This is a genomic window from Streptacidiphilus sp. MAP12-33 (genome assembly GCF_041261265.1).
Lineage (GTDB): Bacteria > Actinomycetota > Actinomycetes > Streptomycetales > Streptomycetaceae > Streptacidiphilus.
In genome coordinates, this window is the sequence record NZ_JBGCCA010000015.1 from 1 (window position 1) to 55,927 (window position 55,927).

At 72.7% G+C, this 55,927-nt stretch carries 53 protein-coding genes (1 of these 53 cut by a window edge); 16 read left to right on the top strand and 37 right to left on the bottom strand.

From position 1 onward, the window contains the following. From ABH931_RS16525 to ABH931_RS16565, 9 genes are all read right to left on the bottom strand, one after another. On the bottom strand, positions 1-560 hold a 560-nt coding region (locus ABH931_RS16525; protein ID WP_370113836.1), incomplete at its 3' end, for a flavodoxin-dependent (E)-4-hydroxy-3-methylbut-2-enyl-diphosphate synthase. 14 nt (positions 561-574) lie between these two features. After that, complete coding sequence (locus ABH931_RS16530; protein ID WP_370113837.1) at positions 575-1,195, bottom strand: 1-hydroxy-2-methyl-2-butenyl 4-diphosphate reductase; 621 nt, start codon at positions 1,193-1,195, stop codon at positions 575-577. 90 nt (positions 1,196-1,285) lie between these two features. Continuing rightward, the gene (shc, locus tag ABH931_RS16535; protein WP_370113839.1) at positions 1,286-3,376 is read right to left on the bottom strand and encodes a squalene--hopene cyclase; all 2,091 of its coding nucleotides are present in this window, start codon (positions 3,374-3,376) and stop codon (positions 1,286-1,288) included. A 4-nt stretch (positions 3,377-3,380) separates the two neighbouring features. After that, on the bottom strand, positions 3,381-4,538 hold the full coding sequence (locus tag ABH931_RS16540; protein WP_370114126.1) for a polyprenyl synthetase family protein: 1,158 nt from the start codon (positions 4,536-4,538) through the stop codon (positions 3,381-3,383). A gap of 5 nt (positions 4,539-4,543) precedes the next feature. Next, positions 4,544-5,917, bottom strand: a complete 1,374-nt coding sequence (gene hpnE, locus ABH931_RS16545) for a hydroxysqualene dehydroxylase HpnE (RefSeq protein ID WP_370113841.1) — start codon at positions 5,915-5,917, stop codon at positions 4,544-4,546. A gap of 112 nt (positions 5,918-6,029) precedes the next feature. Continuing rightward, positions 6,030-6,980 (bottom strand): presqualene diphosphate synthase HpnD, encoded by a 951-nt coding sequence (hpnD, locus tag ABH931_RS16550; protein ID WP_370113843.1) that lies wholly within the window; start codon positions 6,978-6,980, stop codon positions 6,030-6,032. Continuing rightward, positions 6,977-7,987: a squalene synthase HpnC gene (gene hpnC / locus ABH931_RS16555; protein ID WP_370113845.1), complete on the bottom strand. Its 1,011-nt coding sequence runs from the start codon at positions 7,985-7,987 to the stop codon at positions 6,977-6,979. The genes hpnD and hpnC overlap by 4 nt, the downstream gene beginning before the upstream one ends. A 274-nt stretch (positions 7,988-8,261) precedes the next feature. After that, positions 8,262-9,071, bottom strand: a complete 810-nt coding sequence (locus ABH931_RS16560; protein ID WP_370114128.1) for an ABC transporter ATP-binding protein — start codon at positions 9,069-9,071, stop codon at positions 8,262-8,264. 7 nt (positions 9,072-9,078) lie between these two features. Then, complete coding sequence (locus ABH931_RS16565; protein ID WP_370113847.1) at positions 9,079-9,993, bottom strand: ABC transporter permease; 915 nt, start codon at positions 9,991-9,993, stop codon at positions 9,079-9,081. 180 nt (positions 9,994-10,173) lie between these two features. Here ABH931_RS16565 and ABH931_RS16570 point away from each other — a divergent pair, with 180 nt between their 5' ends. Together ABH931_RS16570 and ABH931_RS16575 are read left to right on the top strand one after the other, a co-directional pair. Further along, the gene (locus tag ABH931_RS16570; RefSeq protein ID WP_370113849.1) at positions 10,174-10,854 is read left to right on the top strand and encodes a TetR/AcrR family transcriptional regulator; all 681 of its coding nucleotides are present in this window, start codon (positions 10,174-10,176) and stop codon (positions 10,852-10,854) included. Next, the gene (locus tag ABH931_RS16575; RefSeq protein WP_370113851.1) at positions 10,851-11,528 is read left to right on the top strand and encodes a pyridoxal 5'-phosphate synthase; all 678 of its coding nucleotides are present in this window, start codon (positions 10,851-10,853) and stop codon (positions 11,526-11,528) included. Before ABH931_RS16570 ends, ABH931_RS16575 begins: the two co-directional genes overlap by 4 nt. 251 nt (positions 11,529-11,779) lie before the next feature. On the opposite strand, the gene ABH931_RS16580 is transcribed toward ABH931_RS16575, so the two are convergent. After that, positions 11,780-12,295: a hypothetical protein gene (locus ABH931_RS16580; protein WP_370113853.1), complete on the bottom strand. Its 516-nt coding sequence runs from the start codon at positions 12,293-12,295 to the stop codon at positions 11,780-11,782. 156 nt (positions 12,296-12,451) lie between these two features. Between ABH931_RS16580 and ABH931_RS16585 the strand changes: the two genes are divergently transcribed. Further along, positions 12,452-12,886, top strand: a complete 435-nt coding sequence (locus tag ABH931_RS16585; protein ID WP_370113855.1) for a nuclear transport factor 2 family protein — start codon at positions 12,452-12,454, stop codon at positions 12,884-12,886. Between the two features lie 57 nt (positions 12,887-12,943). Here the strand turns inward: ABH931_RS16585 and ABH931_RS16590 are convergent, their stop codons facing one another. The 3 genes from ABH931_RS16590 to ABH931_RS16600 form a co-directional block, all read right to left on the bottom strand. After that, complete coding sequence (locus ABH931_RS16590; protein WP_370113857.1) at positions 12,944-13,234, bottom strand: hypothetical protein; 291 nt, start codon at positions 13,232-13,234, stop codon at positions 12,944-12,946. 111 nt (positions 13,235-13,345) lie between these two features. Continuing rightward, the gene (locus ABH931_RS16595; RefSeq protein WP_370113858.1) at positions 13,346-14,260 is read right to left on the bottom strand and encodes a hypothetical protein; all 915 of its coding nucleotides are present in this window, start codon (positions 14,258-14,260) and stop codon (positions 13,346-13,348) included. A 55-nt stretch (positions 14,261-14,315) separates the two neighbouring features. Beyond that, complete coding sequence (locus tag ABH931_RS16600; protein ID WP_370113860.1) at positions 14,316-15,530, bottom strand: DNA glycosylase AlkZ-like family protein; 1,215 nt, start codon at positions 15,528-15,530, stop codon at positions 14,316-14,318. A 122-nt stretch (positions 15,531-15,652) separates the two neighbouring features. Here ABH931_RS16600 and ABH931_RS16605 point away from each other — a divergent pair, with 122 nt between their 5' ends. After that, on the top strand, positions 15,653-17,068 hold the full coding sequence (locus ABH931_RS16605) for a cellulase family glycosylhydrolase (protein WP_370113861.1): 1,416 nt from the start codon (positions 15,653-15,655) through the stop codon (positions 17,066-17,068). A 14-nt stretch (positions 17,069-17,082) separates the two neighbouring features. Here ABH931_RS16605 and ABH931_RS16610 read toward each other — a convergent pair whose 3' ends face one another. The 11 genes from ABH931_RS16610 to ABH931_RS16660 all read right to left on the bottom strand — a co-directional run bounded on the left by ABH931_RS16610 (position 17,083) and on the right by ABH931_RS16660 (position 28,916). Continuing rightward, positions 17,083-17,760: a response regulator gene (locus tag ABH931_RS16610; RefSeq protein WP_370113863.1), complete on the bottom strand. Its 678-nt coding sequence runs from the start codon at positions 17,758-17,760 to the stop codon at positions 17,083-17,085. Further along, positions 17,757-19,202, bottom strand: coding sequence for a sensor histidine kinase (locus ABH931_RS16615; RefSeq protein WP_370113865.1), 1,446 nt, complete (start codon positions 19,200-19,202; stop codon positions 17,757-17,759). The genes ABH931_RS16610 and ABH931_RS16615 overlap by 4 nt, the downstream gene beginning before the upstream one ends. 20 nt (positions 19,203-19,222) lie before the next feature. Beyond that, entirely contained in the window at positions 19,223-20,020 is a 798-nt protein-coding gene (locus tag ABH931_RS16620) for an ABC transporter permease (RefSeq protein ID WP_370113867.1), read from the bottom strand. Continuing rightward, positions 20,020-20,817, bottom strand: a complete 798-nt coding sequence (locus ABH931_RS16625) for an ABC transporter permease (RefSeq protein ID WP_370113868.1) — start codon at positions 20,815-20,817, stop codon at positions 20,020-20,022. Before ABH931_RS16625 ends, ABH931_RS16620 begins: the two co-directional genes overlap by 1 nt. Then, positions 20,814-21,725, bottom strand: a complete 912-nt coding sequence (locus tag ABH931_RS16630; protein WP_370113870.1) for an ABC transporter ATP-binding protein — start codon at positions 21,723-21,725, stop codon at positions 20,814-20,816. Before ABH931_RS16630 ends, ABH931_RS16625 begins: the two co-directional genes overlap by 4 nt. A gap of 144 nt (positions 21,726-21,869) precedes the next feature. Continuing rightward, complete coding sequence (locus tag ABH931_RS16635) at positions 21,870-22,634, bottom strand: ABC transporter ATP-binding protein (protein ID WP_370113872.1); 765 nt, start codon at positions 22,632-22,634, stop codon at positions 21,870-21,872. Continuing rightward, a complete protein-coding gene (locus tag ABH931_RS16640) occupies positions 22,631-23,626 on the bottom strand; it encodes an ABC transporter ATP-binding protein (protein ID WP_370113874.1) in 996 nt (331 codons plus the stop codon). Before ABH931_RS16640 ends, ABH931_RS16635 begins: the two co-directional genes overlap by 4 nt. Then, positions 23,623-24,528, bottom strand: a complete 906-nt coding sequence (locus tag ABH931_RS16645) for an ABC transporter permease (protein WP_370113875.1) — start codon at positions 24,526-24,528, stop codon at positions 23,623-23,625. Before ABH931_RS16645 ends, ABH931_RS16640 begins: the two co-directional genes overlap by 4 nt. After that, the gene (locus ABH931_RS16650; RefSeq protein WP_370113877.1) at positions 24,525-25,472 is read right to left on the bottom strand and encodes an ABC transporter permease; all 948 of its coding nucleotides are present in this window, start codon (positions 25,470-25,472) and stop codon (positions 24,525-24,527) included. Before ABH931_RS16650 ends, ABH931_RS16645 begins: the two co-directional genes overlap by 4 nt. Further along, on the bottom strand, positions 25,472-27,124 hold the full coding sequence (locus ABH931_RS16655; protein WP_370113878.1) for an ABC transporter substrate-binding protein: 1,653 nt from the start codon (positions 27,122-27,124) through the stop codon (positions 25,472-25,474). Before ABH931_RS16655 ends, ABH931_RS16650 begins: the two co-directional genes overlap by 1 nt. 16 nt (positions 27,125-27,140) lie before the next feature. Next, positions 27,141-28,916: an amidohydrolase gene (locus ABH931_RS16660; protein WP_370113880.1), complete on the bottom strand. Its 1,776-nt coding sequence runs from the start codon at positions 28,914-28,916 to the stop codon at positions 27,141-27,143. Positions 28,917-29,013: 97 nt separating this feature from the next. Between ABH931_RS16660 and ABH931_RS16665 the strand changes: the two genes are divergently transcribed. The 4 genes from ABH931_RS16665 (at position 29,014) to ABH931_RS16680 (ending at position 32,044) form a co-directional block, all read left to right on the top strand. Beyond that, positions 29,014-29,715, top strand: coding sequence for a TetR/AcrR family transcriptional regulator (locus ABH931_RS16665; RefSeq protein WP_370113881.1), 702 nt, complete (start codon positions 29,014-29,016; stop codon positions 29,713-29,715). After that, the gene (locus tag ABH931_RS16670) at positions 29,712-30,365 is read left to right on the top strand and encodes a TetR/AcrR family transcriptional regulator (RefSeq protein WP_370114130.1); all 654 of its coding nucleotides are present in this window, start codon (positions 29,712-29,714) and stop codon (positions 30,363-30,365) included. Before ABH931_RS16665 ends, ABH931_RS16670 begins: the two co-directional genes overlap by 4 nt. A gap of 71 nt (positions 30,366-30,436) precedes the next feature. Next, on the top strand, positions 30,437-31,054 hold the full coding sequence (locus ABH931_RS16675; protein ID WP_370113883.1) for a TIGR03086 family metal-binding protein: 618 nt from the start codon (positions 30,437-30,439) through the stop codon (positions 31,052-31,054). A gap of 120 nt (positions 31,055-31,174) precedes the next feature. Then, positions 31,175-32,044, top strand: a complete 870-nt coding sequence (locus ABH931_RS16680; protein WP_370113884.1) for an MBL fold metallo-hydrolase — start codon at positions 31,175-31,177, stop codon at positions 32,042-32,044. Between the two features lie 26 nt (positions 32,045-32,070). Here the strand turns inward: ABH931_RS16680 and ABH931_RS16685 are convergent, their stop codons facing one another. Beyond that, entirely contained in the window at positions 32,071-32,880 is an 810-nt protein-coding gene (locus tag ABH931_RS16685; RefSeq protein ID WP_370113886.1) for an HAD family hydrolase, read from the bottom strand. A gap of 185 nt (positions 32,881-33,065) precedes the next feature. Here ABH931_RS16685 and ABH931_RS16690 point away from each other — a divergent pair, with 185 nt between their 5' ends. Together ABH931_RS16690 and ABH931_RS16695 are read left to right on the top strand one after the other, a co-directional pair. Continuing rightward, the gene (locus ABH931_RS16690; RefSeq protein WP_370113888.1) at positions 33,066-34,898 is read left to right on the top strand and encodes a beta-glucoside-specific PTS transporter subunit IIABC; all 1,833 of its coding nucleotides are present in this window, start codon (positions 33,066-33,068) and stop codon (positions 34,896-34,898) included. A gap of 35 nt (positions 34,899-34,933) precedes the next feature. Continuing rightward, entirely contained in the window at positions 34,934-36,370 is a 1,437-nt protein-coding gene (locus ABH931_RS16695; RefSeq protein WP_370113889.1) for a glycoside hydrolase family 1 protein, read from the top strand. A 7-nt stretch (positions 36,371-36,377) separates the two neighbouring features. Here the strand turns inward: ABH931_RS16695 and ABH931_RS16700 are convergent, their stop codons facing one another. The 8 genes from ABH931_RS16700 to ABH931_RS16735 form a co-directional block, all read right to left on the bottom strand. Continuing rightward, on the bottom strand, positions 36,378-37,070 hold the full coding sequence (locus ABH931_RS16700) for a cytochrome b/b6 domain-containing protein (protein WP_370113891.1): 693 nt from the start codon (positions 37,068-37,070) through the stop codon (positions 36,378-36,380). Further along, complete coding sequence (locus ABH931_RS16705) at positions 37,051-37,779, bottom strand: molybdopterin-dependent oxidoreductase (protein ID WP_370113893.1); 729 nt, start codon at positions 37,777-37,779, stop codon at positions 37,051-37,053. Before ABH931_RS16705 ends, ABH931_RS16700 begins: the two co-directional genes overlap by 20 nt. Positions 37,780-37,886: 107 nt before the next feature. Beyond that, complete coding sequence (locus tag ABH931_RS16710; RefSeq protein WP_370113895.1) at positions 37,887-38,693, bottom strand: ABC transporter ATP-binding protein; 807 nt, start codon at positions 38,691-38,693, stop codon at positions 37,887-37,889. Further along, a complete protein-coding gene (locus ABH931_RS16715; RefSeq protein ID WP_370113897.1) occupies positions 38,690-39,724 on the bottom strand; it encodes an ABC transporter ATP-binding protein in 1,035 nt (344 codons plus the stop codon). Before ABH931_RS16715 ends, ABH931_RS16710 begins: the two co-directional genes overlap by 4 nt. Next, complete coding sequence (locus tag ABH931_RS16720; protein WP_370113899.1) at positions 39,721-40,590, bottom strand: ABC transporter permease; 870 nt, start codon at positions 40,588-40,590, stop codon at positions 39,721-39,723. Before ABH931_RS16720 ends, ABH931_RS16715 begins: the two co-directional genes overlap by 4 nt. Beyond that, positions 40,587-41,543, bottom strand: coding sequence for an ABC transporter permease (locus tag ABH931_RS16725; RefSeq protein WP_370113901.1), 957 nt, complete (start codon positions 41,541-41,543; stop codon positions 40,587-40,589). The genes ABH931_RS16720 and ABH931_RS16725 overlap by 4 nt, the downstream gene beginning before the upstream one ends. Beyond that, complete coding sequence (locus ABH931_RS16730; protein WP_370113903.1) at positions 41,540-43,204, bottom strand: ABC transporter substrate-binding protein; 1,665 nt, start codon at positions 43,202-43,204, stop codon at positions 41,540-41,542. Before ABH931_RS16730 ends, ABH931_RS16725 begins: the two co-directional genes overlap by 4 nt. A gap of 25 nt (positions 43,205-43,229) precedes the next feature. Beyond that, positions 43,230-44,933 carry an amidohydrolase gene (locus tag ABH931_RS16735; RefSeq protein WP_370113905.1) on the bottom strand — a complete coding sequence of 568 codons (1,704 nt, stop codon included), beginning with the start codon at positions 44,931-44,933 and terminating at the stop codon, positions 43,230-43,232. A gap of 106 nt (positions 44,934-45,039) precedes the next feature. On the opposite strand from ABH931_RS16735, the gene ABH931_RS16740 reads away from it, so the two are divergent. Both ABH931_RS16740 and ABH931_RS16745 read left to right on the top strand, forming a co-directional pair. After that, positions 45,040-45,762: a TetR/AcrR family transcriptional regulator gene (locus tag ABH931_RS16740; RefSeq protein ID WP_370113907.1), complete on the top strand. Its 723-nt coding sequence runs from the start codon at positions 45,040-45,042 to the stop codon at positions 45,760-45,762. Positions 45,763-45,840: 78 nt separating this feature from the next. Next, positions 45,841-47,487, top strand: coding sequence for a flavin monoamine oxidase family protein (locus tag ABH931_RS16745; protein WP_370113909.1), 1,647 nt, complete (start codon positions 45,841-45,843; stop codon positions 47,485-47,487). Here ABH931_RS16745 and ABH931_RS16750 read toward each other — a convergent pair whose 3' ends face one another. Continuing rightward, complete coding sequence (locus tag ABH931_RS16750) at positions 47,488-48,726, bottom strand: cytochrome P450 (protein ID WP_370113911.1); 1,239 nt, start codon at positions 48,724-48,726, stop codon at positions 47,488-47,490. A gap of 136 nt (positions 48,727-48,862) precedes the next feature. On the opposite strand from ABH931_RS16750, the gene ABH931_RS16755 reads away from it, so the two are divergent. Both ABH931_RS16755 and ABH931_RS16760 read left to right on the top strand, forming a co-directional pair. Beyond that, a complete protein-coding gene (locus ABH931_RS16755) occupies positions 48,863-49,633 on the top strand; it encodes an SDR family oxidoreductase (RefSeq protein WP_370113913.1) in 771 nt (256 codons plus the stop codon). Positions 49,634-49,687: 54 nt separating this feature from the next. After that, positions 49,688-50,140 (top strand): SRPBCC family protein, encoded by a 453-nt coding sequence (locus ABH931_RS16760; protein WP_370113915.1) that lies wholly within the window; start codon positions 49,688-49,690, stop codon positions 50,138-50,140. A gap of 12 nt (positions 50,141-50,152) precedes the next feature. Here ABH931_RS16760 and ABH931_RS16765 read toward each other — a convergent pair whose 3' ends face one another. Beyond that, positions 50,153-51,064 (bottom strand): alpha/beta hydrolase, encoded by a 912-nt coding sequence (locus ABH931_RS16765; RefSeq protein ID WP_370113917.1) that lies wholly within the window; start codon positions 51,062-51,064, stop codon positions 50,153-50,155. 109 nt (positions 51,065-51,173) lie between these two features. Between ABH931_RS16765 and ABH931_RS16770 the strand changes: the two genes are divergently transcribed. Next, complete coding sequence (locus ABH931_RS16770; protein WP_370113919.1) at positions 51,174-51,620, top strand: MarR family winged helix-turn-helix transcriptional regulator; 447 nt, start codon at positions 51,174-51,176, stop codon at positions 51,618-51,620. A 70-nt stretch (positions 51,621-51,690) separates the two neighbouring features. Continuing rightward, a complete protein-coding gene (locus ABH931_RS16775; RefSeq protein ID WP_370113920.1) occupies positions 51,691-54,207 on the top strand; it encodes a DEAD/DEAH box helicase in 2,517 nt (838 codons plus the stop codon). Positions 54,208-54,257: 50 nt separating this feature from the next. Here ABH931_RS16775 and ABH931_RS16780 read toward each other — a convergent pair whose 3' ends face one another. Continuing rightward, the gene (locus tag ABH931_RS16780) at positions 54,258-55,724 is read right to left on the bottom strand and encodes a DUF2079 domain-containing protein (protein WP_370113922.1); all 1,467 of its coding nucleotides are present in this window, start codon (positions 55,722-55,724) and stop codon (positions 54,258-54,260) included. Between the two features lie 40 nt (positions 55,725-55,764). Next, a protein-coding gene (locus tag ABH931_RS16785; protein WP_370113924.1) for a trans-aconitate 2-methyltransferase crosses the window boundary here: on the bottom strand, positions 55,765-55,927 show its 3' portion. The gene runs 671 nt beyond the window's last position; the window shows 163 of its 834 coding nt (coding positions 672-834); the start codon falls outside the window, past its right edge; it ends in the stop codon at positions 55,765-55,767.

The following is a 55,927-nucleotide window of genomic DNA, read 5'->3' on the forward strand; positions in this document are numbered from 1 at the left end:
ATGTCGCGGAAGCCGTGCTCCTCGAACAGCGAGCACTCCCACAGCGCCGACTCCACCAGCGCGTCCGGCGTCGCCCGCCCGTACTTCTCCAGCAGGCGCTTGTCCAGCGAACCCGCGTTCACGCCGATCCGGATCGGGATGCCCGCGTCACCGGCCCGCTTGGCGATCTCCTTGACCTGGTCGTCGAACTGCCGGATGTTGCCCGGGTTCACCCGCACCGCCGCACAGCCCGCGTCGATCGCCGCGTAGACGTACTTCGGCTGGAAGTGGATGTCGGCGATCACCGGGATCTGCGACTTCTTCGCGATGATCGCCAGCGCGTCCGCGTCGTCCTGCGACGGGCAGGCCACCCGCACGATCTGGCAACCCGACGCCGTCAGCTCCGCGATCTGCTGAAGCGTCGCGTTCACGTCCGCCGTCACCGTCGTCGTCATCGACTGCACCGAGATCGGCGCACCGCCGCCGACGGCGATGTTCCCCACCATGATCTGACGGCTGATCCGACGCGGCGCCAGCGGCTCCACCGGCACCGCGGGCATACCCAGCGAGACAGCGGTCATGGCAATGACTCCCCTCAGTTCGGGTGCCAGGTCGCGAGCACCGTCCCGACCTGCTTGAGCGCGCGCAGCGCGCGGATCCCGTGCACGACGGTGGCCGGCCGGACCAGCTCGTACTCGGGCGTGTCGACCACGACGCGGACGGAGAGCACGGGCACTCCCGGCGCGGCGCGGCAGACGGCGGCGGTCTCCATGTCGACGCAGGTGACACCGGACTCCGCGAGCCGGGTGCGCTCCGCGCCACGGACCACGTGGTCGCTGGAGTGGAGCACGCCCTGGTGGACGGTCAGCCCCGCTGCGACCAAGGACTCTTCGAGCGGCGACGGGCCACCCTCAGCCACCACGCCCCGATCGTCCCGCACCTCGGTGGCGATCACGACGTCCCCCGGACGGATACCCGTGACGACCGACGCACCGAGGCCCGCGAAGACCAGTGCGGACGGCGCACACGCCCGCGCGCGGAGCGTCGCCCTCATGGCCCGCTCCGCGCGCTCCGGTCCCATCCCGGTGCTGACGGGGCTTGCCGCCCGGAGCACCCACGCCTCTATCCCGAGCGCGCACGCCACGAGAGTCGAACTATTGGCACTCACGGGGACCACCCTCAACCTGGGGGCGCGAGGAACTGCGCGACAAGCCACCGGTGAGCTGTTGGTCCCCCTCGAACAGGGCCATCCGCACAGAGTGGTTGCTCGCGCAGTTCCTCGCGCCCCTGAGGGGGTTGCCACATGTCATCTCAGTCGCCTGCCCGCCAGAGAAGGCAGGAGCCGCCTCGGTGCCGGCGCGTCCGAGGCGCCGCCGGTCGGCAGCGGCAGACCCGGCCGGGTCTCGCGGTCCGCCTCGCCCGGGGTGAGGTGCGGGGTGCCGTGGAGGTAGCGGCCGAGCGCGGTGACCGGGAAGACCAGCCGGTACAGGTTGTAGTTGATCGAGAAGTCCCACGGGAAGCCCGTCCCGGTGAACTCCGGCTCGTCCCAGGTGCCTTCCGCGAGCTGCGTCTGCGCCAGCCAGCGGACGCCGCGGTCCACGACCTCGCCGCTCTCCCCCGCCGCGAGCAGCGCCATCAGCGCCCACGCCGTCTGCGACGCGGTGGACGTCCCGCGCCCGGCCCAGGACTTGTCCTGGTAGGAGCGCATGTCCTCGCCCCAGCCGCCGTCGGCGTTCTGCTTCTCCGTGAGCCACGCCACCGCGCGCCGGATGGACCGGTGGTCCTCCGGCAGGCCCGCGGCGACCAGCGCCGGCACGACCGAGCCCACGCCGTAGACGTAGTTGGTTCCCCAGCGGCCGAACCAGGAGCCGTCCTCCTCCTGCTCCTTCAGCAGCCAGTCGATGCCGCGGCGGGTGCGGGGGTCGCCCGCCTTTCCGTCGGCGGCCAGCATCTCCACCACGTGGGCGGTGACGTCCGCGCTCGGCGGGTCGACGACCTCGCCGAAGTCGCAGAAGGGCAGCTTGTTCGGCAGGGTGGAGGTGTTGTCGACGTCGAACGCCGCCCAGGCGCCGTTCTTGGACTGCATGCCGAGCACCCAGTCGATCCCGCGACGCGTCGCGCCCGCGACCTTGCCGGGCTCGGGGTGGGCGACGCGGCGCAGCGCCAGCACCACCTCCGCCGTGTCGTCGATGTCGGGGTAGTTGTCGTTGTCGAACTCGAACGCCCAACCCCCGGCCGGGAGATCGGGCCGCTGCACGGCCCAGTCGCCGCGGCGCAGCACCTCCTCGCCGAGCAGCCAGTCGGTGGCCCGCACCAGGGAGTCGTGGTCGGCGGGGAGCCCGGCGTCGGCCAGCGCGATGAGCGCGAGGCAGGTGTCCCACACCGGCGACTGGCAGGCCTCGATCCAGCGGTGACCCTCGTCGGTGTGGACCGTGAAGCGGTCGAACGCGGCCAGGCCGGCCTTCATGACCGGGTGGTCCATGTCGTAGCCGAGCAGGTGCAGCGCGATCAGCGAGTAGACGGCCGGGGGCTGGATGCCGCCCCAGCAGCCGTCGGCCTCCTGGCGCTCGACGATCCACCGCCCGGCCTGCTGCAGGGCGAGCCGGCGCAGGGACTTGACCGGCATCTTGTGGTAGTAGTGCAGCGCCTTGTCGAGGCGGTGGAAGAAGCCGTCCCAGGTGTAGGCGGGGGCGGTCGGCCGGGTGCGGTACGGGTTGGCCGGATCGGTGTGCAGCTCGTCCAGGGCGAACGGGCCGGGCCGCACCGGGCGGTGGGCCGAGACGACGGTCAGCGGGACGATGGTCTGCCGGGCCCAGCAGCCGAACGAGTAGATGTTCAGCGGGAAGTTGCGCGGCAGGAAGATGACCTCCGGCGGCAGCTCCGGCAGCCGCTCCCAGGGCCACCAGCCGAACAGGGCCAGCCAGATGCGGGTGAAGACGCGCGTGGCGGCGATGCCGCCCTGCTCGCGGATCCAGCGCGAGGCCCGCTTCATGTGCGGGGCCTCCGGGTCGTCACCCGCGAGCTTCAGCGCGACGTAGGCCTCGACGGTCGTCGACAGCTCCGAAGGGCCACCGTAGAAGGTGGCCCAGGTGCCGTCCGCCCCCTGCTGCGAACGGATCCAGTCGGCGGTCGCGCGCGTCTGCTCCTCGGTGCGGATGCCCAGGAACTGACGGAGCAGCAGGTCCTCGGCGTCCATGGTGACGTTGGTTTCCAGGTTGCCCTTCCACCAGCCCGTCTCGTCCTGGAGGCCGATCAGGTGGGCGGTGGCCTTGGCGAGCGTCTCGCGCGCCAGGCGGGTGGTCTCCGGTTCGACGGGCTGCGACTGCGTGGTGGTGCTCTCCGCGGCCGGCTCTGCTTCGTTCTGTGGTTCGAGCCGGCCGTCCGCGGATGCTGTCATCTCGTCACCTCTCCCTGACCACAACGAATTCCGCCAGCGCGGCGAACTGCGCCCGCACCTGTGCCGGCATGGCGACCTCGTCCAGGGCCGCCAGGGCCGTGCTGTGCTGCCGGCGGGCCTCCTCGGCCGTCCAGGCGCGCCCGCCCGCCTCCTCGATCAGCGCCGCGCGCACCGCGAGTTGTTCCTCGTCCTCGTCGCCACGACCCTCCGGGTCGGCCAGCAGCTCGGCCAGGCGCAGCGACGCCTTTCCACCCTCGGCCAGCGCGGCGCAGACCGGCAGGGACTTCTTGCGGGCGCGCAGGTCGCCGAAGTTGGGCTTGCCGGTGACCTCGGTGTCGCCCCAGATGCCGAGCAGGTCGTCGACGGCCTGGAAGGCGAGGCCGAGGTGGTAGCCGTAGCGCTCCAGCGCGTCGGCGCCCTGGTCGTCCATGCCGGCCAGGACGGCGCCGATGGAGGCGGAGACGGCGAGCAGGGCGCCGGTCTTGTTGCCCTCCATCTCCAGGCACTCCTCGACACCGACGCGGTCACGGTTCTCGAAGTTGAGGTCCTGGGCCTGGCCGTCGATCAGCTTGCGGGTGGCGACGGTGAGGCGGTGCACCGCGCGGCCGGCGTCGACCGCGGAGGTGGTGCCGAGGCCCGGGGCCTCCAGCAGGATCTCGTTGGCGAGCGCGAACATGGCGTCGCCGACCAGGATCGCCTGGGCGGGGCCGAAGACCGTCCACACGGTGGCGCGGTGGCGGCGGGTCTCGTCGCGGTCCATCAGGTCGTCGTGGAGCAGCGAGAAGTTGTGCACCAGCTCGACGGCGACCCCACCGGGCACGCCGACGGCGGCCTGGGCCCCGGCCGCGCGGGCCGAGAGCAGCGCGAGGGCCGGGCGGACGGCCTTGCCGCTGTCGGCGTTGGTGGGGTTGCCCTGGGCGTCGGTCCAGCCGAAGTGGTAGGCGGACACCGCGTCCATGGGCGCGGCGAGACGCGCGACCGCCTCCTTGAGCACGGGGGTGCACAAGGTCCTGCCGTGGTCCAGCAGGGCGGGGACGTCCGCCTCCACCGTCGGTGCCTGATCGGGGCGCGCTACCACGCTCGTTCCCTCTCCGTTCGCTCGGCTGTCGAGACTGTCTCGGGTGCTTCTGGTCGTCGTCTGGGCGGTCTCGGCGGTCTTCATGTCGGTCATCGCAGTTCCCTCAGGACGTTCCGGGCCGCTGCGGTTCCGCTGCGCACGGCGCTTTCCATGGTCGCGGGCCAGCCCGTGGCGGTCCACGCGCCGGCCAGGTGCACGCCGGGCGTGCGCGTCGCCGGTCCCGGCCGCAGGGGGGCGGTCCCGGGTGCGGGCGCGAAGGTGGCGGTGCGCTCGCGGGTGACGAAGAACTCGGTGACCCCGGCCTCGCGGGCGCGCGGCAGCAGCCGCTCCAGGGCGGGCAGATAGCGCTGCCGCAGCGTGGCGACGGGCAGGTCGATCTCGGCCTCCGCCGCGGACTGCGACAGGGCCAGGTACTGGCCGGGACCGCGCAGGCCGGAGTGGGGGGTGCGGTCGAACACCCACTGGACGGGCGAGCCGAGGGCGGCCAGGAACGGCTGGTCCAGCACCGGGCGGTCGTAGACGACGTGGACGTTGAGGATCGGCGCGTAACCGAGCTTCAGCAGTGCCTCCGGCTCGTCCAGGCTGCCGGGCGGCAGCAGGTCGTGTGCGGCGTCCTGAGGGACGGCCAGCACCACGGCGTCGAGGTCGCGCAGGGTCTCCGCGCCGCCGTCGAGCCGCTCGCCCTCCAGTTGGACGCTGTGCTTGCCCGTCTCGCCCGTTTCGAAGGGCTTGATCTCCACGGCGCGGGCGCGCAGCAGGACGCGCACGCCGGCGCGGTCGAGCGCGGCACGTGCCATGTCGTCGTGGATCCGGCCGAGCGGGACCTTGGCGAAACCGATGTCGGAGGCGCCCGGGTCGGTGAGCAGACCGGTCTTGAAGACCATGGCGGCCAGCGCGAGCGAGGACGCGTCGGCGGTGGCGTTGAGCGTGGCGACGCCGACCAGGTCCCACAGGGCCTCGACGGCACGGGCGGACTGGCCGTGCTCGCGCAGCCAGTCGCCGAAGGAGCGTCGGTCCAGCGCCGGGTCTTCCAGGTCGAGGCGCTTGAGGGCGAGCGCGGCCCGCCCGGTGGCGGCGCGCTCGGCCAGGCTCAGGTGCGGGTAGCCCAGCAGGCCGCGGCCCAGGTGCAGCGGCACCGGCAGCGGGTCGCGGCTGATGCTGCCCTCGCGGCCGGTGTTGACGTCGCGGACGGGCACGTCCAGGCGCGGCTGGATGTACACCTCGTCCCGGACGCCGAGGCGCTGGAGCAGGCCGCGGTAGGCGGTGCAGCAGCGCAGGAAGACGTGCTGGCCGTTGTCGACCGTCAGCGCGCCGCGCTGGAAGGAGAAGGCGAGGCCGCCGAGGCGCGGCCGGGCCTCGGTGAGGGTGACCTCCAGCCCGGCGTCGGCGAGGCGGAGCGCGGCGGTGATGCCCGCCAGCCCGCCACCGATGACCAGGGCCCTGCCCTGACGCGTCGCGCTCACCGGAGCCGCCCCCTTAGCTGCTTCTCCCCTGCCGACCGCGACGTCGCGCGGCGTCGAGTGGTTCCCCGCCGAGCCGGTGGGGCAAACAGGATCGACACGAACGGACGGTCCTTCAAGAGGAACGCCCTCCCACCAGTCCGGAGAGTGCTACGTAGGCCTTCTCCCAGCCGGGCAGGGAGACCCGGCCGCGCAGCACCGCCTCGGGCTCGGCGACGATGCGTTCCAGGACGCGGTGGTAGATGCCGGCCATGGCGCCGACGCAGGCGCGGCTGCGGCGGTCGAGCATGGGCAGCAGGCGCAGGCCCTCGTCGAAGTAGCCCTGGGCACGGCGGGCCTCGAACATGATCAGGCCGCGGAAGTCCTCGCCGGAGGCCGAGGCATCGGAAGCAGCCTGTGTCGCGGGCGGAACGGCCAGGCCGAATCCCTCGGGCTCGCAGCCGTAGCGGGCGAGGTCCTCGGCCGGGAGGTAGATCCGGCCGTTGCCGGCGTCCTCGCGCACGTCGCGCAGGATGTTGGTGAGCTGGAGCGCGAGGCCGAGGGTGTCGGCGTACTCGGCGCCGCGCTTGGGGTCGCTGCACCCGAAGACGGAGAGCGAGAGCACGCCGATGGTGCCCGCCACGCAGCGGCAGTAGTGGCGCAGCTGGTCGAAGTTCTCGTAGCTGGTGCCGCGGACGTCCATCTCCATGCCGTCGATCAGCTCGTCGAAGCTGTCCAGCGGGATGGGGAAGAGGGTGCAGCTGTGCGCGAGCGCGACCTTGACCGGGTCGGTGTCCTCGGGCTCGACGGAGCCCTCGCGGATCTCGTCGAGCAGGGCACGCGTGCGGCCGAGCTCCTCGAACTTGCGCTCGTCGGACCAGCCGCCGTCGCCGATGTCGTCGATGCGCCGGGCCAGGGCGTAGATCGCGGACATGGCGCGGCGCTTGGCGACGGGAAGCAGGCGGATGCCGTAGGAGAAGTTCTTCGCCTGACTGCCGGTCACCGCCTCGCAGTACTGGTAGGCGGCTGCCACCTGCGGTGACAGCGCCTCGACGGCCGTGCCGGATCGGAAGCTCTGCGGACTCACCTCATGCCTTTCGAACGACTGCCCCGTTCCGTGCCCCTGGTGGTGCCCGCCGATCCGGTCGGCCCGGCCCCGCGCCCGCGCCGGCCGCCGAGCAGCAGCGCGGCGACGGCCTCGCGGGCGAGGCGGCCCTTGCCCGCCTTGGGCGCGCCGGCCAGCACGTCGTACCCGGCGGCCGAGATGGCGCCGAGCGCGGCGTAGCCGCCGGCCGAGAAGCCGGCCAGCAGCACCCGGAGGCGTCCGCCGACCGAGGCGAGCAGGGGCGCGCCCTCGTCCAGCAGGGCGCGGGCGCGCTCCGACTCGAACAGCACCAGGCCGCGCAGGGTTGTTCCCGCGTGCGCGGCGTCGAGATCGGCCTCGGTGACGCCGAACCGTTTCATGTCCTGCGCGGGCAGGTAGACGCGGCCGCGGGCACGGTCCTCGGCCACGTCCTGGAGGTGCTCGACGACCTGGAGCGCGCTGCAGACCGCGTCGGACCAGCGCACGCGCTCGGGCGTGGCCAGACCGGCGAGCTGCAGCACCAGGCGGCCCACCGGGTTGGCGGAGAGCTCGCAGTAGCCCATCAGGTCGTCGAAGGTCTCGTAGCGGGCGACGCGCTGGTCGACCCGGTTGGCCTCGATCAGGCCGCGGAACGGCTCGACGGTGAGGCCGTGGCGGGCGATCACCGGCACCAGTGCGGCGATCAGCGGATGCCGGGGGCCGGCCGCGCGCGCGTCGAGCACCTGCTCGAAGGCGCGGTCCACGTCGGCGTCCAGGGCGTCGAGCAGGGCGAGCCGGAAGGAGGTGTCGGCCTCACTGCCGGGGGCCTCCGCCACGAAGGGGACGCCCAGCAGCCCGGCGGTGCCGCGCGGATCGGGCAGATCGCCGTCCCCCGCGTCGTCGACGAGCCGGGCGAAGCCGTAGACGGCCATCAGGCCCTCGCGCATGGCGGGCGGCAGGAAGAAGGGAGCGACGGGGAAGTTCTCCCGCGCCGCCTTGTCGAGAACCGCACCCGATCCCTCGTCGGACATCAGTTCACCTGACTGCTGCTCGCCCACCGCCATGACCGCCACCCCCCCGTTCTACACCGATCTTGACGGGCTGCCCACAGGGGACACGCCTCGGGCACACCGGCTCTGCACACTGCTCCGCGCACCACGCCTGCACACGATCTTGTTCATACCCTATGCCCGCAGCCTACGTCCCCGCACCGACAGCCGCCGGGGCGGGTGCCCACGGCGGCTGTCGGATCGTTATGGACGGTGTGCGGACCGTAGTGGCAAGCGGGTGACCACCAGGTGGTCACTACCGCTTGGCGGTCCAGTCCTCGTACTCCTTGACGACGTCCTCGGTCGGGCCGTCGGCGCGGATCAGGCCGTGCTCCAGCCAGATGGTCCGGTTACAGGTCTCACGGATGGTCGAGTTGCTGTGCGAGACCAGGAACACCGTGCCCGCCTCGCGGCGCAGCTCGCGGATGCGCTCCTCGCTGCGCCTGCGGAAGGCCGCGTCACCGGTGGACAGCGCCTCGTCGATCATCAGCACGTCGTGGGTGCGCGCCGCGGAGATCGCGAAGCGCAGCCGCGCGCCCATGCCGGAGGAGTACGTGCGCATGGGCAGCGAGATGAAGTCGCCCTTCTCGTTGATGCCCGAGAAGTCGACGATCTCCTGGTACTTCTCGCGCACCTCGGCGTAGGTCATGCCCATCGCCAGGCAGCCGAGGACGACGTTGCGCTCGCCGGTGAGGTCGTTCATCAGGGCGGCGTTGACGCCCAGCAGGGAGGGCTGCCCGTCCGTGTAGACGGCGCCCTGGGCCGGCGGGAGCAGACCGGCGATGGCGGCCAGCGTCGTCGACTTGCCGGAGCCGTTGGAACCGATCAGGCCGACGGCCTCGCCCTTGTAGGCGGTGAAGCTGATGCCCTTGACCGCGTGCACCTCGGTCAGCGCCGGCGAGGCCTTGCGGCGCATGATGCGCGACAGGGCACCGGTCGCGCTGCCCTTGCCGGCGCCCGCGCCGTAGACCTTGTAGACGATGTGCATGTTGTCCACGACAACCGTCGGGATCTTCTCGATCGGGGCGGGCGGCGGGCCTTCCGGCTCCAGCACGCTGTCGATCATCTCCTGGTCATCCACGGCCGTACTCCTCCTCTGCCTTCCAGAAGAAGACATAACCACCCAGACCGCCAATCACGGCCCAGGCCACGGCCATGATCCACACGTGGTGCGGCAGGCTGCTGGCGGGGACCGAGTCCATGAGCGAGTAGCGCATGAGCTCGATGTAGATCAGCGCGGGGTTCGCCTGGATCAGTGCGCCGGCCACGTGCGGCAGCTTGGCCGCGACGCTGCTGACGGACCAGAACACGCCGGAGAGGTACATCCAGGTACGGATGATGAACGGCATCAGCTGGGCCATGTCGCTGGTCTTGGCGCCGATGCGGGCCATGAACATCGCGAGGCCGGCGTTGAAGGTCGCCTGCAGCAGCAGGACGGGGACGATCAGCACCCAGTTCACCGTGATCGGCAGGCCGCTGACCAGGACGATGACGCCGAGGACACCCATCGAGACAACCAGCTGCTGGAGCTGGTTGACGGTGAAGGCGATGGGCAGCGAGGCGCGCGGGAAGTGCAGCGCGCGGATCAGACCCAGGTTGTCGGAGATGGCGCGGGTGCCGGAGAGCACGGCGGCCTGGGTGAAGTTGAAGACGAACACACCCGTACACAGGTACGGGATGTAGTCCGGGATGCCCTTGCTGATGCCCAGCAGCAGGTCGAAGATCAGGAAGTAGACACCCGCGTTGAGCAGCGGCGTCAGCACCTGCCAGACCTGGCCCAGCTTCGACGAGGAGTACTGGACCATGAGCTTGGCGGTCGCGTACGCGCCGATGAAGTACCGCCGCTGCCAAACCTGCTTGGTGTACTCCAGCAGGCTGGGCCGACGGCCGCTGATGGTCAGGCCGTACTTGGCGGCCAGTTCCGCGGGGCTGAGACCCGCGTCCGGGTCGGCCACGCCTGCCGCCCGTTGCTCAAACACCGTGGACACGCTACTCCCAAGCTTCGTCCCACTGGACAGGACGAAACGGTATCGTCCCATCCTGGGTAGGACGCTAACGGGGGCGACCGACGAAACGCAAGCGTTGCGTCGGCACGCTGGCGTATCGTCGACCTGAACAGGAGCCGCACAGGCGGTGCACAGACGCGACCAGTGCTGACAGGGGAGCATATGGGAACTCAGTCGGGACAGGCCGTCGTCGCCGATCCCCCCGTGCCCGCAGCGGACGCCACCGCACACCAGGGACCAGGGCAAACCGAGGCCAAGCGGGCACCCACGGGGGCCGCACTGCTGCGCGACGATGTGACCGAAGCCATCCGCGGGGCGGTCTTCGAGGAGCTCGCCACCACCGGTTACGCCCGCCTGTCGATCGAGGCCGTGGCCCGCCGCGCGGGCGTCGGCAAGACCGCCGTCTACCGCCGCTGGCGCTCCAAGCTGCCGATGGTCATCGAGGTCGTGTCCGAGGTGGTGAGCGCGGGCATCGTGCTGCCCGACACCGGCTCCCTGCACCAGGACCTGCGGCTGCTGATCCAGGTCGTCTACCGCATCCTGCGCCACCCGCTCGCCGCGCAGATCGTCCCGGACCTGCTGGCGGAGGCCGCCCGCAACCCGGAGATCGCCGGCACCCTGGCCCTGGCCCTGCGCGAGTCGCAGCGCGAGAGCAGCGCGGCGCTGGTCCGCCGCGCGGTCGCGCGGGGCGAGCTGCCTGCCGGGACCGACTCCGACCTGGCCCTCGACCTGATCGCGGGCCCGCTCTACTGGCACCTGCTGGTCACCCGCGAGCCGGTCACCCGCGACTACCTGGAGCGGCTGGCCCGCTCGATCGCGGCGGCGCTCGGGGCATCGTCGTGAGCGGCGGGCCCGAGGCCCGGACGGTGCGGGAGCTGCTGTTCGGGCTGCCGATGCTCGGTGGCGAGCTGCCGTCCTTCGATCCGGAGGGTGCGCCCGACTCGCCGTTCCCGCTCTTCCTGACGTGGCTGGGCGAGGCGGTGGTGGCGGGCGTGCGCGAGCCGCACGCGATGTCGCTGGCCACGGCCGACGCGGACGGCGGTCCCGACCTGCGGGTCGTCGCCCTGCGCGACGCCACCGAGGCGGGCTGGACCTTCGCCACCCAGGCCGACAGCCCCAAGGGCCGCCAGCTCGCTGCGCGGCCGCAGGCGGCGATCATGTTCCACTGGCGCGAGCAGGGCCGCCAGATCCGCGCCCGCGGCCCCGTCCTGCGCGCGGACGCGGCGACCGCGGCGCGCGACTTCCTCGACCGTCTCCCCGGCTCGCGCGCGGCGAGCCTGGTCGGCCACCAGAGCGAGGTCCTCACGGACCCCGCCGCGCTCCCGGCGGCCTTCGCCGCCGCGTCCGCGCGGGTGGCCTCGGCGCCGGACACGGTGGACCCGCAGCACGCGCTCTTCACGGTCGAACCGCGCACCGTCGAGTTCTGGCAGGGCGTCCCGGGCCGCGGCCACATCCGCCTCCGCTACCGCGCGGAACGCGCCACCGGCCCCTGGACCCGCGACCGCCTCTGGCCGTAGCTCCCACGTGCGCGTACGCCTACCCCAGCGGCGCGAGGCTCTGCCGTGTGCGGCTCCTCCCCCAGCCTTCGGCCGGGAGGTGCCCCTGAGGTGCCCCCTGCGTGGGCGCGGCAAGCCACACACATGCGGATGGTCCCGATACGAGCAGGGCCATCCGCACGCCGGTGGTTGCCCGCGCCTACGCGGCTGAGCCGCAAGCCGGCAGAGCCTCGCGCCCCTGAAGGCGCCTACGGCGCCCCGGGATGGTGCACCTACTGCTTGGTCCAGCGGTCGCGGCCGTCGGAGCCGCCCTTGCAGACGAGGTTGGTGCCGTTGCTGCCGGAGGCCGTCGCGCCGGAGGTGCTGCAGAACTGGCCCGCCTGCGCGCTCGCGGACGGGCTGACCGCCGAGGTCCATCGGTCCTTGCCCGACGAGTCCTTCTTGCAGGTCATGGCGACCCCGGCGCTGGTCGCGCCGGCCGACCCGTCCGGCGAGCAGAACGCCCCCGAGGTGACGTTCTTCTGGACCGCCCCCGAGGACGCCTTCGCCGAGGCGCTCGCCTTGACGCTGGCCTTCGCGCTGGCCGCCGCACTGGACGCCGCACTGGACGCCCTCGCCGCCACGCTCGACCCGGCGCTCGCCGCCGCGCTGCGGACCGCCGACGCGCCGTTGCTCGCCGCGTTGGAGACCGCGTTCTTGGTGCTGCTGGAACACGCCGCCGTCGAGGCCAGCGTCGCGGCCGTCAGGGCGCACAGCAGGATCGTCGTCGGGCGTCGGGACGTGAGCATGAGGTGCGCCTCTCCTCCGAGATGCCCGCGATTGACGCGGGCGGTTCCCTCCGAACGTAGGAGCGACGTTCGTGTACCGCCTGCCACGCTAGTCCGTTCCGGTGAGGGTGAGCACGGCCCTTCTCTTCTCCCCTCCCCTCGCCCACACTGGCGCGCATGCTGACGCTGCAGGAGATGTCGGACCGTCTGGAGATCCAGGAACTCTTCGCGCGCTACGCGCACGCGGTGGACAGCCGCGACTGGGCCGCCCTCAAGGCCGTCTTCACCGAGGACGCCGTCGTGGACTACACGGCGATGGGCGGACCGCGCGGCAGCGTGCCGGAGGTCTGCGCGTTCCTGGAGGAGGTGCTGCCGCTGTTCCCGGCGACGCAGCACCTGGTCGCCAACATGATCATCGAGCTGGACGGTGACCGCGCCACGGCGCGGACCATGTGCCACAACCCGATGCCGCTGCCGGACGACGGCGGCCTGTTGCAGTGCGGGCTCTGGTACGTGGACCGGCTGGTGCGCACCGAGGCGGGATGGCGGCTGGCGGAACGCGGTGAGGAGAAGGCGTACCAGGTCGTGCTGAAGCAGGCCACGGCGGAGTAGTAGGAGTAGTCCTACGAGCGCACCGCGCGTGGCCTGCCGGGCAGGGCGAGTCGGGGCCTACCGGCCCCGACTGCCGAAGAGCGAGCGCTTGAGCCGCCGCAGCGGCGCCAACAGCACCGTGCGGGAGAAGCGGTTCGGGCGCGCGGGGGCGTTGGTCGACGCGGGCGTGCCGAGGCCACGCGGCGTCAGCTCCCTTATCAGCCCGACCGCCTCGGCGACCTCCACCTGCGACAGCGCGGGCGCGCCGAGCACCGCGAGGTGCCGGTCGAGCCGACGGCTCGCCGCACCCGTGCCGCACTGGACCGCGGGGATCCGCGGCCGACTGCGCACGTGTTGCATCTGTTCCATGTCCCACCCCTTGCAAGGCACCAGGGCCGTGGTGCGAAGCCTATCCGCCCCGTGAGGTCGGTGTGCAAGTATCTCCGGTTGCGAAGCCTACCCCGGCACACTGACACCTACTCAGGCGGGGTTGCCCGCACCGGCGGACGCCCCCGGCGCGCGGGAGCGCGCACTCTGCGGGAGCGCCTCCGGCAGGATCGCCGAGAGCCCCAGACCCGCCAGCCCCATGCCCAGGAAGAGCATCAGCACCGCGACCACGCCCCAGGCGCCGGCGGACGCCCAGCGCACCTGGTCCGCGTACCTGACCAGGCCGACCAGGCCGAGCACGCCGGTGACCACCAGCGCCAGCATGCCGTGCCGGACCCGGTGCAGCTCTCGCTCGGCGACGGTGCCGAGCATGGCCAGCCCGAATACCAGTGCGAAGGCCGCAAGGACGCGCACATCCAGCCGGCCGGCGGCCCAGGGCCAGTGCCGGGCGGGCCAGGCGGGGGCCGCGAAGAGAAGTGCGCCGACGGCGGTGAGGAAGGCACCGGAGGAGAACGTCGGCAGCGCGATCCACCACGGCAGCGGCTCGGGCCGCTCAGCCCGGCCGTAGCGGGCGGCCAGGCGGCGGTTACCGACCAGCTGGACACCGAGCCCGACGGTGCCGATCAGCGGGGCCACCAGGTGCACGCCGAACCAGCCGAACGCCGCGAGCACGGCGAAGAGGTCCCCGCCCTCCAGGTGCAGGGTGCGGTGGTCCAGCACGATCGCGGCGAGCATCAGCAGCATGAACAGGGAGGAGCTGAGCACGGTGACCCTGGCGTGGGTCCACGCCTTGGCGCGGACGGCGCAGAGCCAGAGCATCGCGCAGCTGCCCGCGTACCCGGCGCCGACGAGGGTGGCGCTCACCGGCGACATCGTCCAGGCGAAGAGCGCCTCGGTGTGCGAGGAGGCCAGGGTCAGCAGCAGCGCGGCGTAGGCCGCGCCGAGTGTCAGGGGCACCACCATGGCGTAGCGGACGCCCGGACTGAGCGGCGGCGTGGTCGGCTCCATCGGCGAGGCCCCCTTGTTAGACGTGGCGTCAGCATAGGTGCGCCACCCCCCGCTGTCAGCCCTCCTGCATCGCCGTTCGCAGCGCGGCCAACTTCGGCGCCCGGCTCTTGGGCGAGTCCAGGCTGAAGCCGCGGGCGTCGCCCAGGTCGTCCCGGACGAACGCCTCGGTGCGAGCCAGCGCCGCCCCGAGCGCGGCGTCCTGCGGCACGAAGAGGGAGTGGACCAGCTCCCCCGCCTCGGGGTCGAACTCCCAGAAGCCGACGATCCGGCCACGATCGACGATCACGTGGCACTGCGGGTCGGCGTCCGAGCCGAAGACCCGGCCTGCCTTGGCGCCCGGCACGGGGCGGTCGGCGTCCGCGGTGTCGACCAGTCGGGCGAGCTCGCGGTGGAGCAGGTGCACGCCGTCGATCCCGGCCAGCAGCGTGTAGCAGGGCTCGACGGGACGGCGGTGGTCAGCAAAGGGGTCGGCGAGCTCGGCCGGGATCAGCAGGTCGGCCCCGGCGACGGGGAGCAGTCCGAGCGGCGCGAGGGCCGCCCTGGCGCGGGCGGCGGTGAAGCCGGAGAACCAGCGGAAGTGGGCGAGCGAGGCGGGCGCGGCCCACGCGAAGTAGCGGCGGGCGAGCTCCACGTCCGCCTCGGCGAAGGCGGCCGCCGGCGGCGTCCAGCGGACGTATCCGTACCGCTGCTGGTCGAGGCGGCCGTTGACGGGCACGCGGCGGATCTCGCCCGCGGACTGAAGCAGCCCGAGCGCGAGCGGGAGCGTGGTGGAGACACCGCGCTTGCGACCGGCCTCACCGAGGCTGCGGACCGCCTCGCCGACGGCGTCCTTGAGGGCGGCGGGGTCGAGCGGGGCGGCAGCCGTCTCCAGGGCGGCCAGGACCGCGGCGTTCAGCGTCTCGATCTCGGCGTCGGTGACGTCGAGGTGCTTGCGCGCGGCGGCCAGCTCTCCGGCGGGCGCACCCGCGCCGACCGCGAGCCCGAGGGCGAAGTCCCCGGCGGGCAGCACGTAGGTGCAGCCGCGCGCGGACGGCAGTTCGTGGATCTCCTCGGCCGCGACGGCCGCGTCCACCTCGGCGCGGCTCGACCCGGCGCGGGCGAACAGGCCCAGATACGGCGCGGCACCGCCGACGGAGCGTGCCCAGCCGGTGCGCGCCAGCACCTGCGCCGGGGCGGCGCCGGCGAGCGAGCCGTCGAGGCCCTGGCGGTGCGCCCACCAGGAGCGGAGGCGGGCCGGGTCGAGATCGGCGTCGACGGCGGGAGCGCTCATGGGACGAGTATCGGGGAGGCACGGCGGAAAATAAACGTGAGGAATACTCGCGTTACCCTTGCGCACGTTCGCCCCGCGGAGCATGATCGGCGGCCACCCGCCCCTTCCCTCCGGAGGTGCTCATGCGCGCCCGATTCCTGGCGGGGGCCGTCGCCCTCGCCGCCGCGTTCTCCGTCACCCCCGCCTCCGCGGCCCCCACGTCGCATCCGGCCGCCGGCACGGTCGCCTTCACCGACAGCCACGGCCGCGTACTCGGCCTACGCGGGTTCAACGTCGACAAGTACGACGAGACCACGCCCGCCGGCATCCGTGCGATCGCCGCCCACGGCTTCGACCTGATCCGGCTCGACATCACCTGGGCCCGCCTGGAACCGCAGCGCGGCCACTACGACGAGGCGGAGTTCCGCAAGCTGCGCCAACTGATGGACGCCGCCGACCGCTACGGCCTGCGCGTCGTCGTCGACTTCCACCAGGACGTCTACGGCCCCAAGTACGGCGGCGGCCAGGACGGCGCGCCGGTCTGGGCCACCCGTGACGACGGCCTGCCGTTCGTCGCCGACCCGAACGACTGGTTCGCCGGCTACTTCCAGCCCGCCGTCCAGCGCGCCTTCCAGCACCTGTACGACGACGCCGACCTGCGCCGCGACCAGGCCGACTTCTACGCCCACGTCGCCCGCGAGTTCCGCGGCCACCGCTCGCTGCTGGGCTACGACCTGTTCAACGAGCCGTCCGGGCCGATCGCGGGCGACCCGACCGACCCGTCCGTCCAGATCGCCGCGTCCGCCGCGCTGGAGCGGGGACGGCTCGCGGCGATGTACCGCCGGCTCATCGGCGCCGTGCGCAGCGTGGACTCCTCCTCCTGGCTGTTCGTCGAGCCGACCGTGCTGGTGGGCGAGGGCGTGCCGACACGGTTGCCCGGCTTCGCCGATCCCCGCCACGGCACGGCCCGGATCGGCTACGCGCCGCACTTCTACGACACGGACGTCGAGAACGGGCAGGACTGGAACCCGTCCGACGGCTTCATCCAGAACTACACGGCGGCCATCACCGCCTATCCCAAGGCACACAAGATGCCCGTCCTGGTGGGCGAGTGGGGTCCGCCGAACGCGGACACCCCCGGGAACACCGAGCTGGTCTCCCAGCAGGTCGCCGCGATGCGGCAGTTCGCCGCGGGGTGGACCATGTGGTACTGGGGCAAGGGCACCGGCGGTTACACGCCCCTCGGTCCGGACGGGAGGCCGCACGCCGGTGACGCGCCGGTGTTCTCGCCCTACGCGCGGGAGTTGGCAGGGAGCCCGGTCTCCGAGGCGTACGACCCGGCGACGCGCACCTACACCCTGCGCTACCGCGCGGGCGGCCGGCTGCCGACCCGGATCGTGCTGCCACCGAGCGTCTACGCCGACGGCGCCTCCGTCGGGGTGACCGGCGCCGGGCGCATCGGGATCACGCTGCGTCAGCCGCGCGACGGCTGGTACGGCACGGCCGACGTCACGGCCCCGGCGGGCGCGCTGCTGACGGTGACCGTCACGGCCCTGTAGTCACGGCCCTGTATTCACAGCCCTGTAGGGCCGAGGCCGCGCAGCTGGACCAGGCCGGAGTCGTAGGCGACGACGGCGGCCTGGAGCCGGTCCCGGACACCGAGTTTGGCGAGCAGGCTCTGCACGTGGCTCTTGACCGTGGTCTCGGCGACGTGCAGGGCGGCCCCGATCTCCGCGTTGGACAGGCCGCGGGCGAGGAGCAGCAGCACGTCCACCTCGCGGGCGGAGAGCAGCCGCCGCAGCTCGCCTCCGTCCGGGTGGTCAGGTCCGGCGGCCATGCGTTCCAGCAGACGCCGGGTCACCGACGGTGCGAGCAGCGCCTCCCCGGCGGCGATCACCTTGACGGCCTCGACGAGCTGGTCGGCGGTGGAGTCCTTGAGCAGGAAGCCCGAGGCACCGGCACGCAGCGCCTGGGCGACGTAGTCGTCGAGGTGGAAGGTGGTCAGGATGAGCACCCGGCACGGCGCGGGCTCCGCGGCGAGAAGGGCGCGGGTGGCGGCCACGCCGTCCAGGCGCGGCATCCGGACGTCCATCACCACCACGTCGGGCCGCAGCCGACGGGCCGCCTCCACGGCCTCGGCGCCGTCGGCCGCCTCGGCGACGACCTCCAGGCCCGGCTCGGAGTCGAGCACGGCGCGCAGGCCCTGACGGATCAGCGCCTGGTCGTCGGCGATCAGGATCCTGACGGTCATTCGTCCTCCTCCCCGACGCCCTTGATGTCCCCGCTGTCGCCGCTGTCCCCGCTGTCCCCGCTGTCCCCCACGCGCAGCGTGGCCCGCAGTTCGAACCCGCCGCCCGGGCGCGCGCCCGCGTGCAGCGTGCCGTCGTACACGGTGACGCGTTCGCGCAGGCCCAGCAGGCCGTGGGCGGCGGCGTCGGGCTCGCCCCGGGGGCCGCGGCCGTCGTCGGCGACGCGGACGCGGAGGACTCCCCCGGACCGGGCCACCTCCACCTCGGCGGTCGCCGGGCCCGCGTGCTTGAGCGCGTTGGTGAGGCCTTCCTGGACGATGCGGTAGACGGCGAGGCCGGCCCCCGCGGGCAGGGCGACCGGCTCGACGTCCAGCCGCACCGGCAGACCGGCGGCCTCGACCTTGGCCACCAGCTCCGGCAGCGTGTCCAGGTCCGGCTGCGGCGCGAGCCCGTCCTCGTCCCCCGGCCGCAGCACCGCGAGGACCCGGCGCATCTCCGCGAGGGCCTCGCGGCCGGCGGCGGAGATGATCGCCAGGTGCTCGGGCACGGCCTCCGGGCGGGTCCGCAGCACGCGTCCGGCCGCCTCGGCCTGAACGGTGATCAGGCTGATCGAGTGGCCGATGACGTCGTGCAGCTCGCGGGCGATCCGCAGCCGCTCGTCCGCGACGGCGCGTTCGGCCCGCTCCCCCTCCTCCCGCTCCAGCCGCCGGGCCCGCTCCTTCAGTTGGGCGACGTACCCGCGCCTGGTCCGCGCGGCGTATCCGGACACCCACGCCAGCGCGAGGCACAGCCCGACGGTGAGCGAGGGCCACGGCACCCCACCGCTCGCCTGACTGCGCGCCGTCGGCGCCAACCCCGCGACCATCAACACGGCGGCTGCGGCCAGGCAGGCCAGCGCCCCACGCCCGGCGGCCCGCCCAGCGCCGACCCATCGGCGCGGCACACCGGAGGGCGGAGCCGGATCGGCCCGCCCTGCGGGCACGGCCCGGCCGAAGGCCGAGACAGGGGCAACCGCGGCAGCCCCGGGCCGACGGCCCGGGATGCCGGAGGAGGAGGACAAGTCCGGCCCGCCCGGCCAGGACTGCGGCCCGGCCGCGCCAACCCGCCCTGCGGGCGCGGGCGGAGGCTCTGCCTGGTCGCCGGGGCCGTGGACGGCCACGGCGTAGGCCGCCGCGATGGCGCCGGCCGTCGCCGAGAGGCCGGGGAAACCAGTGGCGATCATGAAGGCGCCCAGGGCCGTCGTGGCGGCCAGGACCGGGAGCGGCGCGCGGCGGCGGAACACGACGAGGGCCGCCTGGGTCAGCGCCAGCGGAAACGCGGTCCACGCGGGCAGCCAGGAGACCAGCCGGTCCGTCGCGCCCGAGGCGGTGACCGCGAGCACCGTCGCCGCGACCGCCGCGTCGACGGCCCACGACCGCCGCCACCGCCGCAAGGGTGCTCCCATGCCCCTCAGCATGCCCGAGCTCACGCGTCCCGCACCCGCAGCAGCGCGAGCCCGGCCGCGCCGAGCACCAGCACGTACCCGGCGAACAGCAGCCCGGCCGGCAGCGGCCGGACCAGCAGGTCCACCCGCGAGTGCCACAGCGAGAGGCCGAGATCCGAGGGCAGGTACGGCACGGTGTGCCGCCAGACGACGCCCTTGGGCAGGCTGTCGACCAGCACCGGCAGTACCAGGAACACCCCGGCGAGCGTGGAGACCGCCACGGCGGTGCTGCGCACCAGCACACCGACGAGGAGTCCGGACAGTGCCGTCAGGGTGAGGTAGAGCGCACCGCCCAGCACCGCCCCCGCCGCGCCCGGGGTGCCCAGCGACGCGTGCGGGGCCGCGCCCGCCAGTTGGGCCTGCCCCACCAGGAACGCCCCCGCGACCGTGACCAGCGAGAGGACGAGCCCGAGCCCGCCGACGAGGACCGCCTTGGCCGCCAGCACGAGCGGACGCTGCGGCGTGGCCGCGAAGGTGCCACGGATCTGGCCGGTGCCGTACTCGCTGGTGACGACGAGCGCGCCGAGGACCCCGAAGAGCAGCGGGGCGATCTGGAGGAACCCGAGGTTGGTGTCGACGGGCTGGAACGCCGCCTGCCGGGCGACGCCCAGCGCGTGCCAGCGGGCGTGGTAGCCCGCGCAGACCAGGAAGGCGAGGGCGACGCCGAAGAGCAGGGCGCCCAGGCCCGTCACCCGGAGCGAGCGCAGCGAGCTGATCTTGATCCACTCACTCGCCAGCACGGCCCGCGCGCGCCGCGACAGCGTGACGTTCTCCCGCATCAGACGTCCCTCCTGCGCAACAGGACCAGCGCGGCCGCGCCCGCCGCCGCGACGTACAGCGCGAACAGGCCCGCGCCCTGCCAGGGCCCGAGGCTCTCGGGTGAGGGCGGCCGCACATGCCACAGCTGCGAGCCCGCCTCGCCGGGGAGATAGGGGCCGATCCGGTCACCGACCCCGCTCGGCAGCAGGCCGACGACCAGCGGCAGCACCAGCAGCACCCCGAAGAAGGCCGCCAGCCCCAGCGGGGTCGACCGGGTCAGCGCGCCCAGCGCCAGTCCGAGCAGCGCGACCCCGGTCAGGAACAGCCCACCCCCGGCCACCGCCCGCAGCACGCCGGGCCCGCCCAGCGAGGCGTGCGGCGCCGGCCCGGTGAACTGGCTCTGGCCGAGCGCGAAGGCCGCGAACGCGGCCGCCGTGCACAGCGCCCAGACCACGGCGCCGAGCACCAGCGCCTTCACCGCGAACAACTGCGCCCGCTGCGGCGTCGCCGCCAGCGTCGTGCGGATCAGTCCGGTCGCGTACTCGCCGGTGACCGCGAGCACCCCGAGCGCGCCGACGAAGAGCTGCGCGAGCTCCACGCCGCGCAGACTGGTGAAGGTCGGATCGAAGGACGCCTGGTCGGCCGGGGAAAGCGAGGCCCAGCCGGACCGGTATCCGGCGCCCAGGACGAACCCGCCGACGACCACGACCACCAGCGCGGCCTCCAGTACCGCCGGTACGGAACGGACCGACCACAGCTTGATCCACTCGCTGCGCGCCGTCGCCCTCCAGCGCGTGGCGACCCTCCGCGCGCTCATGCGGGCACCGGAGCCCGGTAGACCACGCTGCCCTCGGTGAGCCGGAAGTAGGCCTCCTCCAGTGAGGAGTTCGCGTCCCGCAGTTGGTGCAGCACATGCCCGCGCGCGGCGGCCAGCTCCCCGATCGTCACCGCCCCGACCCCGACGACGCGCAGCAGACCGTCGGGCTCCCGGGTCACCTCGGCGCCCAGCTCGCGCAGTTCGGCAGCGAGGCGCTCGGGTTCCGCCGCGCGCACCTCCACCCGGTCCGCCGCGCCGCGCGCGATCAGCTCGTCCAGCGGCAGGTCCGCGAGCAGCCGCCCCTCCCCGAGGACCAGCAGGTGGTCCGCGGTGAGGGCCATCTCGCTCATGAGGTGGCTGCTCACCAGCACGGTGCGGCCCTCGGCGGCCAGGGTGCGCATCAGCGTGCGGATCCACAGGATGCCGTCCGGGTCCAGCCCGTTGACGGGTTCGTCGAAGAGCAGCACACCCGGGTCGCCGAGCAGCGCCGCCGCGATCCCGAGCCGCTGGGACATGCCGAGCGAGAACCCGCCGACGCGGCGGTGCGCGACGCCGGCGAGCCCGACCTGCTCAAGCACCGCGTCGACCCGCCCACGCGGGATGCCGTTCGCGGCGGCCAGGCTGTGGAGGTGCCGGTAGGCGCTGCGGCCGGGGTGCACGGCGCGTGCGTCCAGCAGGGCGCCGACCTCGTGCAGCGGCCAGACCAGCCCCTGGTAGCGACGCCCGTTCACGAGCACCGAGCCGGAGGTCGGCAGGTCCAGGCCGAGGATCATCCGCATCGTCGTGGACTTGCCGGCCCCGTTCGGGCCGAGGAAGCCGGTGACCCGGCCCGGCTCGACCCGGAAGTCCAGCCCCTCGACGGCCGTCGTGGCCCCGTACCGTTTGGTGAGCCCGTGGGCCTCGATCATCGCCGCCGCCTCGCCTCGTCCGTGCGTCTCGTCATGACGTCGACGCTACGAAGGCCGTGCGGGCCGAAACCTCCGGCGGAAGGAGGAAAGGCCGCCCGAAGGCGGCCCTGACCTCCTCCCTGAGGAGGAATCCCCGTGCGGCGGCTACCCGCCGACGGTCCAGCCGGGGACGGGGACGGCTTCGCGCAGGGCGCGGGTGTAGTCGTGTGCGGGGGTGTCGAGGATGCGGTCGCAGTCGCCTTGTTCGACGATCTGTCCGCGTCGTAGCACGAGGGCGGTGTCGCAGAGCTGGCGGACGACGGCGAGGTCGTGGGAGATGAGGATGTAGGCGATCCCGGTCTGGGTGCGGATGTCGGTGAGGAGGTTGAGGACCTGGGCCTGGATGGAGACGTCGAGGGCGGAGACGGCCTCGTCGAGGATCAGGACCTTGGGTGCGGCGGCCAGCGCGCGGGCGATGGCGACGCGTTGGCGTTGTCCGCCGGACAGGTCGCGCGGGCGGGCGTTCGCCTGGCGGTCGGTGAGGCCGACCTGGTCGACCAGGTCCTGGGTGAGGGCGAGGTCGCGCCGGTGGTGGCGCAGGACCTCCTCGATGGCGGCGCGGGCGCTCTGGCTGGGGTCCAGGGAGGTGTAGGGGTCCTGGAAGACGATCTGCAGTTCCCGGGCCCGGGTGCCGCGTTCCTTGGCGCCGCGGGCGGGACGGCTGCGGTCACGGCCCATGACGGTGATGGTGCCGCTGGTGGGGCGTTCCAGGCCGACCAGCATGCGGGCGATGGTGGTCTTGCCGGAGCCGGACTCGCCGACGATGCCGAGCGAGCCGCCGGCGGGGACGTCGAAGTCGACGTCCACGACGGCGTGGTGGGCCTTGAAGAACTTGTTGAGCCCGCGTACCTCGACCGCGTTCGTGTTCACGCGTTCGCCTCCGTCCGTGCGGCGTGGATCTCCTCGACGCGGCTGCACCGCACCAGCCCGCCGTCGAACCGGGCCAGGGTGGGCGGGGTCGTCTCGCACTGCTCCGTGGCGAACGAACAGCGTGGCGCGAACGCGCAGCCCTCGCCCGACTCGAAGGCGGAGACCGGACGCCCGGGGATGGCCGTCAGGCGCTCGGCGCGCGCGTCGATGGCCGGGCGGGAGCCGAGCAGGCCGAGGGTGTAGGGATGCGCGGCCCGCTCGTGCAAGGTGTCGGCGGTGCGCAGTTCGACGATGCGCCCGGCGTACATCACCGCGACGCGGCCGCAGACGGCGAGCGCCAGGTCGAGGTCGTGGGTGATGAAGACCATGCCCATGCCGCGCTCACGGCGCAGCCGGTCCAGGATGCCGACGACCTCGCGCTGGATCGTCACGTCCAACGCGGTGGTGGGCTCGTCGGCGAGGATCAGCCGTGGCTCGGCCAGCAGCACCGAGGCGATCATCACGCGCTGGAGCATGCCGCCGGACACCTCGTGCGGGTACTGCCCAAGGCGCCGCTCGGGGTCGTCGATGCCGACCTCGGCCAGCACCTTGGCCGCCCGGGCCAGCGCCTCCCGCCTGGGCACCTTGCGGTTGCCCACCAGCGCCTCGATCAGGAACGCCCCGATCTTCCGGGTCGGGTTGATGTGCGCCCGCGGGTCCTGGAAGACCAGGCCGACGCCGCCGTCGCGGTAGGTGCGCAGTGTGCCCGCGTCCATGGCGAGGACGTCCTCGCCCTCGAAGCGGACGGTGCCGGTGGCCGTCGCGGCGCGCGGCAGCAGCCGGGTGATCGCGCGGACGGTCATCGACTTGCCGGAGCCGGACTCGCCGACGAGGCCCAGCGCCTCGCCGGGAGCCAGCGTCAGGTCGACACCGTCGAGCAGGGTGCGGGAGCCGCCGTCCTCGGTCGCGATGTCGACGGTGAGGCCGGCCAGTTCGAGCAGGGGTGCGGTCATGCGGCGGCTCCCACGGTGGTGCGGTTCTTCTCGGCGGCGACGGTCTTGGGCGGCCGGCGGCGCAGGTAGCCCGGCGGCTTCTCGCCGCTGATCCGGGCGCCGAGGACGGTCAGGGCGAGGACCGTGAGGACGATCAGCACGCCCGGCGCGAGCACCTGGAGCCAGTAACCCTTGAGCATGGCGTCGCTGTCGCTGACCATGACGCCCCAGTCGGGCGTCGGCGCCTGGACGGCCAGGCCCAGGTAGGACAGGGACGCCAGGTCCAGCAGCGCGTAGCCGAAGGCGATCGCGGCCTGCCCGACGACCACGGGCGTGATGTTGCGCAGGATGTGACGGACCGTGATCCGCAGGACCCCGAAGCCCTGCACGGCGAGCGCGTCGACGTAGGGGCTCACCCGCTGCTGCCGCGCCGCCGCCCGCACGATGCGTGCGAGGAACGGGATGTAGGCGACGGAGAGGGCCACCACGGCCGGGGTGAGGCCGGGGCCGAACAGGGCCACGGTCAGCACCGCCAGCAGCAGCCCCGGCAGGGCGTAGACCAGGTCGAAGACCCGGGCCACCACCCCGTCCACCCAGCCGCCGTACCAACTCGCCAGCAGCGCCAGCGGAATGCCGACGAACAGCGCGACGCCGACGACCAGCGCCGGGCCGAGCAGCGAGGTCCGCGCGCCGAAGATCAGGCGGGAGAACAGGTCGCGGCCAATGCCGTCGGCGCCCAGCAGGTGGGTGCCGGACGGGCCGGCGTAGGCGTCCAGCAGGCTGGACTGGTTGGGGTCGGCGGGCGCGACCAGCGGCGCGAGGACCGCGGCCAGCAGGACGGCGACCAGGAAGGCCAGGGAGAGCATCCCGGACCGGCCGAGCGCCTTGTTCAGGCGCTTCCAGGTGGACTTGACGCTGTTCACGACGTGCTCCCGGCCTCGCGCAGCCGCGGGTCGACCACGGCCTGGATCAGATCGCTGGCCGCGTTGCAGACGACGAACGCGGCGACCAGCATCAGGGCCACGGCCTGGACGACGGGGAAGTCCTTCTGCGCGACCGACTGGATGGTCAGCTGCCCGATCCCGGGCACCGCGAAGGCGGACTCGACGACCAGGGTCGAGGCGAAGGTCCCGGCGGCCAGCAGGCCGACGGCGGTGATGATCGGCGGCATGGCGTTGCGCAGCACGTGGCTGCGGAGCACCGTGCGCCGGGGCAGGCCGCGCACCAGCGCGGTCTGCACGTGCTCACGCTCCAGCTGGTCGCGGACCGCGTTGCGGGTGACCCGGGCCAGGAAGCCGCAGGAGAGGACCGCGAGCGCGACGGCCGGCAGCACCAGCCCCTGGACCTTGCCGGCGAACCCCTGGCCGATGCCGCTCGCCGGGAACCAGCCCAGCTGGACGGCGAAGACCGAGATCAGCAGCGCCGAGGCGACGAACGAGGGGATGGTGACGGTGACCGAGGTGAGCGCGTTGACCACGCCGTCGACCCGGCCCGGCAGCAGCGCGGCGACCAGACCCATGGTGAGGCCGAGGACCACGACCATGATCATGCTCATCAGCACCAGCAGCAGGGTCGTGGACAGTCCGGAGCCGACCCGGTCGACGACGGGCTGGCCGGTGACCATGGAGGTGCCGAGGTCGCCGTGCAGCACCCCGGTCAGCCAGTCCCAGTAGCGGACGGGCAGCGGCTGGTCGAGGTGGAGCCGGTGCCGCACGGCCGCGCGGGCGGCGGCCGTGGGGGTCCGGGAGCCGAAGATGACGTTCTCGGGGCTGCCGGGAGCCAGGTAGAGGCTCCCGAAGATGACGATGCTGGACAGGAACAGCGTCGTCAGCAGGCCGCCGAGTCGTTGCAGGAGCAGACGACCCATCAGGGAGCACCCACCGCGGTGATCCAGGAGTTGTCCATGTAGGAGAAGGTCAGCGGCGCGCCGGTGACGTCCTTGCTCTGGAACAGCAGCGCGCGCGGCGCGATGATCGGGATCCAGGGCAGGTCCTTGTTCAGGATCGCCTGGGCCTTGAGCACCTGCTGGGCGCGGGCCTGCGGGTCGTTCGTGGCGGCGGCCGCGTCGAGTGCGGCCTGGACCTGCGGGTTGTCGTACCCGTTGAAGTTCTGCACGCCGGACTTGGTCGCGTAGCTGGCGTACATGGTCTGCGCCTCGGGGAACTCCATGTAGTTGATGGTGAGGAAGCCGTCGTAGGCGGCGCGCGCCTTCGGGTCGGTGAAGAGGCTGCCGTACTGCTGGTCCGGCAGGCCGACGATCTTGATGTTGAGACCGATCTGCTGGCCGGTCTGCTGGATCACCTGGGCCAGCTGGGCCTCCTGGGGGACGCCGGCCGTGTAGGCGAGGGTGATCAGCTTGCCGGCCGCGTGCGCGTCCTGGACCAGCTTGGTGGCGCCGGCGATGTCGACGCCCTTGGCGGCGAGCTGGTCGTAGGCGGCCTTGTAGGTGGCCTGCGCCGGGCTGCCCTCCCAGAAGCCGGGACCGGCCACCGCGTAGAGCGGGTCGGCGGCGCCGCCGGCCAGGGTCTTGGCGATGCCGACCCGGTCCAGCGCCATGCTCAGCGCCTGGCGGGCGCGGGCGTCGCCGAGGCCGCCGGAGAAGTTGGAGACCACGAGGTCGATGTTCTGCGTGGTCGAACCCTCGGTGCCGATGTACAGCTTGCCCGCACTGCTCTTGCTGAGCGTGGGGATGACCGAGGAGTTGAGGTCGAACGCGCCCTGCATGGAGCCGGAGGTCAGCGCGTTGGCGAGCGCGGAGGGATCGGCCAGGAACTTGAAGGTGACCGTCTCGGCCTTGCCCGCGTGGCTCGGGTCCCAGTAGGTCGGGTTCTTCTTCAGCACCATCTGGTTGGTGCCGTCGAAGGACGCGATGGTGTAGGGCCCGGTACACATGACGCCGACGTTCGCGTTGCCGAAGTTCTGCCCGGCCTTGACGGCGAAGGACTTCTCGACGATCGCCGAGCCCAGGATGCCGAGCTGACGGTCGAAGATGTAGTCGTCCTTGGTCAGCGTGAAGGTGACCTCGTGCGGCCCGGTGGCCTTGGCTCCGCCGAGGTCGTTGAAGGAGTCGGCGTAGTTGCTGGCCACGTTGGGGTCGAGGTTGCGCATGATGCTGTAGACCACGTCGTCCGTGGTCACCGGCTTGCCGTCGGCGAACCTCGCGCGCGGGTCCAGCTCGACCACGACGTGCTTCGGGTCGGGCTGCTTCCAGGACTTGGCGATGCCGGGCTGGAGGGAGTAGTCGGCGGCGACGCGGATCAGCGGCTCGCAGACGTTGCCGAGGATGGTCTCCTCGGGGTAGTCGGCGGTCTTGACCGGGTCCTCGGAGTAGGGCGCGCGGTAGTCGCCGGACCAGGTCAGGTTGGTCAGCGGCTTGGTGCCGGGCGCGGTGGTGACCTGCGCGGTGGAGAAGTTGCTCTTGGCATCGGGCGTCCTGGCCGCGCCGCCCGAGCTGCAGGCGGTGGCGAGCAGGGCGACGGACGTCCCGGCCAGGGCGGCGCGGAGCATGCGGTTTCTCATCTGAAGGCTCTCCTTCTCACAGCTCGGTGGCGGCGTGGACCAGCTCGCCCTGGACGTAGGTGCGCAGCACGCGGGTCTCGGCGATGGCCTGGCTGGGCCCGTCGAAGGGGTTGCGGTCGAGCACGACCAGGTCGGCGAGCTTGCCGGTCTGGATCGAGCCGGTGAGGTCGTCCAGGTGGTTCACCCGGGCGGTCCCGGCGGTGTAGGCGGCCAGGGCGGACCCGAGGTCCAGGCGCTCCTCCGGGCCGAGCACCCGGTTCGGGTCCTCCTCGCCGGTGCGGTTGACGGCCACGTGCACGCCGGCCATCACGTCCGGGGTGGAGACCGACCAGTCGCTGCCGGCGGCGAGCGGAACGCCCGCGCGCAGCAGGGAGCCGAACGGGTACTGCCAGCCGGCCCGGCGCTCGCCGAGGAACGGGATCGTCAGCTCGTCCATCTGCGGCTCGTGGCAGGCCCACAGCGGCTGGATGTTGGCGGTCGCGCCGAGCTCGCGGAAGCGGGCGATGTCGTCGGGGTGGACGACCTGGAGGTGCGCGAGGTGGTGGCGGTTGCCGCGGTCGCCGTTGCGACGCAGCGCCTCCTCGACGGCGTCCAGCGCGTTGCGGACGGCGCGGTCGCCCAGCGCGTGGAAGTGCACCTGGAAGCCGGCCGCGTCGAGTTCGGCGACGTAGCCGCCGAGCTTCTCGGGGTCGAGGAAGTCCAGGCCGGTCGTGCCGGTCTGGCAGCCGCAGCCGTCGAGGTAGGGCTCCAGCATCGCGGCGGTGTGGTTCTCGGCCACGCCGTCGAGCATCATCTTGACGGTCCCGGCGAAGAACCTCTCACCGTTGCGCTCGGACTCGGCGCGGCGCTCGGAGAAGAACGGGAGCTGCTCCAGGCCGCCCTCGCGGTCCCACCACTGGGCCCCGCGCACCCGGGCGGTCAGCGTGCCCTCGCGGTCGGCGCGCAGGTAGGCGCCGTAGACGTCGCCGGGGCCGAAGTTGGGGCCGACGCCCGCGTCCTGCCAGCCGGTGATGCCGTAGGAGTGCAGGTAGGCCTGGCCGGCGAGCAGACCCTGGTAGAAGTCCTCATCGGTGGCGGCGGGCATGAAGCGGGTGACCAGCTCGGCCGCGCCCTCCTGGAGCATGCCGTTCGGCGTGCCGTCCGGGTCGCGCTCGATCCGGCCGTCGGCCGGGTCCGGGGTGTCCTTGGTGATCCCGGCTATCTCCAGCGCCCGGCTGTTGGCCCACAGCGCGTGGCCGTCGGCGACCGGCAGGGCCACCGGGCGGTCGCCGACGGAGGCGATCGCGTCGAGCATCGTCCGGTGCGGCATGCCGCCGGGGAAGGCCTGGAAGGACCAGCCGCCGCCGGAGATCCACTCGGCCTCGGGGTGGGCGGCCGCGTAGTCGGAGACCGCCTGGAGGTACTCCTCCTTGGTGCCCAGGTCGTGCAGGTTGCAGCGGGCCAGCGTGGTGCCGGCGAGCACCGGGTGGACGTGGGAGTCCTGGAAGCCGGGCAGCAGCAGCTTGCCGGCCAGGTCGACGACCTCGGTGCCCGGGCCGATCAGCGGCCGGATGTCGTGATCCTGGCCGACGGCCACGATCCTGCCGTCCCGGACGGCGACGGCACCGGCCCAGGAGCGGGCCGGGTCCACGGTGTAGACGGGCCCGCCGAGGAAGACCAGGTCGGCGGGGTGGAGATCAGGGTGCACGGGCGCTCCAAGGCAGGGGGGTGCGCGGGACCGGGGGAGCAGGACGTCCTCGCTGCCCGACGTGTGGAGAAGGAAACCCCCTGACAATGGGTCTGTCAATGCCATTGACAGCGACTCGCCGTTACGATCGGATGAAGCACGCTCCCGCCCGGCGGGCAGCGGACCGAGGCGAACCTGAGGAGGGGCCCGCGTGGAGGCCCGAGTGGCTGAGCAGTCGTCCAAGCGGCGTGTGACGCTGAGCCGTGAGTCGATCCTGGAGGCGGCGCTGCGGCTCTGCTCCCCCGAGGGCGGGGGCCAGCTGACCTTCAGCCGCCTCGGCAAGGAACTGGGCGCGGACCCGACCGCCGTCTACCGGCACTTCCGCGACAAGGACGAACTCGTCCTCGCCCTCACGGATCTGACGATCCAGGAGGGCATCGAGCTGGCCAGGGCGGCGCTGCCGGACCGCGCCTCGGCCGACTGGCGCACGCGGCTGACCGTCACCGCCCGCAGCGTGCGCACGTCCTACCTGGCCCGCCCCGCCCTCGCCGTCCTGGCCGCCGCGCGCACCACGGCCAGCCCCGCCGAGACGGACAGTGTCGAGGAGCTCATCTCGGTCCTGCACGACGCCGGACTGCCGGTCATCGAGGCGGCCGAGTCCTACCGCGCCCTGCTCGACATGACGCTCGCGATGACGCAGTACACCGCCGCGTTCTCGATCCTGGACCGCTCCACGCAGGAGAAGGACGAGGCGGCCTGGGCGCTCAAGTACGGCATGCTGCCGGCGGAGGAGTACCCGATGCTGCACCGCAGCGCACCGCGCCTGACCGAGCTCTTCCGCGACGACGACGGCGTCTTCGAGCTGGTCCTCGCCACCTTCCTGGACGGCCTCGCGGTCCGCATCGACGCCGCACGAAAGGCCTGAGCGCAGTGGCCACGACCGACGGCGCCACGACAAACGGCGCCACGACCGACGGGCGGGTGCTCAAGGGCAACGAGACCCGGCGCCTGGTGCTGGGCCGGGCCATGCGGATCGCGTCCGTGGAGGGGCTGGCGGCACTCTCCCTCGGCCGGCTCGCGAGCGAGCTGGAGCTCAGCAAGAGCGGCGTCTTCGCCCTCTTCGGCTCCAAGGAGGAGCTACAGCTCGCCACGGTCCGCGCGGCGTCACGGGTCTACCACGACCAGGTGATCGCCCCGGCGCTGGACCGCCCGGAGGGCCTGGCCCGCCTGTGGGCGCTCGCGGAGAGCTGGCTGGCGTACTCGCGGACCCGGGTCTTCCCCGGCGGCTGCTTCTTCTACGCGGTCGGCGCGGAGTTCGACGCCCAGCCCGGCCGGGTGCGCGACGCGCTCGCCGAGGGCAGCCGCACCTGGCACGGTCTGATCGCCGATCAGCTGGCCGCCGCACGTGCGGCGGGCGAGCTCGACGCCGACGAGGACGTGGAGCAGCTCGGCTTCGAGGTGGTGGCGGTGATGGAGTACGCGAACGCGCTGTCCCTGCTGCACGACGACGACGCACCGTACGACCGCGCACGCACCGCGCTGCGCCGACTCCTCGGCGCCGCCCCCACCGACTGACCAGCCCTGCGCCGGCCTGAATTCCGCACTCGGGCCAAAATAACACGAACGATCGTGCTAGTTTTGTCCGCATGACGCTCGCCACCCTGCATTCCAGGGCGCTTGCCCTGCTGAACCCCCTGGTCACCTCCCTGCGCCCGGAGGACCTCTTCCGCCCGACCCCCTGCTCCGCCTGGAACGTGCGCCGCCTGCTCGCCCACGTGATCGGCCAGCAGGACGGCTTCGCGGAGGCCGCATACGGACGCGGCGAGGTCTCGGGAGTCTTCGACGACCACCCGCTCCCACCCGGCACCGACCTGTCGGCCACCTTCACCCACTCGGCGAAGGCCCTGACCGAGGCCTTCACCGAGGCCGAGACGGCGGGGCGCACCCTCGCCCTCCCGGAGATCCTGCCAGGCCACGACTTCCCGGCCGCGCAGGCGATCGGCTTCCAGCTGCTGGACACCGTCGTCCACGGCTGGGACCTGGCGGCCGCGCTCGGGCAGCCCTTCGACTGCCCGGCCGAACTCCTGCCGATCGCCCTGGAGGTGACCGAGCTGGTCCCCACCGACCCGGTCTACCGGGGCCCCGGGCGGGCGTTCGCGCCGGTCCTGCCCGACGCCCCCGCGGACGGCTTCGCCCGCGTCCTGCGGCTGCTCGGCCGTGATCCGCGCCGGCTGGCCGGGGAGCGGGCCGCGCAGCCGGCCTGAGGGCGGGCCCGAGAGCGGGCCGCACCCGAAAACGCAAGATCGGACGGCCTACCGGTTCCGCCCACGGGTGGGATATCCCTGAGGGGACAACCCCGCCGCACAACCCGAGGAGACCCGCCCGTGGACGGCTGGTACGTGGACGACAACTGCACCAACTGCGACGTGGCCCGGCAGTTAGCCCCGGAGCTGATCGAGGAGGCCGACGGCGGCTCCCGGATGCTGCGGCAGCCGGCCGACGCGGCCGAGGAACGGCAGGTCCTCGCGGCCGCCTTCGCCTGCCAGACCCGCTCGATCCGCCCCGCCTCCGGGCCGCTGGACCGCGACCTGGACCCCTATCCGCTGGCCCTGGACGACGGCCTGCTGCTGTGCGGGCACAACTCCCGGCAGACCGCGGGCGCCAACTCCTACCTGCTGCGCCGCCCTTCGGGCGGCTACATGATGATCGACACCCCGCGCTGGAGCGCCGGGCTGGCCGACCGGTACGCGGCGCTCGGGCCGGTCACCGACGTGCTGCTGACCCACCGCGACCACGCGGCCCACGGCCGTTCCTACGCCGACCACTTCGGCGCCCGGCTCTGGATCCACGAGGGCGACCTCGACCGCGCCCCCGACGCCGACCAGGTCATCCGCGGCACCGATCCCGTGGAGGTCGGCGAGGGCGTCACCGTCCACCCGCTCCCCGGCCACACCCGCGGCAGCGTCCTCTACCTGGCGGACGACCGCTACTGCTTCACCGGCGACAGCTTCTACTGGTCCCGCACCACCGGGGACCTGGAGGTCCACGAGAGCGTGACCTGGTACTCCATCGAGGAGTTGGCCGCCTCGCTGGACCGGACCGCCGGGCGCGTCCGCTTCGAGTGGGTGCTGCCGGGCCACGGCGACCGCAAGCGGCTGCCGGCCGAGGAGATGGCGGCCCGCCTGGACGCGCTGGCCCGCCGCGCCAAGCTGCTGCGGCCCAGGCCCGTGGACTTCACCGCCACGCGCTGGTAGCCGGCCAGGCCGCCGCCGGACGGCGACTACACCTGCGTGAGCAGGCGTTCCACCACCACGGCCACGCCGTCGTGCATGTGATCCAGCGTCATCTCGTCGGCCACGGCCGCGAGATCGGGGTGGGCGTTGGCCATCGCGACGCCGTGGCCGGCCCAGGCGAACATCGGGATGTCGTTCGGCATGTCGCCGAAGGCGATCGCCCGCGCCGGGTCCGCGTCGAGGCGCTCCGCCGCCAGCTCCAGGCCGACGGCCTTGGACAGGCCCGGCGGGAGCACCTCGACGCAGGTCGGTCCGGCCACCACCGCGTCGACCAGACCGCTGCCGAACTCACGCACCGCCGCCGCGAGTTCGTCGTCGCCGAGGCCGGGGTGCTGCACCATCACCCGTCCGATGGGCCGGGTCCACAGCGCGCCGGTGTCGCGCACCCGGGAGGTCGCGTCGGCGCCGGCGCCCGGGGTGTCGAAGCCGGGGCCGAAGAGCACCTCGCCGTCCAGTCCGTCCTGGACGACGGCCAGGGCCAGGGGGCCGATCTCCGCCTCCACCCGGGCCAGCGCGGCGGACGCGTCACCCCGGTCCAGCGGGACGCGGGTGAGCAGCCGGTCCGCGCCGGCGTCGTAGACCTGACCACCCTGGCCGCACACGGCCAGACCGGTGTAGCCGAGCGAATCCAGCACGCCCCTGGCCCAGTTGGCCGGCCGACCGGTGACCACGACATGCCGCATGCCGGCCTCCTCGGCGTCCTTCAGGGCCGCCTGGTTGCGCGCGGAGACGGTGTGGTCGAGGCGCAGCAGCGTGCCGTCGAGGTCGGTGGCTATGAGGTCGAACGGCACGGGCACGAGGGAACCTTTCTCGACAAGTCTCCTTTCATTCCTACCCGAGAGAGCACCTGCGGACAAATATGGCCCAGGTGACCAATTCCGGTTGGTTTTGGGACTTTGGACCCGCAAATCTCGCCGTTGGCCTCGTGAAGGGTGAAGTCGTGCCCGGCGAAACGGGCCACGGCAGGTCAAGGGAGACCACCATGAACCATCGAGAGGCGGCCGAAAGGGTGCTGGCCGGGGTCGGCGGCGAGGCGAATGTCGCTTCCCTCGCCCACTGCGCGACCCGGCTGCGCTTCAAGACCAAGGACGCGGCGGCCGTCGACAGAGCGGCCCTGGAGGCCACGCCCGGCGTCGTCGCGGTCGTCGAGGCCGGGGGACAGCTCCAGGTGGTGATCGGAAACGAGGTCCCCCGCGTCTTCGCGGAGATCGGCGCGATCGCCACGCTCGGGGACGGCGCCGACGACGCCCCCAAGGGCAGCCTGCTGGCCCGGACCATCGACATGATCTCCGGCATCTTCCTGCCGCTGCTGTGGCCCATGGCCGGCGCGGGCATGCTGAAGGCTCTGCTCGCCCTCGTCGTCAAGGTGGGCTGGCTGTCGGCCGCCTCCAACGAGTACCTCGTCCTGAACGCCGCGGGCGACGCGCTCTTCTACTTCCTGCCGGTGCTGCTGGCCGCGACCGCGGCCAAGCGCTTCGGCGCCAACCAGTACGTGTCGATGGCGATCGCGGGATCGCTGCTCTACCCGGCGATCGTGCAACTGCACGACAAGGGCGAGGCGGTGCACTTCTTCGGCCTGCCGATGGTGCTGATCTCCTACGCCTCCTCGGTGCTGCCGATCCTCGTCGCGGTCTGGGTCCAGAGCCATGTCGAGCGCTTCTTCGGCAAGGTGCTGCACTCCAGTGTCCGCAGCTTCCTCACCCCGATGCTGACGCTGGCCGTGGTCGTACCGGTCACGCTGCTGTCGATCGGCCCGCTTGCGGACTACGCGGGCAAGGGCGTCTCCTCCGGCGTCACCTGGGTGTTCGGGCTGAGCCCGTTCATCGGCGGCGCGCTGCTGGGCGGGTTCTGGCAGGTCCTGGTGATGTTCGGTCTGCACTGGGGCGTGGTCCCGGTGATGATCAATGACCTCTCCACGCAGGGCCACTCCGTCCTCTCCGGCCCGCTGGTCCCGGCCGTCCTGGCCCAGGTCGGCGCCGGCGAGGCGGTCTTCCTGCGCACCCGCAACCGCGGCCTGAAGGGCCTGGCCGGCACCGGCGCCGTCTCCGGGTTCCTCGCCGGCGTCACCGAACCGCTCGTCTACGGTGTCACGCTGCGGCTGAAGAAGCCGTTCATCTACGCCTGCGTGGCCGCCGCGGTCGGCGGCGGGATCGCGAGCTCGGGCGGCTCGGCCGCCAACACCTTCGCCCTGGCCAGCGCGCTGACGCTGCCCGCCTGGATGAGCGTCGGCAACTTCACGCTCCAGCTGATCGGCTGCGCGGTCGCGCTGGGCCTGGGCTTCGCGCTGACGATGGTGCTGGGCTTCAAGGACGTCCCCGAGGAGGCGAGCGAGTCCGCCAAGGCGGCCACGACGTCCGCCGCCTCCGGTCCGCTGGAGGTCGCCGCGCCCGTCGCCGGGGCGGTGCTGCCGCTGGACCGGGTGCCCGACCCGATGTTCTCCGCCGGACTGCTCGGCGAGGGCGCGGCCATCACGCCGACCAGCGGCGAGGTCCACGCACCCGTCGAGGGCACGCTGGTCAGCGCGATGCCCCACGCCTACGGCATCCGCACCCCTGAGGGCCTCGAAGTGCTGGTCCACGTCGGCATCGACACCGTGCAGCTCCAGGGCCGCCACTTCTCCCCCGCCGTCGAGCAGGGCGCCGAGGTCGAACAGGGCCAGCTGCTCGGTGAGTTCGACATCGACGCGATCCTCGCCGCCGGCTACGACCCGGTGACCGTGGTCGTCGTCACGGCCGCCCCCGACGAGCTCGGCCCGGTCACCCCCACCGACAGCCCTGAACTGCGCAGCGGCGAAGCCCTGCTCACCCTCGCCTGAACACCCGCGCCATCCCGAGGAAAGGACGAACCACCATGCAGCACCGACAGCTCGCCCCCTTCGCCCCCGACTTCCTGTGGGGTGCCTCCACCTCCGCCTACCAGGTCGAGGGCGCGTTCGACGCGGACGGCAAGGGCCCCTCCGTGCAGGACGCCCGGACCACCTTCCCCGAGGGCACCACCGACTACAAGGTCGCCGCCGACCACTACCACCGCTACGCGCAGGACGTGGAGCTCTTCGCCGAGCTCGGCCTGACCGCCTACCGCTTCTCCGTGGCCTGGACCCGGATCGTGCCGGACGGCGACGGCGAGGTGAACCGTGAGGGCCTCGCGTTCTACCACCGCCTGATCGACGCCCTGCTGGAGCGCGGCATCGAGCCGGTCCTGACGATGTACCACTTCGACCTGCCGCAGGCCCTGCAGCAGAAGGGCGGCTGGGGCTCGCGGGCGACCGTCGAGGCGTTCACCCGCTACGCCCGGATCCTGTTCGAGGAGTTCGGCAGCAAGGTCCGCTACTGGCTGACCATCAACGAGCAGAACATGATGATCCTGCACGGCGCCGCCATCGGCACGGCCGGAGACGTGGCGGCTGGTGACACGAAGGGCCTGCAGAGGGCCCTCTACCAGCAGAACCACCACATGATGCTGGCCCAGGCGGAGACCATGCGGCTCTGCCACGAGCTGGTCCCGGGCGGCAAGATCGGCCCCGCGCCGAACATCTCCGTCGTCTACCCGGCCTCGCCGCGACCCGAGGACATCCTCGCCGCCGAGGACTTCAACGCGATCCGCAACTGGCTCTACCTCGACATGGCCTGCCGCGGCGGCTACAACCCGACCGCCTGGACCTGGCTCACCGAGAAGGGCATCGCACCCGAGATCGCCGAGGGCGACCTGGAGATCCTCGGCTCGGGCCGGCCGGACTTCCTGGCGCTGAACTACTACGCCACGGCCACGGTCGCCGCGCCGCTCGCCGGCGAGGACGTCGGCGCCGTCGAGGGCGCCGACCAGCAGCTCGCGGTGGGCGAGGACGGTGTCTTCCGCTCGGTGCGCAACGAGCACCTGCCGGTGAACGCCTTCGGCTGGGAGATCGACCCGGTCGGCTTCCGCACCACGCTCCGGGTCGTGTACGACCGCTACCGCCTGCCGCTGCTGGTCACCGAGAACGGCCTCGGCGCCTTCGACACGCTGGAGGCCGACGGCAGCGTCCACGACGCCTACCGGATCGAGTACCTCGCGGCCCACATCGGGCAGATGCGCGCCGCGGTGAGCGACGGCGTGGAGATGCTCGGCTACTGCCCCTGGTCGGCGATCGACCTGATCTCCACGCACCAGGGCGTGCGCAAGCGCTACGGCTTCGTCTACGTCGACCGGGACGAGTTCGACCTCAAGGAGCTGAAGCGGTACCGCAAGGACAGCTTCTTCTGGTACCAGCAGCTGATCAAGTCGGGCGGCACGGAGGTGACCGCCGCCTGATCAGCCGTCACCCATGGTCCCCGGGTGGGGCGGTGTCCGCCGGCTCCGCTCCACCCGGCTCGGTGCGTGCTCTGGTCTCCCGTTCCCAGAGCGCGTGCTCGCGCTTGGCCCAGGGACGGCCGACCCAGCCCGTGCGCATGCCGTGGCGGGCCTCCGGGTCCTTCATGGCCATCCGGATGTGCCCGATGACCAGCACGCCGATCACCAGCGCCAGCCAGTCGTGGACGAAGGTGGCGCCGGTGCGCACGTCCAGCGCCGCCAGGTGCGGAAACCAGAGGATCAGCCCGGTGCCGACCATCACCAGCGTCGCGCCCGCGATCGTCGCGGCGTAGAGCTTCTGTCCGGCGTTGAACTTGCCGGCCGGTCCGGCGCGCCGCGTTCCGTGCCGCACCGCGCGCCAGGCCCAGCCGCGGTCCCCGGGCCGGAACCGGTTCAGTCGCCGCAGGTCCGCCCGGACCGAGCGGAACCCCAGCCCGACCGCGAGCGGCAGCGGCAGCAGCACCCCGCTCCACTCGTGCACGACGACCAGCAGCCGCCTGCGCCCGACCAGCTCGGCGAGCTGCGGTACGTAGAGGAACGCCGCGGTGAGGATCGCGGCCATCATCAGCGTCGAGGTGGTGCGGTGCACCCAGCGCTCGGCGGTGGTGAAGCGGCGCAGCTCCGCGCCGCCGGCGGCGGGCTCAGTTCGAGGTAGGGGCATCGTCGCGTCCGTTGGATCGGCCGACCCAGGCCTCGACGTCATAGCCGTAGTGCTCCCAGTAGCCGGGTTCGACCTGCGACGTCACCGTGATGCCGGAGAGCCACTTGGCCGACTTGTAGAAGTACATCGGTGCGACGTAGAGCCGCACCGGCCCGCCGTGCGCGGAGGTGACCGGCGAGCCGTTCATCTGGTGCGCGATGATCACGTCGTCGCGCCGCGCCTCGTCGAGGGTGAGGCTCTCGGTGTAGACGCCGTCGAAGCAGCTGAACCTGATCGCCGTGCCCTGCTGCTGCACGCCGGACATGGCCAGCAGGTCGCGCAGCAGGACCCCGGAGAACTCGGTGTTCGGCACGCGCCAGCCGGTGACGCACTGGACGTCCTTGACCAGCCGGGTCTGCTGCATCGCCTGGAGGTCGGCGAGGGTGTAGCTGGCGGGGCGGTCCACGAGCCCGTCGACGGTGAGCCGGTAGTCCGTCGCGTTGCGGTGCGGGATGGAGTCGGCGACGTTGTAGAACTGGAAACCGCCGCCGCCCGGCAGCAGCTGGGTCAGGCCCGTCGGGTCCTTGCTGCTGACCTCCGCGAGGACGTTGTCCAACTGGTTCTGGATCTTCGCCCCGAACGCCACGCCCGCGGCGCCGAGTCCGAGCACCCCGAGCACCACCCGTCTCCCGACGGGCTTGCCCGCGCTCTCCCGACCCCGCTGTTCCATGACTCCATCCCACCACCACGCGGCGGCGATGACCAGGGAGAACGGGAGGCCGTCACATTTCTCTAAGGATTGGTTCCTCTCGTCGTTCCCCGCGCCCCCGAGCAGGGCTACTGCGCCAGCTGCCGGCGGCGCTGCGCGATCGACGCGGGGTCCCAGCCGGGGTGCGGGACGGAATCCAGGAGCAGGCGCGTGTACGGGTGCTCCGGGGCGGCGAGGAGCTCCGCCATCGGCCGGTGCTCGACGGGGCGGCCGCGCAGCAGCACCAGCGCCTCGTCGCAGACGTACCGCACCACCGCGAAGTCGTGGCTGACGAAGACCAGGCCGATCCCGGCGTCCCTGCGGATGTCCGCGAGGACGTTCAGCACCTGCGCCTGGACGGACACGTCGAGCGCGGAGACCGCCTCGTCCAGGACCAGGACGGCCGGCTCGACGGCCAGCGCGCGGGCGATGGCCGCGCGCTGGCGTTGGCCACCGGAGAGGTGGCGGGGCAGGGCCGCCGCCTCCCGCTCCCCCAGACCGACCTGGCCGAGCAGCTCCCGGACCCGGGCCGCGCGGGCCGCGCGGTCGCCGAGGCCGTGCAGGCGGAGCACCGCGTCGAGGGTGGCGCCGATGGTGAGGCGGGCGTCCAGGGAGAGGTAGGGGTCCTGGAAGACGATCTGCACCGCCTTGGCCCGGGCCAGCCGCGCCGCCCTCCCGCGCACCCGCGCGGCCAGCGGCCGCCCGAGGACCGTGATGGACCCGCTGTCGGGCTGTTCCAGCCCGACCAGCATCCGGGCGGTCGTGGTCTTACCCGAGCCCGACTCCCCGACCAGACCGAGCGCGCCGCCGGGCGGAAGCGTGAACGAGACGCCGTCGACGGCCGTGGTCGCGCCGTAGGCCTTGCGCAGGCCGGAGACTTCGAGCAGCGCGGTCATGGGGCGACCTCCGAGGTGACGACGGCGGGCAGTTCGGCGACCCGGAAGCAGGCCGCGCGACGGTCGGCCGAGCCGGTCGGGTCGGCCGCGGCGGTGGACGGCACGGCAGCGGCGGGCAGTGGCAGCAGCCCGGGCGGGGCCTGGTCGCAGCGCCCCGGCTCGGCGAAGGCGCAGCGGGCGGCGAAGGCGCAGCCGGGCGCGGACTCGGCCAGGCTCATCGGCGCGCCCGGCACCGGGTGCAGCCGCTCCATCGGGCCGGTCAGCGGCGGCGTGGAGCCGAGCAGGCCGCGGGTGTACGGGTGGCGGGGCGAGCCGAACAGGTCGGCGGCCGAGGCCTCCTCCACGATCCGGCCCGCGTACATCACGTAGACCCGGTCGCAGGTCGCCGCGGCCAGCTCGATGTCATGGGTGATCAGCAGCATGCCGAGCCCGCGTTCGCGTTGCAGGGCACCGAGCAGGGCCAGGATCTCGGCCTGCGTGGAGACGTCGAGCGCGGTCGTGGGCTCGTCGCAGAGCAGCAGCTTCGGCTCCCCCGCCAGCGCGCCGGCGATCATGACGCGCTGGAGCATGCCACCGGAGAGCTGGTGCGGGTACTGCCGCAGGTGGCGCGGGGGGTCGGGCAGACCGACGGCCGCCAGCAGTTCCAGCGCCCGTGCCTCGGCCTGCCGCCGCGACCAGCCCTTGACCAGCCGCAGCGGCTCGGCCAGGAAGTCGCCGATCCGCCGCACGGGGTTGATGCCGGCCCTCGGGTCCTGGAAGACCATCGAGGCGACGGAGGTGCGCACCTCGCGCAGCCGCGCGGCGTCCGCACCGACCAGGTCCTTCCCCTCGACGAGGACCCGGCCGGTGACGTGCGCCCGCGCGGGCAGGAGCCCCAGCGCGGAGCGGGCGGTGACGGACTTGCCCGAGCCGGACTCGCCGACCAGGCCGACGACCTCCCCGGCGGCCACGCGCAGGTGCACCGTGTCCAGTACGGGCCGGGCCGAGCCGGGCAGTTCGACCGTCAGACCCTCGACAGAGAGAAGAGTCATCTCGCATCCCTCCGGGCGAGCCGGTCGCCGAGCTGCTCGCCGACCACGTTGAAGGCCACGACCACCAGCACCACGGCCACGGCCGGGACGACGGCGGACAGCGGCTGTCCCTGGAGCACCGCCGCCTGAGCCTGGTTGATCATCGCGCCCCAGTCGGGCGTCGGCGGCTGCACCCCGAGCCCGAGGAACGACAGCGCCGCCAGGTCCAGCAGCGCGTAGCCGAAGTTGACGGTGGACTGGGCCAGCACCGTCGGTCCGAGGCTCGGCAGCAGTCGGCGCACGGCGACGTAGAGCGGCGCGTGGCCCTGGACCAGGTAGGCCGCCACGTAGGGGCGGGCCTTCTCCTGGGCGGTGAGGCCCCGCACGAGCCGGGCGGTGTAGGGCATGTAGGCGATGGCCATGGCCAGCACCGGCGCCCCGAGCCCCTTGCCGAACAGCGCGACCGCGAGGATCGCCAGCAGCAGCGAGGGGAAGGCGAAGAGGATGTCGAGGACACGGCCGATCACCGCGTCGGCCCACCCGCCGCGCCAGCCGCTGAACAGGCCGACGGCGATCCCGGCGACGCTGGAGAAGACCACGACTCCCAGCGGACCGAGCAGACTGCTGCGGGCGCCGACCAGCAGCGCGGAGAAGGTGTCGTGGCCGCCCTGGTCGGTGCCGAGCAGGTGGGCGGCGCTGGGCCCGGCCATGGTGGTGGCGAAGTCGCCCAGGGTCGGGTCCTGCGGTGCCAGCCACGGCGCGAGCAGGGCGACGACCACGAAGCCGAGGAGCAGCACCAGGCTGGTCCGGAACAGCCACCCGTGGGCGAGGAACCCGCCGCGCAGTCGGCCCAGCAGTGGTCTGCGCTGAAGGACGGTCGTGCTCATCGGGCTCCTCCCCCGGCCGCGATCCGCGGGTCGATCAGCGGGTGGAGCAGGTCCACCAGGGTGTTGACGACGACGAAGACGGCGACGACGAGCAGCACCAGCGCCTGCACGACCTGGAAGTCGAGCTCGTCGACGCACTGCACCAGCAGCGAGCCGATCCCGGACATCCCGAACGCGGTCTCCACGATCGCGGTGCTGACGAGCATGCCGGAGACCAGCAGCCCGGAGACGGTGACGATCGGCCCGAGCGCGTTGCGGAACACATGGCGGCGCAGCACGCTGCCGCGCGGCACGCCCCGGCTCAGCGCCACCTCGACGTGCTCGCGGCCGAGTTCGTCCAGCATCGAGGCGCGGGTGACCCGGGTGACCAGGGCCATGAAGGTCACCGACAGCGCGACGGCGGGCATCGCGACGTGGTGCAGCTCGTCGAGGAAGCCGGTGCCGTTGCCGATGGTCGGGAACCAGCCGAGCCGCACCCCGAAGACCGAACGCAGCAGCACGGCCGCCGCGAAGGACGGCACCGCTGCGCCGACGGTGACGAGCAGCAGCACCGACTTGTCGGTCCGCGTCCCGTGCCGCAGGGCGCTCACCGCGCCCGCGCCGATGCCGACGACGGCGATCAGCAGCGTGGAGACGCCGACGAGCAGCAGCGACGCGGGCAGCCGGGCCCAGATGACGGCGCCGACGCTCTCGTGGAAGAGGTAGGAGCGGCCGAAGTCGCCGTGCAGGACCGCGTCCAGCCAGTGCCAGTAGCGCACCAGGAAGGGCTGGTCGAAGCCGAACTCCTTGCGGATCGACACCAGTTCGGCCGGGCTCGGGCTGCGGCCCTGCACCAGGAAGGAGACCGGGTCGCCGGGCGCGAGGTAGAGCGAGGAGAACACCAGGAACGAGGTGACCAGGAGGGTCACGGCCATGCCGACGAGCTTGCGCAGCACGGCGAGGGCCACGCTCATCCCTTGGCCCCGATCTCGGCCGCCCAGGGGTAGTAGAGGTAGTCGATGGAGGGCGAGACGCCGGTGATCCGCTTGCCGAGGAAGAGGCTGACCGGCTCGGTGTAGAGCGGCAGCCAGGGCAGCTGCTCCATGGCGATCTGCTGGGCCTTGGCCGCGGCCTGCGCGTGCGCGGTCGGGTCGTAGGCGCCGACGGCCTGGTTGACGGCGGCGTCGAACTGCGGGTCCGACCAGTTGCCGTAGTTGGCGAACGCGCCGGTCTGCAGGTCGCCGTACATGTCCAGCGGGTCGGTGATGGAGGTGTACCAGAAGGTCAGGAAGAGGTCGACGCCCTTGCGCGCGGCCGGGTCGGTGAACAACGCGGTGTACTTGTCGGCCGAGACGGTGTCGATCTGCGGCTTGAGCCCGATCGCGGTGGCGGCCTGCGCGACGGCCTGGGTGATGATCGTGGTCTGCGAGTCCAGCGGGCTGGTCGCGATCACCACCGTCTGCCCGTTGACACCCGCCTTGGCGGCGAGCGCCTTGGCCCCGGCCGGGTCGTAGGGGTACTGCGGCAGGTCCTTCAGCAGCGCGTCGACGCTCGCCTGCGAGCCGCTGCCGGTCCAGTTGTTGCGGGTGACCAGCGAGTCGGCCACGTCGCCGACGCCGCCCGCGCCGGCCTTGATGATGCCCTTGCGGTCGATCGCCATCAGCAGCGCCTGCCGCACCTGGGCGTTGCCGAGCACGCCCTTGAGGTTGCCGACGACCTCGTCGGCGACGGTGGTGTTGCGACCGTAGTAGAGGGTGCCGGCGGAGCTGGTGGACAGCTGGCCGTAGGAGTCCGGCGGGACCATCCAGCCGCCGTCGACCTCGCCGGTCTGGAAGGCGTTGACGCGGGCGGTGGCGTCGGAGAGGAAGACGAACTTCACCTGCCCGGCCTTGGCCTTCAGCTTCGGGTCCCAGTAGCCGTCGAACCGCTTGAGGACGAGCGACTGGCCGGGCGTCCAGGAGGCGAAGGAGAACGGGCCGGTGCAGTTGACGCCCTTGCCCGGGTTGCCGTAGTCCTTGCCGTCCGCCTTGAGCGTGGCGGCGGACTCGACGGTGCCCGGGCTGGCGGCCATGTACTTGTTGAAGGTCGAGTCCGGCGTCGTCAGCGTGACGGTCACCTGCATCGGGCCGGTCGCCTCGACTGACTTCACGTTGCGGAACGGGTAGGCCCAGTCGCTGCCGACGTTCGGGTCCAGGTTGCGGCGCAGCGAGGCGACCACGTCGGCGGCGGTGAGCAGGGTGCCGTCGTGGAAGTGGACGCCGCTGCGGATCGTGTAGACCCAGGTGGTGGGCGTCGGGTTGGCGTACGCGGTGGCCAGGCCCGGCGAGATCGTGAGGTCCGGGTTCCAGCGCAGCAGGCTCTCGCAGACGTTGGCCAGCACGGTGTTGGGCGGGTAGTCGAAGGAGTAGGCGTAGTCGATCGAGGTCGGCTCGGCGAACAGCGACCAGGTGAAGGAGGCGAGGTCGCCCTTGCTCGCGGGGGTGGTGTCGCTCAGGTGGTAGGCGGGGGCGCTCGCGCTCCCGCCGCCGTGGGCGGTGCCGCTGCACGAGGTCAGCGCGAGGGCGGTGAGCGGGACGGCCGCGAGGGCAGTGAGGGATCTGCGGCGGGTGCGGGTGCCGGGACGGGGACGGGTCACGGGGTCCTCCGGGGAAGGGTGAGGGTCAGTGGTCGGCGACGTGGACGGCGACGCCGTCGACGAAGGTCATCCGGACCCGGGTGTCGCCGATCTCCTCGGGAGAGCCGGCGAAGGGGTCGCGGTCGAGCACGACCAGGTCCGCGCACTTGCCGGGCTCGACGGTGCCGGTCTGCTGGTCCAGGTGGTTCACCCAGGCGCTGCCGGCCGTGTACGCGGTGAAGGCCTGGGCGAGGGTCAGCGCCTGCTCGGGGTAGAAGGGGCGCCGCGGGCGGCGGTCCGCGGCGGCGTTCGGCGCCTGGGTCGGCACGGCGCGGTTGACGGCGACGTGGATGCCCCAGAGCGGGTTGGGGCTGCTGACGGACCAGTCGCTGCCCGCGACGATCCGTGCGCCGGCGCGGGCCAGGTCGCCGAACGGGTACTGGAGCGCGGCGCGCTCGGGGCCGAGGAAGGGGATGGTCAGCTCGTCCATCTGCGGCTCGTGCGCGGCCCACAGCGCCTGGATGTTGGCGGCGGCGCCGAGTTCGGCGAACCGCTTGTAGTCGCCCGGGTCGACCACCTGGAGGTGGGCGAGGTGGTGGCGGTTGTCGTTGGGGCCGTTCTGCTCGCGGGCGGCCTCGAGCGCGTCCAGCACCTCGCGCACGGCCCGGTCGCCCAGTGCGTGGAAGTGCAGCTGGAAGTTCAGCGCGTCGAGTTCGGCGACAGCGGCGCGCAGCACCTGCGGCGGGACGAAGCTGAGGCCGGAGTTGGCGGTGGCGCAGCCGCAGCCGTCGAGGTAGGGCTGGAGCATCGCGGCGGTGTGGTTCTCGGCGATCCCGTCCTGCATGATCTTGACGCTGGTCGCGTTGAACCGGCCGACGCGGCCGTGCAGCCGGCGCTCCACCAGGTCGGTGATCTGCTCGGTGCCGCGCTCCCGGTCCCACCACAGCGCGCCGACGACGCGCGCCTTGAGCGTGCCGTCGCGGGCGGCGTCGACGTAGACGGCGAAGTTGTCCGGGTTGCCGGGGAAGGCGCCGATCATGGCGTCCTGCCAGGCGGTGACGCCGAGCGAGAACAGGTACTCCTGCGCCACGACCAGGCCCGCCCGGGCCTCCTCGGGGGTGGCCACCGGAACCAGGTCGCCGACCAGGTTCATCGCGCCCTCCTGGAGCATCCCGGTCGGGGTGCCGTCGGGCTCGCGCTCGATCCGGCCGTCGGCCGGGTCGAGGGTGTGCCGGCCGACGCCCGCGCGTTGCAGGGCACGGGAGTTGACCCAGGCGCCGTGCCCGTCGCGGTTGGTGAGCAGCACCGGCCGGTCCGGGACCACGGCGTCGAGCATGGCGCGGGTGGGCCGGCCGTCGGGGAACACGTCCATGGACCAGCCGCCGCCGCGGATCCAGGTGGCGTCGGGGTTGGCGGCGGCGTAGGCGGCGACGGTGGCCAGGTAGCCGTCGATGCTGCGCTGTCCGGACAGGTCGCAACGCAGCATCTGCACCCCGGCGACGGTCGGGTGCACGTGGGCGTCCTGGAAGCCGGGCGCGAGCAGGCCGCCGTCGAGGTCGACGACCTCGGTGGCCGGGCCGAGCAGCGGCCGCAGCTCGGCCTCCGGGGCCACGGCGAGAATCCGTCCGTCGCGGACGGCCACGGCGGCGTCGACGGGCGCCGAGCCGGTCGCGGCGCCGGTCGCGGTGAACACGCGTCCACCGCGGAACAGCAGCTGAGCAGGGGTTTCTGACGGTGCATGGGACGCCATCGGCGTTTCCTCCCCGAGTGATGGTGAGGAGGAGTGAAGCGCGGCGCAACAGTGTTGTCAACACTGTTGCGCTCCGGGGAGTCCGCATCGTTACACTGGCCGCACCATGACGAACCCAGCCTCGAATCCGGATGTCGCTCCCCCCGGCCCGCGCGCCCGCAGCACCCGGAGCAAGCGATCGGGCAGCCAGCTCACGCCCGAAGCGATCATCCAGGCCAGCCTGCGCATCGCCGCACGCGGCAGCGCTGACGCGTTCACCGTCCGCCGCCTCGGCGAGGAGCTCGGCGCCGACCCGACCGCCGTCTACCGGCACTTCCGCGACAAGGACGAACTGCTGCTGGAGGTAGCCGATCGCACCCTCGGCGAGGTGCTGGACAGCATCCAGGCCGGCCTCGGCTGGCAGGACCGCATCCGCGCCCTGGCCGACGGCTCGCTCGCGGTCGCGCTGAAGTACCCCGCCGTCGCCTCCGCGATGGCCAGCCGCACGACGCGGCGCGCGAACGAGTTCCGCGTCGTCGAACTGATCCTGGGCGCCGTGACGGAGGCCGGCCTGCGCGGCGCGGAGGCCGCCGTGTACTACCGCATGGTCGGCGACTCGCTGCTGGCCCTGGTCGGCCAGCGCGCCGCCTACCTGCTCTTCTCGGCGGAGGCCCGGGCGGCGGACGAGTCGGCCTGGAGCCGGGAGTACCGGCTGGTGGACCCGCAGGCGTTCCCGCAGATCACCGCCGTCGCCGAGGAGCTGGCCGGGGTCACCCAGGACGCCGTCTACCGGGTCCGGGTCGAGGCGCTGATCACCGCGATCGAGGCGCGCGTGGCGCAACACCGTTGACAACAACGTTGCGCGAGCGCTTCACTCCCGGTCGTCACCGTTCGATCGATCCCCACCCCCAGAGAGGGGTTCTTCGCCATGGACCGGGAACCTGCCAGATCGAGCACCACCACCCGCACCGGCCTCCCCGCCTCGCTCGGCCTCGCGTTCTCCCTGGAGGGCGAGGCCCGTCGGCGCGGCATGCCGGTCGCCGAGGTCGCCGGCGAACGCGCCGAGCATGAGCTGAACAGGCGTCAACTGCTCATCGCCGCAGGCGCCGCCACCGCCGCCGGCCTGGCCGGGGCCGCCCTCGCGGGTGCGACCCGCGCGGCCGCCTCCCCCAACGCGGCCACCGCGCCGCGCGTCGTCATCGTCGGCGCGGGCCTGGCCGGACTGCGCTGCGCGCACCGGCTGTGGACCGGCACCACGCCGGTAGCCGCCACCGTCTACGAGGCCGACACCACGCATGTCGGCGGCCGTTGCTGGACCCTGCGGGGCTTCTTCTCCGATGGCATGGTGAGCGAGCACGGCGGCTCGTTCATCAGCTCCACCGACACCTCCGTGCTCGGCCTCGCCAAGTCCCTCGGCCTGAAGACCGAGTACGCCAACGGCGGCTCGCTCAACTCCGGCACCTACGCGGGCTGGATCAACGGCGCGCGCTACGACGGCCCGCAGCAGCAGAGCGACTGGGTCGCCGAGGCGTACAACGCGTTCGCGGCCTCCTACGCCGCGATGGGAACCCCGCGCTGGAACAGCGCGACCGCGACGGCCAAGCAGCTCGACCAGCTCTCCTGCCTCGACTACCTCAACCGCATCGGCCTGCCCTCGGGTTCGGCGCTCAGCCAACTCATCCGGTCGATCCAGCTCCAGGCCGGCGGCGAGCCGTCGGCGGCCTCCGCCGTCGGCATGATCGGCTTCCTGGGCAACTCCTCGACCTTCGACGGCGGCTCCGGCTTCGACGAGAAGTACCACCTCGTGGGCGGCAACGACCAGTTGGTCAGCGGCATGGTCGCGCAGCTGCCGGCCGGAACGGTGCAGCAGGGCTACCAGCTGGTGGCCGTGGTGCAGAACAGCGGCGGCGGCTACACCTGCACCTTCCAGTGCACGGGCGGCGGCGCGTCGGTCCAGGTCCAGGCGGACCACCTCGTGCTGGCCCTGCCGTTCAGCACCCTGCGGGACGTGGACCTCAGCCGGGCGGGGCTCAGCGCGCTGAAGCTCCAGGCGATCCAGCAGCAGGGCATGGGCCAGAACGCGAAGCTGGTCACGCAGCTGACCACGAAGACCTGGCCCTCGCTGGGCTACAACGGCATCAGCAACACCGGGCCGAGCGGCTACCAGACCGCGTGGGACGGCTCCGTCCAACTCGGCGCGAAGGGCTCCCCCGCCCTCCTGGTCAACTTCCCCGGCGGCGACGCCGCCCGCACCGGCCTCACCGGCGCGGCCCACGGCCCGGCCCCGGCAGCGGACGTGAACGCCTTCCTCACCCAGATCGAGCAGGTCTTCCCGGGGACGACGGCCGCCTGGAACGGCCTGGCCTACGAGGACCACTGGTCCCTGGACCCGTGGCACAAGGGCGCCTACCACTACTACGAGGTGGGCCAGTACACCTCCTTCGCCGGCTACGAGGCCGTCCAGGAGGGCCGCATCCACTTCGCGGGCGAACACACGGACGTGGACAACGCCACCCTCGACGCGGCGGTGGCCTCGGGCGAACGGGCGGCAACGGAGATCACCGCCCAGCTGTGACTACAGCACCACCGGCAGGGCCAGGGGGCCGTGCATGATGCCGCCGACGGTCCAGGTCAGGTCCGCGTAGGCGCCCACCGGCCGGAGGGTCGGCAGGCGGCGGAGGAGCGTCTCGAGGGCCACCTGGCCCTCGAGACGGGCCAGGGGGGCGCCGACGCAGTAGTGGATGCCGTGACCGAAGGAGAGGTGGCGGCCGTCCGTGCGGGTGACGTCGAGGGCGGAGGCGTCCGGGGCGAGCGACGGGTCGCGGCCGACCGCGGCGAGGGAGACGGCGACCGCACTGCCCTTGGGGACGAGGACGCCGCCCAGCTCCACGTCGCGCACCGCGAAGCGCAGCGGCGTCTGGTCGACGGGCGCGTCGAACCGCAGGAACTCCTCCACCGCACCGGGCAGCAACTGCGGCTGCCGCCGCAGCAGCTCGGCCTGCCCGGGGTGGTCGAGGAGCGCGGCCGCCGCGTTGCCCAGCAGGTTGACGGTGGTCTCGTGGCCGGCGACCAGCAGGATGACGGCGGTGCCGAGGAGCTCGTCCGCGCTGAGCGCGTGCTCGTCCTCGCGGTTGAGGCGGATCAGCGCCGCGAGCAGGTCGTCACCGGGATCCGCCGCGGCCTGCTTCGCCGCGATCAGCGCGATGAAGTAGGCGTTCAGCGCCAGCATGCCCTCCTGCTGCATGACCGAGGGCGTCGCCGAGCCGCCGGAGACAGCGGCCTGCGTCCAGCGGCGGAAGTCCGCCTGGGCCTGCGCGGGGACGCCCAGCAGCTCGCAGATGACCATGACCGGCAGTGGGCCGGTGAAGTCCGCGACCAGGTCGATCGTCTCGCCGCGGGCCGCCTTGGCCTCGATCGCGTCGATCAGCTCGTCGGCGATCTCCTGGATCCGCGGGCGCAGGGCCTCCACCCGCCGCGGCGTGAAGGCGTGCGCGACCGGGCCGCGCAGACGGGCGTGGTCCGGCGGGTCGGCCATCAGCATGTTGGAACCCAAGCCCTGGCCGCGACCCTGGTAGTTGAGGACGCCGGCGGCGTCGAGCCCGGCGCGGCCGATCTCCGGGTCCTTGAGCAGGTCGGGGTGGGTCAGCGCGGTGCGCGCCCACTCGTGGTCCAGGACCAGGTAGAGGTCGAGCCCGCTGGGCTGCCGGACCCGCTGCACCGCCCCCCGGCTGCGCAGACCCGCGTAGCGGGCGTGCGCCTGCGCCTTGAACGCCGGGTCGTTGACGAGCGGTGCGTCCTGCTCGGCCATGGTCATGCTGCCCCTCCCGGACCGGGCCCGATGCTGCCTGACTCAGTGTGCCGTGCCCGCACCACCGCGCGACAGTCCGGTCCAGGCCCGGTCCCGGCACGGTTATGGACATCAGACGGACCGTCAGCGCAGCATCTGCGCTATGCGCATGGAGGGTTCGGCCGCGGTGGTCACCGGCGGCTCACGTGGGATCGGTCTGGCGGTGGCCAGGGAGCTGCTCGACGCCGGGGCGTCGGTGCTGATCGGCGCGCGTGGCAAGGACGGCCTGGAACAGGCCCTGGCGACGCTCGGCCCCGCTCCCGGCCGGCTGGTCGCGGCCGCCGGGGACGCGGGCGACGAGGTGGACGTCCGGCGCTGGGCGGGGCTCGCGCTGGAGACCTTCGGGCGGCTCGACTTCGTCGTGTGCAACGCGGGCGCGAACCAGCCGCTCGGCCCGGCGGTGGCGGGCGACCCGCAGGCCTGGCGCGACACCTTCGCGGTCAACGTCCACGGTCCGCTGGCCCTGGTGCGCGCCGCCTGGGAGGGGTGGATGAAGGACCACGGCGGCGCGGTGGTCACGGTGGTGACGGAGGGCGTGCACGGCGTCGGCCCGGGGCTGGCCGCGTACGAGACGAGCAAGGCGGCGCTGCTCCAGCTGACGCGGCACCTCGCCGCCGAGCTGGCCCCGCGGGTGCGGGTGAACGCGGTCTCCCCCGGGCTGGTCCGCACCGAACTGGCCCGCTTCTGGTGGGAGCGCGACGAGGCCGCCCTCGCCGCCGGGACGCCGCTGCGGCGCCTCGGCGAGCCGGAGGACATCGCCCACGCGGTGGTCTGGCTGCTCTCCGGTGACGCCTCCTGGGTGACCGGCGCCGACCTGCTGGTCGACGGCGGCCGCCGGTTCCGGGCGGGCATGCTCCCGGACCGGCCCTGGTGATCGGGCGGCGATCCTGGGAGCATCCATGGGTCCGCGCCCATGGAGGAGTTGAACGTGCCGAGCACCGAACTGACCCGCACCTACGAGGTTCCGGCCGATCCCGCCGCCGTGCTGGCGCATCTGGCCGAGCCGGACAACTACATCGGCCTGTCGCCGCTGCTGGTCGACGTGCGGGACGTCCGGCGCGAGGGCGAGGTCACGCACTACGTGGCGGTCGAGCGCTTCCGCTTCCTGGGGCTGGTCACGCACGACAACCTCATCCGGGTCACCCTGCGCACCGACGACGGGGCCCTGCCGGAGCAGGCCACGGTCAGCGGAGACGTCGTCAGTCCGGGAGGCGTGCGGATGGGCTACGAGTTCGCGGTCCACGCGGACGAGGCGGGCTCGCGCGTCGTGGACACCCTGCGCCTCTCCGCCCCGTTCGGCCTGCTCCGCTTCGCGGCCGGCAAGGCCGCCGAGGTCCAGGCGGCCCGGGGAGAGGTGCTGGCCCAGCGCCTGGCCCGGTAGTTCGTCAGTTCGTCAGGCGGCGGCGAGACGATCCGCGGCGAGGTGGGTGGCGAGGAAGCGCGCGGCGCGGTCGAGCGCGGCGTCCGCCTCGTCGAGGCGGCCGTAGTTGGTCTGGTAGACGTGGGGCAGCCCGGCGCCGATCTCCAGGGTGACCTCGACGCCGTCGGCACCCGCGCGGGCGGCCAGGCGGACCGCGTCGTCGAGCAGCAGCTCGTTCGCGCCGACCTGCACGAGCAGCGGGGGCAGTCCGGTGAGGTCGGCGAAGACCGGGCTCGCCAGGGGCTGGGCCGGGTCGGCGGCACCGGCGTAGAGATCGGCGTAGGCGCGCAGGTCGGTCTCGGCGAAGATGGGGTCGGCGTCGTTCTTGGTGCGGATGCTCGCCCCGGCCAGGGTGAGGTCGGCCCACGGGGAGAGGACGACCACGGCGGCCGGGAGCGGCAGACCCGCCTCGCGAGCCGCGAGCAGGGTGGCCAGAGCGAGGCCGCCACCGGCGGAGTCACCGGCCAGGACGAGCTCGCGCGGGTCCGTGCCCGTCCCCAGGAGCTCGCGGTAGGCGGCGAGCCCGTCGTCGACGGCCGCCGGGAAGGCGTGCTCGGGCGCCAGCCGGTAGTCGAGCGAGATCGCACGCAGTCCGGCGCGGCCGGCCAGTTCGCCGACCAGCCCGGCGTGGGTGTCGGGCGAGCCCAGCACGTAGCCGCCGCCGTGCAGGTAGAGCAGCACACCGCGCTCCGCCGCCCCGGCCGGCTCCAGCTCCAGCGCCGGGCGCCCGCCCAGCGTGGTGCGGCGGGTGGCCACGTCCACCGGTGCGGGCCGGGTCAGTCCGGCGGCGAAGCCGCTGCGCTGCTCCTCGACCGTGGTCGGCGTCTCGCGGCGGGGGATCGAGCGGAGCAGGGCGTCCAGGGCGTCACGCTGCTGACGGGACATGTCGGGCCTCTCATCGGTCGGGGTGCGGAATGGATTCCGAGGAATCCATCTGCCAGAATCAAAGCACATTCCGCAGAAGATGATTCCTAGGAATCTACTGGAGGCACCTGTGAGCTCCGTCACACCGATCTTCGTCGACCTCGTCCGCGTCGAGACCCGGCTCTACAACGCGCTGAACACCCGACTGCGCACCGAACTGGGCTTGAGCCTGGGCCAGTTCGAGTTTCTGGAGATCATCGACCGGGTGCCGGGGTGCCGCGTGCTCGACCTGGTCGGCGAAGTGGCGATCACCGTGGGAGCAGTCAGCAAGGCGGTCGACCGTCTGGTCGCGGCCGGCTGGTGCGAGCGCGTCCCCCACCCCGAGGACCGCCGCTCGTCCGTTCTCCGGCTCACCCCCGAGGGCAGGACGCGGCTGACCGCCGCCCGCCCGCTCGTCGAGGCCGAACTGGCCGCTCTGACCGCGACGGTCCCCCCCGACGACCTGGCCCGCGTCGCCGCGACCCTGTCCGGCCTGCGCGCGACCCTGGAGGCGAACTCCACCGGGCGAGCGGGCTGAAGCGTTCCCCGGCCGCTGACGCGCGGCGGGACGGGTGGGGGCCGGCACCCGGAACAGGCAGAATGGTCCGGTGACCCTGACTGATCTCATCCCCGCGACCCCCCAGCCCGACGAGCTCTTCACGGCCTTCGCCGGGTGGGCCGAGGAGCGCGGGATCACCCTCTACCCCGCCCAGGAAGAGGCGCTGATCGAGATCGTCTCGGGCAACAACGTCATCCTGAACACCCCCACCGGCTCCGGCAAGAGCCTGGTCGCGGCCGGGGCGCACTTCACCGCGCTGGCGAACGGGCAGCGGACCTTCTACACCGCGCCGATCAAGGCGCTGGTGTCGGAGAAGTTCTTCGACCTGGTGAAGATGTTCGGCACCGAGAAGGTCGGCATGATGACGGGCGACGCGTCGGTCAACCCGACCGCGCCGATCATCTGCTGCACGGCCGAGGTGCTCGCCTCGATCGCGCTGCGCGACGGCGCGCAGGCGGACGTGCAGCAGGTCGTCATGGACGAGTTCCACTTCTACGCCGAGCCGGACCGCGGCTGGGCGTGGCAGGTGCCGCTGATCGAGCTGCCGCAGGCACAGTTCCTGCTGATGTCCGCGACCCTCGGCGACGTGCGCAAGTTCGAGGCGGACCTGAAGCGCCGCACCGGCCGGCCCACCACCACGGTCTCCTCCGCGACGCGCCCCGTCCCGCTGTTCTACGAGTACCAGCGCACGCCCATCCACGACACGCTGGAGGACCTGCTCAAGTCGGGTCAGGCGCCCGTCTACGTCGTGCACTTCACGCAGGCCCAGGCCGTGGAGCGGGCGCAGGCGCTGATGAGCATCAACATGTGCACCAAGGCCGAGAAGGACGCGATCGCCGCGCTGATCGGCAACTTCCGCTTCACCACCAAGTTCGGCCGGAACCTCTCCCGCTTCGTGCGGCACGGCATCGGCATCCACCACGCGGGCATGCTGCCCAAGTACCGCCGCCTGGTGGAGCGTCTGGCCCAGGCCGGCCTGCTGAAGGTCATCTGCGGCACCGACACCCTCGGCGTCGGCGTCAACGTGCCGATCCGCACGGTGCTGTTCACCGCGCTGAGCAAGTACGACGGCCAGCGGGTGCGGATGCTGCGCGCCCGTGAGTTCCACCAGATCGCCGGCCGCGCCGGGCGCGCCGGGTTCGACACCGTCGGCACGGTCGTCGCGCAGGCGCCCGAGCACGTCATCGAGAACGAGCGGGCCGTCGCCAAGGCGGGCGACGACCCGAAGAAGAAGCGCAAGGTGGTGCGGAAGAAGGCCCCCGAGGGCTTCGTCTCCTGGGGCGAGGAGACCTTCACCAAGCTGATCGACGCGGCGCCCGAGCCGCTGGTCTCGCGGTTCAAGGTCAGCCACCTGATGCTGCTGTCCGTCATCAACCGCCCCGGCAACGCCTTCGAGGCGATGCGGCACCTGCTGACGGACAACGACGACGACCCGAAGACCCGTCGCCGCCACATCCGCGAGACCATCGCCATCTACCGCTCGCTGGAGGCCGGCGGCGTCGTCGAGCGGCTGCCGCACCCCGACGAGACGGGCCGCATCGTCCGCCTGACGGTCGACCTCCAGGACGACTTCTCGCTCACCCAGCCGCTGTCCACGTTCGCGCTGGCCGCGTTCGAACTGCTGGACCCGGCGTCGCCGAGCTACGCACTGGACGTGCTGTCGGTGGTGGAGTCGACGCTCGACGACCCACGCCAGATCCTGCACGCGCAGGAGAACAAGGCACGTGGCGAGGCCGTCGCGGAGATGAAGCGCGACGGGATCGAGTACGAGGAGCGGATGGAGCGGCTCCAGGAGATCTCCTACCCCAAGCCGCTGCTGGAGCTGCTGGAGCACGCCTACGAGGTCTACCGCCGCTCGCACCCCTGGATCAGCGACCACCCGCTGCGCCCGAAGACCGTCGCCCGCGACCTGTACGAACGCGCGATGACCTTCACCGACTACGTCGGCTTCTACGAGCTCCCGCGCACCGAGGGCCTGGTGCTGCGCTACCTCGCGTCCGCGTACAAGGCGGTCGAGCACACCGTTCCGGACCACCTGAAGTCCGAGGACCTGCGCGACCTGATCTCCTGGCTGGGCGAGCTGGTCCGCCAGGTCGACTCCTCGCTGCTGGACGAGTGGGAGCAGCTGGCCAACCCCGAGGACGAGGAGGAGCTGGAGGTCTCCCTGGAGGAGAGGACCGCGCCGGTCACCGCGAACACGCGCGCGTTCCGGGTGCTGGTCCGCAACGCGCTCTTCCGCCGCGTCGAGCTGTGCGCGCTGGAGAACTACGGCGCGCTCGCCGAGCTGGACGCCGAGGACGGCGGCTGGGACGCGAACCGCTGGGCGGACGCCATGGACGCGTACTGGGACGAGCACGACGACCTGTTCACCGGCCCCGACGCCCGTGGCCCCAAGATGCTCCTGATCGACGACGAGACGATCCAGGGCGCGTGGCTGGTCCGCCAGATCTTCGACGACCCGGCGGGCGACCACGACTGGGGCATCAGCGCGGAGGTCGACCTCCACTCCTCCGACGAGGAGGGCCGCGCCGTCCTGCGCGTCACCGGCGTCGACCGCCTGGGCTGAGTCGCACTGTCAGGGGCGCAGGGAACTGCTCGGCAGGGTCGTGCGGGCGGTCAGCGCCGCAGCAGGGTGACGCCGTCGCTGCTGACCACCATGGTGTACCCGCGCTGTTCGAAGTGGGTGAGCTCGGCGACGGCGGTGTCCGCCGAGCACGGCGCGATGGCCTTGGAGTCGGTCGAGTCGACCACGACCCAGTCGGCGTCGGCCGAGGCGTCGCGCATGCAGACCAGGGTCACCGTGTCCCGGTGGACCAGTTGGGCCGCGAGGCGGTTGCTGGCCGCCACCTTCACCCCGTCCGGGATCTGGCCGAGGATCGCGTCCGCCGTCTGTACGTGGGTCGGGGTGACCCACTGGGGTGGCAGCGCGAGTTCGCGCAACGGGAAGAAGGGCAGCGTCGCCAGCGTGAAGGCGGCGCTGGCCGCCAGCATCGCGCGCCCGCGCCGCCAGGAGAGCCGGCTTCTGGTCAGCGCGTGGACGAAGCCGCCGAAGACGATCGGCATCAGTACCGCGCTGTAGTGGTAGGCGACGCCCCAGTAGTGCGAGTTGCCGGAGGCGAAGCGCCACAGCAGCGTCGGTGCGCACAGCAGCGTCAGCGGCGAGCGCAGCGCGAAGAAGGCCGTCGGCGCCAACAGCATCAGCAGCGTCAGCCACTTGACCGGCGGCCAGGGCAGGTGCGCCAGCAGGCCGATGAGCGAGCCGCCGCCGCCCGCCGCGGTGACGCCGCCGGTGGTGGCGCTGCCGCCACCGGTGATCTGCTGCCAGTAGTCGAACCCGCCGTGGACGTTGACGGCGGGCAGCACCAGCAGCACCTCCACGCAGGTGCCGAGCGCGCCCGCGGCGGCGATCCACAGGCCGAGGCGGCGCGGGCCGCGCAGCGCGAGGTAGACGCCGACGGCCGCGACCGTCAGCCCCTGGTCCTCCTTGACGAGCAGCAGCGGCAGCGACCACAACGCGGCCGCGCGCCACCGCTCCTCACCGAGCGCGCGCACCGCGAACGCGATCAGCGGCACGGCGAACGCCACCTCGTGGAAGTCGAACGCCGCCGCCTGCACGACGCCCCACGAGCAGCCGAGACCGAACCCCACCACCAGTGCGGTGCGCGGACCACGCGCCGTCAGCGCCCAGTCGGCGAGCGGCACGATCGCCAGCGAGAGCAGCACGCTCTGCGCCACCAGCAACGTCACCGGGGTCGGGAAGATCCGGTAGAAGGGCGCCAGCACCGCGATGACGGGGCTGAAGTGGTCGCCCAGCACGTCGAACCCGAGGCCCTTGAGCGGCGTGACCGGCGCCTGCAGGTGCGCGTAGGCGTGCACGGCCTGCTCGAAGATGCCGAGGTCGTAGCCGGCCGTCTGCTGCAGTTGGTGACGCCGCACGGACAGCACCGTGTAGAGCACGGCGAAGACCGCCGCCGTGCCCCAGCTGTACGCCCAGGACGGTATCCGTCCGTCCGAGGCTCCGAGCTCCCCCGTCACCAGCCGTGTGCGCCGCTGCGCGACGACTGTCGTCCCGGTTGTACTCACTCGCCGTGTCCCACCCCGTCAGCCTGCAAACCCGTTCACCTTACGCCTGCGTCTGCTCCGGGAGACGTCTGGCGAGGAACACGTCCGTGATCCACTCCGTGTCCAGTCCGGCTCCGTGCGTGTCGAGAACGCGGCGCAGCGCGGCGAGGAGCGTCGCCCGCCGCTCGGGCTCCAGGATCTGCACACCGGACTGGGTGGCCACC

Excerpts from the sequence above, each read along its gene's own strand:
- shc (WP_370113839.1), bottom strand. The coding sequence starts at position 3,376 with ATGACAGCATCCGCGGACGGCCGGCTCGAACCACAGAACGAAGCAGAG.
- ABH931_RS16540 (WP_370114126.1), bottom strand. The coding sequence starts at position 4,538 with ATGAAGACCGCCGAGACCGCCCAGACGACGACCAGAAGCACCCGAGAC.
- hpnC (WP_370113845.1), bottom strand. The coding sequence starts at position 7,987 with ATGTCCGACGAGGGATCGGGTGCGGTTCTCGACAAGGCGGCGCGGGAG.
- ABH931_RS16560 (WP_370114128.1), bottom strand. The coding sequence starts at position 9,071 with ATGATCGACAGCGTGCTGGAGCCGGAAGGCCCGCCGCCCGCCCCGATC.
- ABH931_RS16570 (WP_370113849.1), top strand. The coding sequence starts at position 10,174 with ATGGGAACTCAGTCGGGACAGGCCGTCGTCGCCGATCCCCCCGTGCCC.
- ABH931_RS16580 (WP_370113853.1), bottom strand. The coding sequence starts at position 12,295 with ATGCTCACGTCCCGACGCCCGACGACGATCCTGCTGTGCGCCCTGACG.
- ABH931_RS16585 (WP_370113855.1), top strand. The coding sequence starts at position 12,452 with ATGCTGACGCTGCAGGAGATGTCGGACCGTCTGGAGATCCAGGAACTC.
- ABH931_RS16590 (WP_370113857.1), bottom strand. The coding sequence starts at position 13,234 with ATGGAACAGATGCAACACGTGCGCAGTCGGCCGCGGATCCCCGCGGTC.
- ABH931_RS16595 (WP_370113858.1), bottom strand. The coding sequence starts at position 14,260 with ATGGAGCCGACCACGCCGCCGCTCAGTCCGGGCGTCCGCTACGCCATG.
- ABH931_RS16600 (WP_370113860.1), bottom strand. The coding sequence starts at position 15,530 with ATGAGCGCTCCCGCCGTCGACGCCGATCTCGACCCGGCCCGCCTCCGC.
- ABH931_RS16605 (WP_370113861.1), top strand. The coding sequence starts at position 15,653 with ATGCGCGCCCGATTCCTGGCGGGGGCCGTCGCCCTCGCCGCCGCGTTC.
- ABH931_RS16610 (WP_370113863.1), bottom strand. The coding sequence starts at position 17,760 with ATGACCGTCAGGATCCTGATCGCCGACGACCAGGCGCTGATCCGTCAG.
- ABH931_RS16615 (WP_370113865.1), bottom strand. The coding sequence starts at position 19,202 with ATGGGAGCACCCTTGCGGCGGTGGCGGCGGTCGTGGGCCGTCGACGCG.
- ABH931_RS16620 (WP_370113867.1), bottom strand. The coding sequence starts at position 20,020 with ATGCGGGAGAACGTCACGCTGTCGCGGCGCGCGCGGGCCGTGCTGGCG.
- ABH931_RS16625 (WP_370113868.1), bottom strand. The coding sequence starts at position 20,817 with ATGAGCGCGCGGAGGGTCGCCACGCGCTGGAGGGCGACGGCGCGCAGC.
- ABH931_RS16630 (WP_370113870.1), bottom strand. The coding sequence starts at position 21,725 with ATGATCGAGGCCCACGGGCTCACCAAACGGTACGGGGCCACGACGGCC.
- ABH931_RS16640 (WP_370113874.1), bottom strand. The coding sequence starts at position 23,626 with ATGACCGCACCCCTGCTCGAACTGGCCGGCCTCACCGTCGACATCGCG.
- ABH931_RS16650 (WP_370113877.1), bottom strand. The coding sequence starts at position 25,472 with ATGGGTCGTCTGCTCCTGCAACGACTCGGCGGCCTGCTGACGACGCTG.
- ABH931_RS16655 (WP_370113878.1), bottom strand. The coding sequence starts at position 27,124 with ATGAGAAACCGCATGCTCCGCGCCGCCCTGGCCGGGACGTCCGTCGCC.
- ABH931_RS16660 (WP_370113880.1), bottom strand. The coding sequence starts at position 28,916 with ATGGCATTGACAGACCCATTGTCAGGGGGTTTCCTTCTCCACACGTCG.
- ABH931_RS16675 (WP_370113883.1), top strand. The coding sequence starts at position 30,437 with ATGACGCTCGCCACCCTGCATTCCAGGGCGCTTGCCCTGCTGAACCCC.
- ABH931_RS16690 (WP_370113888.1), top strand. The coding sequence starts at position 33,066 with ATGAACCATCGAGAGGCGGCCGAAAGGGTGCTGGCCGGGGTCGGCGGC.
- ABH931_RS16695 (WP_370113889.1), top strand. The coding sequence starts at position 34,934 with ATGCAGCACCGACAGCTCGCCCCCTTCGCCCCCGACTTCCTGTGGGGT.
- ABH931_RS16700 (WP_370113891.1), bottom strand. The coding sequence starts at position 37,070 with ATGCCCCTACCTCGAACTGAGCCCGCCGCCGGCGGCGCGGAGCTGCGC.
- ABH931_RS16705 (WP_370113893.1), bottom strand. The coding sequence starts at position 37,779 with ATGGAACAGCGGGGTCGGGAGAGCGCGGGCAAGCCCGTCGGGAGACGG.
- ABH931_RS16710 (WP_370113895.1), bottom strand. The coding sequence starts at position 38,693 with ATGACCGCGCTGCTCGAAGTCTCCGGCCTGCGCAAGGCCTACGGCGCG.
- ABH931_RS16715 (WP_370113897.1), bottom strand. The coding sequence starts at position 39,724 with ATGACTCTTCTCTCTGTCGAGGGTCTGACGGTCGAACTGCCCGGCTCG.
- ABH931_RS16720 (WP_370113899.1), bottom strand. The coding sequence starts at position 40,590 with ATGAGCACGACCGTCCTTCAGCGCAGACCACTGCTGGGCCGACTGCGC.
- ABH931_RS16725 (WP_370113901.1), bottom strand. The coding sequence starts at position 41,543 with ATGAGCGTGGCCCTCGCCGTGCTGCGCAAGCTCGTCGGCATGGCCGTG.
- ABH931_RS16735 (WP_370113905.1), bottom strand. The coding sequence starts at position 44,933 with ATGGCGTCCCATGCACCGTCAGAAACCCCTGCTCAGCTGCTGTTCCGC.
- ABH931_RS16740 (WP_370113907.1), top strand. The coding sequence starts at position 45,040 with ATGACGAACCCAGCCTCGAATCCGGATGTCGCTCCCCCCGGCCCGCGC.
- ABH931_RS16745 (WP_370113909.1), top strand. The coding sequence starts at position 45,841 with ATGGACCGGGAACCTGCCAGATCGAGCACCACCACCCGCACCGGCCTC.
- ABH931_RS16750 (WP_370113911.1), bottom strand. The coding sequence starts at position 48,726 with ATGACCATGGCCGAGCAGGACGCACCGCTCGTCAACGACCCGGCGTTC.
- ABH931_RS16755 (WP_370113913.1), top strand. The coding sequence starts at position 48,863 with ATGCGCATGGAGGGTTCGGCCGCGGTGGTCACCGGCGGCTCACGTGGG.
- ABH931_RS16765 (WP_370113917.1), bottom strand. The coding sequence starts at position 51,064 with ATGTCCCGTCAGCAGCGTGACGCCCTGGACGCCCTGCTCCGCTCGATC.